Origin of the sequence: Caproiciproducens sp. MSJ-32 (assembly GCF_018918055.1) — a bacterium.
In the GTDB taxonomy this organism is placed as follows: domain Bacteria; phylum Bacillota; class Clostridia; order Clostridiales; family Clostridiaceae; genus Clostridium.
Window position 1 is genome coordinate 1 of the sequence record NZ_JAHLPS010000039.1, and the last position, 53,805, is coordinate 53,805.

The window sequence follows — 53,805 nt, forward strand, 5'->3', positions numbered from 1 at the left end:
AATCCATCTCCTCTACAAACTGGCTTAGTAATCGCACAGAATCATTACTTGGAATTATGCAATCAATATCAAAAGGAAGTTTTAGTTGATAAACCTTTTGATTTAAAGTATAATTTTTTCGTAAGATTTTTTTTATAGTCATGAAAAATATTTTACCATAAATCCTAGACTTTTAAAGTCTGGGATTTATTTTTTTCATCAAAAAGGAGCTTCACACTAATTATTTAGTGCGACAGCCCCTTTTTTTTATAAAGTATTTAAAAAGAATCTTAAATAATGTAAAATTTATCTAATGATATAAGTATGGAGGTATATATTAATGAAAAATACTCTGAAGTTAATTATTATATTAGCAGCTATAATAGGAATTGGTGTTTTTGGAATAAATAAAATTATACTAAATAAAGAAGGGTTTATAGAAAAAGAAAGGGAAGTTGAGAGTAATGATGAAGAAAAGAATGAAGATATTAGTAATATAAAAGAAATAAATATAACTGCAGTAGGGGACTTTTTAATACATAAGGAGATTTTGGAAACTCAATATAACCCTGAAACTGATAGTTATGATTTTAAAAATACAATTCAATATGTAAAAAAATATTTAGAAGAAGCAGATCTAACTATTGCTAATATGGAAGGAGCCTTGGCAGGGATTGATAATTATGGCTATTCAGGTTATCCTTCCTTTAATACGCCTGATGAATTGGCTGATGCTATGAAATGGGCAGGAATAGATGTAGTTAATAATATGAATAATCATTCTTTAGATAGGGATGTTAGGGGATTTTTTAGGACAAGGGAATTTTTAGAAAGTAAGGGTTTTGATGTTATAGGAACTAGGGGAAGCAGTTCAGAAAATAGATATATAATTAAGAATGTAGAAGGAATAAAGGTTGGAATTATTTCCTATAGTTATACTATGACGGCAGAAGGTGGAGTAAGAGGATTAAATGGAATTCCAATATCAACTGAAGTTTATGATTTAATGAATACCTTTAGGGAAGATAGTTTAGATTTAGACCTTCAAAATATGAAGGAAGAAATAGAAAAAATGAGGGCAGATGGAGCAGAAGTTATAATATTTTATATGCACTGGGGAGATGAGTATGCCTTAGAGCCAAATGAAACACAAATTAAAATAGCTCAATTTTTAACTGATGAAAAAGTTGATATAATATTTGCAACTCATCCTCATTCTATTCAACCTATTGATATTTTAAAATCCAGTGATGGAAGTTCTGAGACTCCTGTTATATATTCAATGGGGAATTTTTTGTCAAGTCAGAGAACAGAAAGAATACAAAATCCATATACAGAAGATGGAGTAATAGTTTCAGTTAAGATTAAAAAAGATTTTAATTCAGGTGAAATCAAAGTAAATTATCCTACATATCTTCCAACTTGGGTTAATTGGTATGAAAAGAATGGAAAACTATTTTATGAGGTAGTTCCAGCCACTGTAAGTGATGCAGAATATTTAACTGAGGAAGGAAAAATAAGAGTTGTAGAATCTTTTAATAGAACTAAAGGTATAATAGAAAGTTATAATGATAAAATAGTTTTGGAAGAAAATTAAGGGGGATTCTATATGAAAAAAACTATAAGACTTTCAGGAATAGCTTATGAAAGTTTAGTGAATGGTCCTGGTATTAGAAGAGTATTCTTTTCTCAAGGCTGTAAGCATAACTGTAAGGGTTGCTTTAATCCAGATACTCATGACTTTAATGGCGGAGAAGAGAAAGATATGGATGAGCTTGTTAAAGATACTCTAAGTAATCCAATGATTAAGGGGGTTACTTTCAGTGGGGGAGATCCTTTTGAAAGAGCAGAGGAATTTTCTTACATGGCAAAAAGATTTAAAGAAAATAATTTAAATATATGGTGTTATACAGGGTATACCTTTGAAGAAATATTAGAAAATAAGGATAAAAGAAAGGGATTTAAGGAATTGTTAGATAATATTGATGTATTAGTAGATGGAAGGTTTGTTATAGAAGAAAAGGCGAACAATATAAAATATAGAGGTTCAAAGAATCAAAGGATAATAGATGTTCAAAAAAGCCTAACAGAAAATAGAATAGTTAGAATAGAAGACAAATATGATAAAAAATAAATTTGTTCCTATGGAATTTAATTAAGGCTAGTGATATAATAAAAACACGAAATAAAATAATGAAAAATAAAATAGTATTCGTATATGCTTGATAATATGGTTCAAGTGTTTCTACTAGGAAACCGTAAATATCCTAACTACGAAGAATAATTATTGATATATAATTATAGCTTTATTACATGATATCTAAGGACAAGCTAAATTAGAATACTATTAAAATGTAATAAGGAGATATTTATATGGAAAAACTTAAAGAAAAAATATTAAATGAAGGCAAGGTTAGAGAAGGGAATATCCTAAAGGTTGATTGCTTCTTAAATCATCAAATGGATATTAAATTTTTAAACGAAGTTGGACAAGAATTTAGGGAAAGGTTTAAAGATGTGAAAATAGATAAGATTCTAACCATTGAGGCTTCAGGGATTGGAATAGCAGCAATAGCTGCTCAATATTTTGATTATGTTCCAGTAGTATTCGCTAAGAAGACAGAAAGCTTAAACTTAGATAAGGAAGTTTATGAAGCAGAAGTAAATTCCTTTACAAAGAAGAAAACTTATAAGGTCAGAGTTGGAAAACAATTCATAAAGAAAGGCGAAAATATATTAATAATAGATGATTTTTTAGCTAAAGGTTGTGCTGCTAAAGGAATGATAGAACTGATTAAGCAGGCAGAAGCGAATTTAGTTGGAATTGGAATAGTTATAGAAAAAGGCTTTCAAGAAGGCAGACAAGTACTTGAAGGAATGGGAGCAAGAGTAGAATCTTTAGCTATAATAGATAGTTTTGAAAATGGAAAAGTAAATTTTAGAAAATAAAAAGACTTAGTGAAGGCTAAGTCTCTTAATTTTTATAAATAATGATTAAAAAGCTTTAAGCATAAATCGTAATAATAGTGTAGATACTATTATTAGTTTTTTACTTTGTATGAAAAAGTATTAATTTCTTATTAATATAAATTATACATCAAAAAAGAAAATATACTTATTATAATAGTAAAAAAAGCGCCTTAGCGCTTTTATTATAAATATATGGGGGATTTTCCTGTCTATGCAGGTTACATCTATATTATTTACATAATTTCTAAATTTATACATAAAAATAAAATTTTTTTATTTTACATACATAACTAATAATTCTTGTTAGTTGAATATATTTATCAACAATGTTATCATAAGAAAAAGAAAATATTTTTATAGAGGTGGTAATATAATGAAGGTATCATATAGAGTTTTTGCTTGTTCTGAAGTAGAAGTAAGAGTTATATATTTACTTGAAAATAAGCTTACTTTACCTAAAGAAGAATTAAATAAAAACATAACTTATGCGCAAAGCAGAAATTTATTTAATGGGAAAAATGGTGAGTTATATACTTTTACAATGGAGCTGATGGGAAATTATCAAAATGTTGTATTAGTAGGACTAGGTAAGGAAGAAGAATTAAATCTTGATAAAATTAGAAAGGCAACTGCTAAGGCAATAAGAAAGGCAAAGGAATTAAAAGCAAATAAAATATTTTTAAGGCTTCCAATTAATAATAAATTATCTATTGAAGAAATGGCTAAAAATGTTACCATTGCTGCTCATTTAGCTGATTATACATTTAATAAGTATAAAACAGATAAAGAAAAAGAAAATGATATTATGGTATCAATAGGAGTACATGGAGTAAAAGAAGCAAGTTCAGAAATACTTAATGCAATTGAAGAAGGAAATTCAATAGCTAAGGGAATAATATTAGCTAGAGATTTAGTTAATGAACCTGCAAATGTTATTTATCCTGAAACTTTAGCTCAAGCAGCTATTGATGCTGGAAAAGAAAATGGATTTGAAGTAGAAGTTTTTGGAGTGGAAAAAATTAAAGAATTAAAAATGGAAGCTTTCTATAGTGTAGCTAAGGCTTCTGAAAAAGAACCTAAACTTATAGTTATGAGATATTTTGGAAATCCTGAGGAAAAAGAAGAAATCATGGGCCTTGTTGGAAAAGGCTTAACTTATGATTCTGGCGGATATTCACTTAAGCCAACTTCAGGAATGGTTGATATGAAGTCTGATATGGGTGGAGCAGCATCAGTTATAGGTTCAATGTCTATTATTGCAAGTAGAAAATTAAAGGTTAATGTTGTTGGTGTAATAGCAGCCTGTGAAAATATGATTTCTGGAGGAGCCTATAAGCCTGGAGATATAATAGGAAGTATGGCAGGAAAAACTATTGAAATAAGAAATACAGATGCTGAAGGAAGATTAACTTTAGTAGATGCAGTAACATATATTATAGAAAAAGAAAATGCTAGTGCAGTTATTGATTTAGCAACATTAACTGGTGCTGCTTTAGTTGCTCTTGGAGATACTACAACAGCAGTTGTTACAAATAATGATAAGTTCTATGAAGAACTTAAAGAAGTATCAGCCTATACTGGAGAAAAGTTCTGGCAGCTTCCAGCTTTTGATGAATATAGGGAAATGTTAAAATCAGAAGTTGCTGATTTAAATAATAGTCCAGGAAGAAATGCTGGTACTATAACAGCAGGCTTATTTATAGGAGAATTTGTTAAAGATAAACCATGGTTACATTTAGATATAGCTGGAACAGCTTGGGCAGATAAGAAAACAGATTTAACTATAAAAGGTGGAACAGGAAGTCCAGTTTATACATTGTATGAATTAGTTAAGAATAAAAGCAAATAATAATTTGTATTTTTAACTTGACAGAAATTATAACAGCTTGTAGAATTTAGAATAAAAAAGGCTTTGAATGGGAAGAGTAAATTCATCAAGGTCAGCAGAGAGAGAAGTTCACCGGCTGAAAGACTTCTTTGATACAATGAATTGAAAACCACCCAGGAGCCCGGTTCTGAAATTGAGTAGGAATTTGCGTGAGGCAAGCGTTAATGCCAGTTTGCTGTAATAGGTGGATGCGAGATATAACACTCGTCCTTTTTAGGATGAGTGTTTTTTTATACAAATAATTATCAAAAATAATTAATAATCAAAAGGGGGCAAATATGGATAATATTATTGTTGTAAAATTTGGGGGAAGCTCCTTGGCAAATGGAGCTCAATTTAAAAAAGTAAAGGAAATAATAACAGCTGATAAGAGAAGGAGATTTATTATACCATCTGCACCTGGAAAGCGGAATGGTAAAGATCATAAGGTAACAGACCTTTTGTATATGTGTCATCAACTTGCATCTCACGGTCTTAATTTTGAAGAAGTATTTAAAATAATAAAGGATAGATATGTAGAGATATGTAGAGAGCTTAATCTAGAAATAGATATTGAAGGTTATTTAAATGAAATTAAAAACAATATAAGAGATGGTGCATCTAGGGATTATACAGCTAGTAGAGGGGAGTACCTTAATGGGATTATTCTTGCAAATTATTTGGGGTTTAAGTTTATTGATGCAAAAGAAATAATTTCCTTTAATAATGATGGTATTTTCAATGAAGCTGACACAGAAAAAAAGGTTAGAGAAAGGCTTAAAGATATAGATTATGCAGTTATTCCTGGTTTTTATGGAGCAAATAAAAATGATGAAATAGTAACTTTTTCAAGGGGAGGTTCGGATATTACTGGTTCAATTATTGCTAATGGAGTAAAAGCTGATATTTATGAGAATTGGACAGATGTTTCAGGTTTTTTAGTAGCAGATCCTAACATTATAAAAAATCCTAATCCAATGGAGATTGTGACATATAAGGAATTAAGGGAGTTATCATATATGGGAGCATCTGTGCTTCATGAGGAGGCAATTTTTCCAGTTAGAAAATATGGTATTCCAATAAATATAAGAAATACTAATATCCCAGGGGATAAAGGAACCATGATAGTCAATGATGCAACACCAGTAAATTTTAAAGGAATTACAGGAATATCGGGGAAAAAGGATTTTACAGTAATATCTATTGAAAAAACATTAATGACTTCAGAAAAAGACTTTTTTAGAAAGGTTATATCTGTATTTGAAACAAATGATATATCAATTGAGCATATGCCTTCAAGTATAGATTCTATTTCTGTGGTAGTCCCTACTCCTGAAATAGGTTCTAAATTAAAAAAAGTAATAGAAGAAATTCGCATATTATGTAACCCTGATAATATAGAAGCTTATTCAGATATGGCTTTAATAGCTGTGGTAGGAAGAGGAATGATTAGAACAAAGGGAATTTCAGCTAGAATATTTACAGCTTTAGGAAAGGCTGAAATTAACACAAGGATGATAATTCAAGGATCTAGTGAACTAAATATAATCATTGGTGTAGAAAATGAGGATTTTGAAAAAGCAATAGAAGCAATTTATAGAGCATTTTACTAGAAGTGAAAAGAAAAATAGGAGGGAGCAGTATGGTTAATATAGGTTTATTAGGTCTTGGAACAGTAGGTACAGGAATAGTAGAAATATTGAATGATAGGAAAGAGCAATTAAAGGTTTTAACAGGAAAGGAGATTAATATAAAAAAAATTCTTGTAAGAAATTTAAAGAAGGAAAGAGGAGTTAAGCTTGAGGAAGGCATTTTGACTATGGACTTTAATGAAATTTTGAGAGATAAGGAAATAAATATCATAGTCGAAGTTACCGGCGATTTAGAATGCAGCTATGAGTATATTACTGAAGCTTTAAAGTCAGGAAAGAATGTGGTTACAGCTAATAAGGCAGTGGTATCTAAGTATTTTGAAGAATTATCATCTTTAGCTAGTGAAAAAAATCTTGCTTTTTTATATGAGGGAAGTGTTGGTGGTGGAATACCAGTAATTAAGGCTTTAAGAGAACAGCTTTCTCTTAATAAAATATCAGAAGTACAAGGTATTCTTAATGGAACTTGTAATTATATTTTAACAAGCATGATAGATGAAGGTAAAAGTTATGATGAAGCTTTAAAAATAGCCCAAGAACTTGGATATGCTGAATCGGATCCAACTGATGACCTAGAAGGTTATGATACTTTAAGAAAGCTTAGAATATTAGCGACCCTGTCATTACAAGGGAAGATTACTGAAGAAGATATAGTTCTTAATGGGATAAGTTCAATTAAATCTTTTGATATAAATAATATAAAAGCTATGGATTCAACAATAAAGTTAATTGGGGAAGTAAAGGTTTGCGAATATGGTTTTACTGCAGTAGTACAGCCGGTTGTAGTTAAAAATAACAGCCATTTTGCTAATGTAAATAATGCTTTTAATTCAGTTTTATTTAAAGGAGACCATATTGGGGAACTAAAATTTTATGGAGCCGGTGCAGGTAAGCTGGCTACTGCAAATGCAGTTTTAAGTGATGTGTTAGATATCATTTTAGATAGCTGCAGAAAAGGAAATCCATTAGGGAAAAATAATTTAAAAAATAATAATGATAAATTGAAGGGAAATTATTATTTAAGGATTTCTAATTCAAATAAAGATACAATAGGTGCTCTAAGGGATATTTCAAATAAGATACTGAGAGAAGGAAGCAATATAGCAATAATAACAAAAGAATTAGAAATAGCTAAAATAAATAATCTTATATCTTCATTAAGAATAGATAAAAAAGATTATTTCTTAGCAAGAATACTTCTATAGAAGGGGGAGGGTTAAATGAGATATATAAGCACTAGAAATGAAAATATATCGGTAAGTCCTAGTCAGGCTATTATTCAGGGAATATCAAGGGATGGAGGGCTTTTTGTTCCTCTTAATATTCCCAAGATATCCTTAGATGAATTAAAGAATTTAAATTATAAGGATCTTGCTTTTGAAATTATGAGTAAGTTTTTTACAGATTTTGAGGAAAGGGAGCTTAGGGAATGTATTAAAAAGGCCTACGATGATAAGTTTGATACAGAGCTTATAGCACCATTAGTAAAGCTTGGGGAAGATTATTGCCTTGAATTATATCATGGACCTACCTTAGCTTTTAAAGATATGGCCTTATCTATACTGCCATATTTATTAAAGCAGTCTTTAAAAATCAATGGAGAAAACAAAGAAGTAGTTATTCTTACTGCTACCTCAGGAGATACAGGAAAGGCTGCCTTAGAAGGATTTGCAAAGGTAGATGGGATAAAAATTATAGTATTTTTCCCAGAAGAAGGAGTAAGTAAAATTCAAAAGCTTCAAATGAGAACTCAAGAGGGAGAAAATACTTATGTTGTAGGTATAAATGGAAATTTTGATGATGCCCAAGGTGGAGTAAAAGCTGTTTTTAATGATAAGGAGTTTGTAGAATTTTTAAATAAAAATAACTATATATTATCTTCAGCAAATTCTATAAATATAGGAAGACTAATTCCACAAGTAGTTTATTATTTTTACAGTTACCTTTTATTAGTTAGAGATAATCAAATTAAACTAGGAGATAAAATTAACTTTGTAGTTCCTACAGGTAACTTTGGAAATATTCTTGCTGCATACTATGCAAAGAAAATGGGACTACCTATAAATAAGTTAATATGTGCTTCAAATGAAAATAAGGTTTTAACAGATTTCTTTGATACAGGAATATATGATAAAAGAAGGGAACTTATATTAACTAGTTCGCCATCTATGGATATATTGATTTCAAGTAACCTTGAAAGGCTTCTTTATCATTTAGATGAGGAAAGGGAAAAGCTAACAGCTTTATGTATGGAGCAGTTATCAGAAATGGGCTTCTATAAAATAGATAAGGATATATTAGGAGACTTTTATGGGGGATATTCTAGTGAAGAAGAAGTAGCAGATACTATAAAGAAGGTATATAAGAGATTTAATTATTTATTAGATACTCATACAGCAGTAGCCTATAATGTAAGTGAAAAGTATAAAAAAGAATATAAGGAAGAAGATATAAAAACAATTATTATTTCTACTGCAAGCCCTTATAAATTCCCGGCCTCTGTTGCTTCCTCAATAGGTCTTGATATAAGAGATAGAGATGAATTTGAACTTATAGATATTTTATCTAAAGAGACTAATATGGCTATTCCTAAAACTATAAAAAATCTTAAGGAGAAAAAAAACATTCATAATCATAATTGCAATAAGGAAGATATGAGAAAAATGATAGAAAAGTTTTTAAAAGTAGGTGGGAATAATGATTAAAATAAGAGTTCCAGCTACTAGTGCAAATTTAGGACCTGGCTTTGATGCCATAGGTATTGCCCTAAATTTATATAATAATTTTACCTTTGAAGAAATCCCTGAAGGTTTAGAAATTGTAGGTTGTGATGATTTTAATGATGAAAATAATTTAGTTTATTTGTCTATGAAAAAAGCTCTTTCTAAAATAGATTATGAGATAAAGGGAATTAAAATAACAATGGAAACTAATATTCCTGTTTCCAGGGGGCTTGGAAGTAGTGCAGCCTGCATAGTAGCAGGTATATTAGGAGCTAATGAGCTGGTGGGAAGACCTTTATCAAAGTATGATTTATTAAAGATTGCAACAGAGATAGAGGGACATCCTGATAATGTTGCACCAGCATTGCTTGGAGGTTTAGTAACCTCAATAGTAGAGAGAGAAAATGTATTTTATAATAAAATACATGTGGCTAAGGGAATTAAATTTATTGCATTAATTCCTGAATTTACTCTATCTACTAGAGAGGCCAGAGGGGTTTTGCCGAGGGAAATATCTTTTAGAGATGCAGTATTTAATGTAGGTAGAGTAGCTTTATTAATTTCATCTCTTTCTAATGGGAAATTTGAATTATTAAAATACGGTGTAGAAGACAGGCTTCATCAAAATTATAGAAGTAAACTTATACCTGATTTTGATAAGCTAAAGAGTATCTGTGATAATAATAATGCTTTAGGCACCTTCATAAGCGGAGCAGGACCAACTATTATAACTATTGTAGATGAAAAAAATAAAGAATTTATATCTAACCTTAGTAAAGAATTAACTTTATTAAGTAATAATTGGTTAGTTAAGGAATTGGAAATAGATTTAGAAGGAGCAGTTGTATTAGGACAAGAATAATATAATAGATTAATAAAGGGCTGTCGTAAGGTTAATTGACTTATAAGGCGACAGCCTTTACTTTATTAGATTATAATTTTTTATTTTATCAAATAATATCTTAAACCAATATGTATAAGCTTCAGGATTTTTTTCTATATCTCTTTTAAGCTCTTCTATATTAACCCATTTATAATCTTCAACTTCATCTTTATTAGGAATAACATTACCATTGTATTTTCCAATAAAAACATGGTCAAATTCATGTTCAAAAAGTCCATCCTCAAATTCTACTTTATAAACAAAGCTGAAAGCCTCTTTAAGTTCGCAAATAAACCCCATTTCCTCCTTAAGTCTCCTATAAATTGCATCTTTTAATTTTTCACCAAACCTTGGGTGGCTGCAGCAGGTATTAGTCCAAAGTCTGGGAGAATGATATTTATTTAAAGCTCTTTTTTGTAGTAATAATTCATTATTAGAATTAAAGATTAATATAGAAAAGGCTCTATGTAAAATTCCATTATGATGAGCTTCCATTTTTTCGATAGGGCCTATTTCCTTATCCTCTTTATTTACAGCAGTTATAATTTCAGACACCTGTTTCACTCCTATTATAATTTATTAAATGTATGGAAAACTATAAGATCGTTTTAATATAATCAATTAATAAATTATTAATTGATTGTAATACTTATAAATATATTATATATAATAAATTATAAAATAAACCTTTATTAAAAATGTAGAGGAGATATGTTATGAAGAAAATAATTAGTATTATATTATTAGTCTTAATGATATTTATAGGATGTGAGAAGAAAATAGAAAAATCTATTGAAGTAGTAAGCAGAGAATATAGGGCAATATGGAGTGAAGATTATAATTTTGACACACCGATATTAATTGATAATTTATCTGACTTGAAAAATTTTATTGAAGAACATCCAGAGCAGTTTGCTAATGAGAATAAATTTTTAGAGGACTATAATGAAGAATTTTTTAAAAGTAAGTTAATATATATTTTTATAAAAAGTGAAAGCAGTGGTTCAAATAATATTAGTGCAAAGGGAGTTAAAATAGAGGGAGATAAATTAACTCTTATTATTAATAGGGAAGTTTCTGAAATTGGAACAGCTGATATGGCAGCTTGGATTTGCTTATTTGAAGTTAATAGAAGCGATATAAAGGATATAAAGACTGTAGGTTATGAAATAATAGAAAAAAATTAACTAGGCAGTATTGACAGTTAAATTAGTTGTTAATATAATACAAGTGACTATAATAATAAAATTTTAAGAAAGGGCAAGGTATTTGCAGAAATGAGAATGTAATCCACTATTAATAATTATTTAAAATTGAAATTTTAATAAGGTCTTAAGAGGGGCTTTATTGTTTCGCATTTTATTTAATTTGGAAGTGGATAGTATTTTTATAACTGTAGATAGTTTGTCATATTTTTATATTTATAGTCTATATAATTCTTATTGTGTATACTAGTTTTATGCATAATAGGCTTTCATTTGATATATAAAATTTGACATATAGATATATAGTTAGAATGCTATCCTCTCCAAATTAGAAGGAGGGGATTTTTTGTTATTAATTGAAGCAAATAATATAAAAAAGAGTTTTGCAGATAGACTAATATTAGATGTTGAAAGTTTAAAAATTTATTCTGAAGATAGAATAGGAATTGTAGGTGTAAATGGAGTTGGTAAAACCACACTAATTAATATTCTTTCTAAAAGGTTAGAAGCTGATGAAGGATATGTTAAGATATATAGCAATTATTCTTATATATCCCAATTAGAAGGACCGGAGTGTTTAAAAATAAGTAAAGAAATGGCTTCTAAATTTAATATAAGAGATACTTGGTATGACAATATGAGTGGGGGAGAAAAGACTAGATTTAAGCTTGCACAAGCATTAAGTGAAAATAGTCCGTTAGTATTTGCTGATGAACCAACAAGTAATATTGATATTGAAGGTATTGAGCTATTAGAAAGAAGCTTTCAAGAGTATAAGGGAGCTTTGGTTCTTATATCTCATGATAGAAGCTTTTTAGATAAGCTATGTAATAAGATTATAGAATTAGAAGGTGGAAAAATAAAAATATATAAGGGAAACTATAGTGATTATATTGAGCAAAAAGCTAAGGCAAGGGAAAGAGCTAAATTTGAGTATGAGGAATATATAAAAGAAAAAAAGAGGCTTCAGCAAGTAATTATAGATACTAAGCAAAAAATAAAAAGTATGAGGAAAACTCCAAAAAGAATGGGAAATTCGGAAGCTAGACTTCATAAGATGGGAAACCAAAAAGCAAAGGCAAATCTTGATAAGAATGTAAAGGCTGTTGAAAAAAGAATAGAACATCTTGAATCTAAGGAAAAGCCAAAGGAACAAGAGTTAATTAAATTAGATATTAAGGAATCAAACAAGCTTTTTAGCAAAATAGTAATAGAAGGAAAAAATATATCTAAAAGGTTTGGAGATAAAGTAATATTCAATGATACTGAATTTAGTATATTTAATGGTTCAAAGGTTGCTCTTATTGGTCCTAATGGCTGTGGTAAAAGTACTTTAATAAAAATGATAATGAATAATGAGGATTTTATAAATCTTTCAAAGGGAGCTAAGATAGGTTATTTTAGTCAAGATATGAGCATTTTAAATGATGATTTAACTATAATAGAAAATGTAATGGAAGAAAGTATTTATGATGAAACCTTTGCTAGAATACTTTTAGCTGGCTTATTTATAAAAAAAGAAGATATCTATAAAAAAGTAGGAGTATTAAGTGGGGGAGAGAAGGTTAAGGTATCCTTTGCGAAAATGCTGCTTAAGGACATAAACCTTCTTATCCTAGATGAACCTACAAATTACATTGATATAAATTCTCTTGAAGTGGTAGAAAAGGTTCTTAAGGATTATGAAGGAACAATATTATTTGTTTCCCATGATAGAAGGTTTATAGAAGCTGTTGCCGATACTATAATGACTATAGAAAATCATAAGATTAATATTTTTAGAGGAAACTATAAAGAATATCTAGCAAGTAAAAGGAAGGTCAAAAAAGATTCGAAGCAGGATATAAAAAATCAAATCTTCATATTACAAAATAGAATTACAGAAGTTATAGGAAGATTATCAATACCATCAAAAAATGATAATTTAGAAGAGTTAGATAAAGAATATAAAGAATTGCTTGCTAAATTGAAAGAATTAAAAAGTAAAGTGTAGAAGATAATTTTAAGGGAACAATAGTATATTTAATCTATTGCTCCCTTTATTTTTTAATACTAGGTATATTTTGTTAATAAAAATTAGAGTTTAAAATATAGGTAAGATTATATCTTAAATAATTTTATATTATTTTTAAAATCTATATTTTTATGTGAACATTTTAAATTGAAAATAATAAAAATTCTTTATATAGAGTAGCCTTAAGTATGCTTTCAGAAAAAGAAGACATAGAAGATGCAATTCAAAATACAATAATAAAGTCATATGAAGGAATAATTTATTTAAGGAAAAATGAATTCTTTAAAACATGGCTTATAAGAATATTGATAAATGAATGCAAACGCATAATTAAGAACAATAAGAGGACTATTCCTATAGAGGAAGTTAATTATAATGTGGGAGTTTCAGATAACTATAATAATCTTGAACTTACAAATGCAGTAAACTTACTTGAAAAAGATTTAAAAGTCGTTACTACCTTATTCTACTTTGAAGATATACCACAAAAGGAAATAGCTAAACTTTTAAATATTCCAGAAGGAACTGTAAGGTCTAGATTATCTAGAGCAAGAAAAAGATTATATGAAATTCTTAAAGAAAGGTAGGTATATATTGTGGATAATGATTTATTATTTGATGACGTTTTAAAAGAAAAAGCAAGAAACGAAAATTTAAAATTACCTAAAGAAATAGATTTAAAAATAAAAGAAACTATCTCAAATTTACCAGACAGAAAAAAGTCTAAAAAAAGATTTGCTAAAAGGGCTGGTATAGCTGCAGCAATAGCATTAATTACAATAACTACCTTAAGTGCTGCCTTTCCAGCTTATGCTAGAAACCTACCAATAATAGGCTCAGTATTTGATTTTCTAAGTGAAAAAAATATTATTTACAGAGATTATGTAGAATATAGTTCAGATTTAAATCTATCCAAGGTTTCTAATGGAGTAAAAGTAACAATCAATGAAATAGTCTATGACGGAATTGATTTAAGTATTGCTTATACAGTTGAAAGTAAAGAAAAGATGAATAGCGAACCACATATAATGGATAAGAATATTAGAATAAATGGAAAAGAAGTTACTTTTGCATCCGGGGGTACAGGAAAGTTTATAGATGAAAATACTTATATAGGGATAGATAGTTTTAGTGTAGATAGGAGCTATATTTCTAAGGAAATGAGAAAGAATTTTATTGGGGGAGATGTAGAAGTACCTGATAACTTTACAATGGATTTAGATATAAGTGAGTTTTCAAATGGGATATATGGAAAGTGGGATTTTAAGTTTAAGGTATCTAATGATAAGCTAGAAGGAAAGATAGTACAAATTGATACATCTATAGATTTATCAGAAATAAGGCCTAGTCTAGAAGTTACTGAAGTTATTTTTACACCAATTAATACTGTATTAAGAACAGTAGAGGATAATTCAAGTATAGATTTTATAGATAATTTTATTGTACTAGATGATAAAGGGAGATTACTAGAATTTAAGAGTAGTGAGGGAAATGGATCAACTAAATTAAATAAAACCTTTTTTGAACATACATTTAAAAATATCTATGAGGATACTAATTCCGTAACCTTTATTCCCGTTAAGTATAGAGAAGAGCTTTCACAAAATAACTATGATGAAAAAGAAGTATTGCTAAATAATTATGGTACCACTATTTTATCACAAGGAGAAATTGGAGAATATAAAGTGACGGAAGTAGAATTTTTAGAGGATAAGACCTTAATTCATTATGAATGCACGAACTTTCTGGCAACTAAATATCCATATAGCTTAAAAATAGTAGATAGTAAAGTCAAGGAATATAAGATTAGAAATTTTAAAGAAAAAGATGATGGAAGTTTTATAGGTGAAATAGGGGGTTTATCCAAGGAGGAACAATACAAACTAGTGGCTACAGATTTCGAAGATATATATGAGATAAGGGAAGATTTAAAGTTTACAATTGAAGTTAAATAGATTTGAGTATATATACAAAGTTATTTCAAGAAAAATCTAAGATGAAAAAGGGATAAAAACAAAATGATTTATAAACTCCAAAGGAGCTTATAAATCATTTTTTATAATTCAGCAAAGCTGAATTATTTCCTCAACTGTGCACTGTGAATTGTTAACTGTGAACTGTTTTTAGAATTCTGCAGTTCCAGTAGTTCTTGGGAATGGAATTACATCTCTTATATTGCTCATGCCAGTAATGTACATTATAAGTCTTTCGAAACCTAAACCAAATCCAGAATGTTTAGTTTCTCCATATTTTCTTAGTTCTAAGTACCACCAGTAATCTTCTTCTTTAAGACCTAATTCTGCCATTCTACTCTTTAATACATCTAATCTTTCTTCTCTTTGGCTTCCACCAATAAGTTCTCCTACTCCAGGAACTAGAAGATCCATTGCAGCAACTGTTTTTCCGTCATCATTAATTCTCATGTAGAAGGCCTTAATATCCTTTGGATAGTCAGTTACGAATACAGGCTTTTTAAAGTATTCTTCTGTTAAATATCTTTCATGTTCAGTTTGAAGATCTACACCCCATTCAACTGGGTATTCAAATTTCTTATCTGCCTTTTTCAATATTTCTATAGCATCTGTATAAGTAACTCTGCCAAAGTCAGAAGTCATAACATGATTTAATCTATCTAGGATTCCCTTATCAATAAATTGATTGAAGAAAGCCATTTCTTCAGGGCATTCAGTTAAAACATATTCTAATATATATTTAAGCATATCTTCAGCAAGTTCCATATCATCTTCTAGGTCAGCAAAAGCTATTTCAGGTTCTACCATCCAGAATTCTGCAGCATGTCTTGCAGTATTTGAATTTTCTGCTCTAAATGTTGGACCAAAAGTATAGATGTTTCTAAAGGCTAATGCATAGCATTCTCCATTTAATTGGCCTGATACTGTAAGATTTGCTTCCTTTCCAAAGAAATCTTCTTTATAGTTTATTTTTCCATCTTCAGTTCTTGGTACATTGTCAAGATCTAAAGTTGTAACTCTAAACATTTCTCCAGCACCTTCAGCATCACTTCCAGTTATGATTGGAGTGTTAGTGTAAACAAAGCCTCTTTCTTGGAAGAATTTGTGTATAGCATACGCTGCTACTGAACGAACTCTAAATACTGCAGAAAAAGCATTACTTCTTGGTCTTAAATGAGCTATTGTTCTTAAGTATTCAAAAGTATGTCTTTTCTTTTGAAGAGGATAATCTGAACTAGACATACCTTCAACAATTACTTCTTTTGCCTGAATTTCAAAAGGCTGTTTAGCTTGAGGTGTAGCAACTAAAGTACCTATTACTGATATTGATGAGCTTATAGGTAATTTTGAAATTTGAGCAAAGTTTGGCAGCTCATTTGAAATTACAATTTGAATGTTCTTAAAAAAGCTTCCGTCATTAACTTCAATAAAACCAAAGGCATTTGAAGCTCTTAAAGTTCTTATCCATCCAGAAATCTTTACTTCTTTATCTAAATATTCTTCTTGATTTCTATAAAGTGATTTAACCAAAACAACTTTATTCATGATTATTCCTCCTAAATAATATTATTAACAATTATATAATAAAAAAACCTTTCATCCCAAAACAAAGGGACGAAAGGATAAATTTCGCGGTACCACCCAAATTGCTATAAAAATAGCCACTCTACTGACATAATAATGTCATTTCAAAGATATCGGTTTGAAGCCGTCTAAGTCTACTAAAGTGATAAAAGCACTTGTTCGGTTAGATGCTCAGAGATGTTCTTCACTAATTGCTTCGTATAAGGCTCACACCATCCCTTACTCGCTTGAACTACCTCAAATTAGCTACTCTTCTCGTCATCGCATTTATTTATATTTATTTTGCGAGATTAATTTTGATTTTACACTAATTTACTAACATTTGCAACTTAAAATCATATTATAGTTACAGGAAATATTTTAGGGGGATTTTATGGGAAGGGAAGATTTTTTAGAAAAGAAGTTTATAGAGTTAAATGAATTGAAAGCAAGGCTAATAACATATCCGAAAGATTATAGAGAAAATATAATTGAAACAATTAAAAAAGTTTGTAATCAGATAGAAATATATTTAGAAAAATCAACTTTTGAAAGATATCATAAAATAAGTGAATTTATTAATTTGTCAAGGGAAGAGTTAAAGATATATGATGGAGAAGAGGGAAGGCCAGCCTATATTGTGGTGGATGGAATAGTATATGATGTAACAGAGTCAGAAGAATGGAAATATGCAAAATATTTAGGTGCAAGGGCTGGAAAGGATTATACAGAATTATTTAAGAAAGGTAAGGAAGAATGTATGCCTATGTTATCAAATTTTAAGGTTATTGGTGTAATTAAAGAAAACATGAAATAAAAGTGGAGCTGAATTATTCAGTTCCACTTTCATAAGAAGCAACTAAGGAATTTGGAAAATTAAGCATTTTTGTATCTTTAACAATTTTTTTATAATCATATTCTATTTCTCTAAATTTAACATCTATATTTTTATTTTCATCAATATTAAGAATTACATAAGTTATATTAGGCCTACCTATTTTAGGTTTACCAACACTGCCGGGATTTATAAATAGCTTGTCATTAAACTTTTTATAGGAAGGTATATGTGTATGACCACAAACAAGAACATCTTCTTTTAAATTTTCCATAATACTTTTAGTATTTTCTTTATCTTCATATAAGTATTCGTTTATTGCATTTGGACTTCCATGAGTAAATTTTATTTTAACTCCGTTTATATCGTAATCTAAAAAGGTTGGTAAGGTTGATAGATAGTATTTGTTTGAAGTTCTAACTTCATTAGAAGCCCATGGAAGAGCAAAGGAATTAACACTATTATTTCTTATAAAGGTGAAATCACCATCAACTACGGAGGCATCATAGTTGCCTTTTAAACAAGGTATGTCCCTTCTTTTAATTAAGGCTATAACTTCATTTGGATGAGGTCCGTATCCTACTAAATCTCCAAGACAAATAGTCATATCTACTTTTTGTAAGTCTATATCTTCAAAGGTTTTCATTAGTGCGTAAATATTTCCGTGTATATCCGAAATAACTGCTATTTTCATAGTTGGCCCTCCTAAAAATTTCTAATTAAGATTATACCATTTTAGTTATTTTATATAAATAATTTTATATTAGGAAATAGATATTATTTTTTTGTTGAGTTATATTAAGTATATAATCAATTTTAGGAGGAAAAAAATGAAGGAAAGTAGAATTAAAAAACTTTTGAGCTTGATGAAAGAACAAAAATTAGAGCAGATTATTGTAACTTCTTCACCTGATTTATTTTACTTAACAGGTAAATGGTTTTCTACAGGTGAAAGAATGATTGCTTTATATTTAAATATAGATGGAAATCATAAGTTTATAGTAAATAAATTGTTCCCGATATATGAAGATTTAGGGGTTGATATTATTTGGTATTCAGATAAAGAAGATCCAATAAAGTTACTATCAACAGTTGTGGACAAAACTAAAGTTTTAGGTGTGGATAAAACATGGCCAGCACATTTTCTAATTAGATTAATGGATATTAAGGGAGCAAAAACTTTTGTTAATTCTTCTTTGATTTTAGATAGATTAAGAATGATAAAAGATGAAGAAGAAATTAATTTAATGAGGAAGTCCTCAGAGATAAATGATAAGGTAATGCTTGCTTTATGGGATAATTTAAAGGAAGGGAAAACAGAAAGATACTATAGTAATCTATTAAAGGAAATCTATGAAAGCTATGGTGTAAGTAAATTTTCCTTTGATCCAATAGTCGCAGTTTCACCCAATGGGGCAGATCCTCACCACGAATGTGATAATACTAAAATTACTAAAGGAAAGAGTATAGTTTTAGATATAGGCGGAGTTTATAATTACTATTGTTCAGATATGACAAGAACTGTATTCTTTGGAGAATATCCAAGTAAAAAACATGAAGAAATTTATAATACAGTAAAGGAAGCAAATCTTAGAGCTATAAGTAAGGTAAAGGAAGGAGTTAAATTTTCAGATATAGACAAGGCTGCTAGAAACTATATTGAGGAAGCAGGTTACGGAGAATACTTTACCCATAGAACAGGACATAGTATTGGAATAGAAGATCATGATTTTGGTGATGTTAGTTCTGTAAATCATGAGGAAGTTAAAGCAGGAATGATATTTTCTATTGAACCTGGAATTTACTTAAAAGATGATATTGGAGTTAGAATAGAAGATTTAGTACTTGTTACTAAGGATGGATGTGAGCTTTTAAATAAGGTTAGTAAGGAAATAACAATAATTAAGTAAAAAGTAATAGGTAATAAGAAAGAATGCTTTAGAAGCTGAAGGTTAGATTTTTACTAACTTTCAGCTTTATTGTATTTTGAATACCACAGGTTTTACCTGTGGTTCTAAAAGGCTTTTAGCTATGAGTAGAAAAATAATACCTCCATTATAAAATAGTACTATGTTTGCCGACTAGAATTAAATATAATGGAGGTATATCCATAATGGATAATAGTAGTTTAGAGCATAGTAAATGGAATTGTAAATATCATATAGTGTTTGCACCTAAATATATAAGACAGATAATTTATGGAAAGATAAAAGCTGATATAGGAGTAATACTTAGAAAATTATGTGAGTATAAGGGAGTGGAAATAATAGAAGCTAACGCTTGTAAAGATCATATACATATGCTTGTGAGTATTCCACCGAAATTAAGCGTAGCTCAATTTATGGGATACTTAAAAGGAAAAAGCTCATTAATGATTTTTGATAGACATGCAAATTTAAAATATAGATATGGAAATAGGCAGTTTTGGTGTAAGGGATATTATGTTGATACTGTTGGGTGTAATAAAAAAGTAATAGAAGAATATATAAGAAATCAGATTCAAGAAGATTATGCTGCAATTCAAAATAAAACAGAAATTAAAAAATAAAGAAGAAGTTATTAATTTTATGGCATTAAAGTTGTTAGAAAGGGGATATATTAATTCTTCTTATTGTAAAACAGTTTTGGAACGTGAGTTAGTTTCATCTACCAGCATAGGTAATGGTGTTGCCCTTCCTCATGGTGATCCAAATAATATATTAATGTCTTCTATAAGTTTTATGACTTTGGAAAATCCTATAATATGGGGAGAGGAAGAAGTAGAATTGATTATATTAATTTCTATGAAAAAGGAAGATGTCTCAAAATATAATTTAAGAGATTTTTTTGAAATATTAAAAATTACTCATGAAAATGACTGTTTGAGATTTCTTTCTTATTTTAGTGATGCTTATAAGATTTAATTATATATTAAAGTAAAAAAGAATTCGTAATAATCATTACGAATTCCTTTTACATATTGAATTAAATTTCTTCAATAACTTTATTTATAAGTTTAGTGAAAGTTTCTTTAACCTTTGCAGAAGTTTCAACAACTTCATCATGACTTAATGGTTGATCTAGGATTCCGGCAGCCATATTAGTTAGGCATGAAATTCCTAAAACTTTCATTCCAGAATGAGCAGCAACTATTACTTCTGGAACCGTTGACATACCAACGGCGTCAGCACCAAGAATTCTAGCCATTCTTACTTCAGCAGGTGTTTCATATGTTGGACCACTAAACATCATATAGACTCCAGTTTTAATATCAATATTTAAATTGTTAGCGATTTCTTTTGTCTTTTTAATTAATTCTTTTGTATAAGCATTAGATAAATCAGGGAATCTAGGTCCAAATTCATTTAAGTTCCTTCCTATTAAAGGATTGTCTCCTGAGAAGTTAATTTGGTCAGTTATTATCATTAAATCTCCAGGCTTAAAGCTTTCGTTAACAGCACCACAAGCATTAGTTACAATAAGTGTTTCTACTCCAATTAATTTCATAACTCTAACAGGGAAGGTAACTTCATTAAAATGGTAACCTTCATAGTAGTGGAACCTTCCTTGCATTGCGACAACACATTTACCATTTAACATACCAATAACAAGTCTTCCTGCATGGCCTTCAACTGTAGAAACAGGGAAGTGAGGTAGGTCTTTATAATCGTAGAATTCAGGGTTTTCAATTGAGTCTGCAAGGGAGCCTAATCCAGAGCCTAATATAAGTCCAATCTCAGGTTTATATTTAGATTTCTCTAATATAAAATCTGCAGCGGTTTTAATCTTACTTGTTAAATCCATATAATCACCTCTCTAGATATTTAATGTACAATATAGAATTTACATTTTTCCTCATTCTATATTGTACATTATATATTATTTTTAAATAAATTCATTCATATAAATTATATCTTAAAGTTTAGTAAAAATAAACGTTTATGATATTTATTAGTTATTTAATATTAAGTCAGCAACCTTAACAACATCACCAGCACCAATTGTTAATATTAGGTCATTATTAGATACTTTTTTCATAAGGTATTCAGCAGCTTCTTTATGACTATGAACATTTATGCAGTTTACTCCGGTTTTTCTTATTGAATCTCCAAGTTCTTCAGAGCTTACTAGACCTGTATTTTTTTCCCTAGCAGCATATATATCCATAAGGATTAGTTCATCTACATTTGCAAAGCATTTTGTAAATTCATCAAATAAAGTTTTTGTTCTTGTATAAGTATGAGGTTGAAAAACAGCATAAATTTTATTGCTAGGAAGTAGTTTTGCAGTTTCTAATGTAGCCTTAATTTCAACAGGATGATGGGCGTAATCGTCAATAATAGTTGCTCCATTAAACTCACCCTTATATTCAAATCTCTTATGAGCTCCCTTACATTCAGCTAAACCTTTTGCTATAGCTTCAGCAGGAATTTCAAATATTAATGAAACACATATAGTAGCTAGAGCGTTTAAAATATTGTGTTTTCCTGTTGTCTGTAATGTTACTTCAAATAAATCTTTATTATCTTTAGAAACTGTAAAACTTGCTTGACCCTTATTGTTGAAAGATATGTTTTTAGCTCTTACATCACCTTCATTTATTCCATAAGTTATAACATTACAATCAGCTTTTTTTATTACATCTTTTACATTATCATCTTCAGCATAAGCAACTAAATGACCATCTTTTGGAATAAGATTAACAAATTTAGAAAAGGCCTCTTTTATATGATTTAAATCTTTATAATAATCTAAATGATCAGCATCTATATTTAAAATTATTCCAATAGAAGGGAAGAATTTTAAGAAGGATTCTTTATATTCACAAGCTTCAGTTATGAAGTATTCGCTATCTCCTATTCTAAAGTTACCACCTATAATATCAAGTTCTCCACCAACCAAGATTGTTGGGTCCAAATTTGCTTTTAAAGTCACATGAGATAACATAGAGGTACATGTAGTTTTTCCATGAGTTCCAGAAACAGCAACATTAAATTTATGACCTTTCATAATATAGCCTAAAAATTCAGCTCTATCCATAAGTTCAATGTTTTTTTCTTTAGCTTCTATAATTTCAGGATTATCTGATGGAATAGCAGCTGTATAGACTATTAAATCAACATCTTTTAGGTTATTTCTTTTATGTCCTATGTATACTTCTGCCCCATTAGCTTTTAATTTATCAGTAATTTTTGATTCTTTGGCATCAGAACCAGAAACTTTAAAACCTTTTTTTAACAAAAGGGCAGCAAGGCCGCTCATGCTTATTCCACCAATTCCAATAAAGTGAACTTTTTTATTTCTATCTATATCTAAATTAAAAGACAAAATATCAACTCCTTATAAATTCTTAATTATTACTAAAAATAAGGTTCACCTTATAATTATATACAAATTTAGCTAAATGAACACATAAAAAAGAAGATAAATTTTTTAGAAAAAATTCAAATAAAATAAATATTATGAATTTAAGGGCCTAAAAATGTTGATAATATATTAAATATGGAATAAAATATGAATATTAGGATAAAAAATATAATAATAATTCGGAAAAAATAATTGAGGGTGATATATTTTGGAAAAATTAACAAGAAATAATAGGGTTGTTGCTATTACAAAATTATTGACAGAAAAGCCAAATAAGATAATTGGATTGAATAGGTTTTCAGGTTTATTAAATGCAGCAAAATCAACTATAAGTGAAGATATAGTAATAGTTAGAGAAGTTTTTTCAAAGTTAAATATGGGAAAAATAGAAACAATAGCTGGAGCAGCAGGTGGAATTAAATATATTCCAAGTATAAGCAAGGAAGAAGCAAGGGAATTTGCAGAAGGTTTATGTGAATTATTAAAGGATGAAAGCAGAATAATTCCTGGTAATTTTATTTATGTTACAGATTTAATGTATGATCCAACGATAGTTAGTAAGGCTGGTCTTATATTATCAACTATATTTAGCAATAAAGAAATAGATTCTATTGTAACTGTTGAAACAAAGGGGATTCCTTTAGCTTATGAAGTGTCAAAAAACTTAGGTATTCCTCTAGTAATAATAAGAAAAGAGGGTAAGGTTACTGAAGGATCAACTATTAGTATTAATTATCTTTCAGGAACAAGTGGAAGAATACAGCAGATGTCTTTATCGAAGAAATTAATGAAACCTAATAGCAAGTGTATATTTATTGATGACTTCTTAAGAGGAGGAGGAACTGCAAAGGGAATAATAGATTTATTAAATGAATTTGATAGTGAGTTAGTAGGAATTGGAGTTTTAATAGATAATATAGGTGTTAAGAATAAACTTATTTCTGACTACATATCTATTATTGATTTAAACAATTTAGAAAAAGATAAAGAATTAGAAATAACTCCTTCTAAGATATTTGACGAAGATTATTTTAATTCATAAAAGAAATTTTTAAAATTTTAAAAAAATTCTAAATAAAAAGAGGATTTACTAAATTTTTATAGAATTCCTTAAAGTATAACATCTAACGGAGGTGTAATATAATGACAATAACTGATGTGAGAATAAGAAAGATAGCTGCAGAAGGAAAAATGAAAGCTATAGTTTCTGTTACATTTGACAATGAATTTGTGGTTCATGACATTAAAGTAATCGAAGGACAAAATGGTTTGTTTATAGCTATGCCTAGCAGAAAAACTCCAGAGGGAGAGTTTAAAGATATAGCACATCCTATTAATACAAGTGCTAGGGAAAGAGTACAAACAGCAATATTAGAAGCATATGAAAAAGCTATAGCAGAAGAAAGTGCAACTGTAATAGAGTAAATTTATGTTTTTGAAAAATAAAGGGGAAGACCCTTTATTTTTTTGTTTAGATTAAAAATTTATGAGGCAAATAAGGTTGAAAAGCATATTCTAATGCAATATAATAGAATGAGTGATTACGAACATTCTTTTCAAATGATAGGAATTTGTACTTAATGTTCTATAGTGAGGTGTTTTTTATGTATAAATGCGCTATTATCTTAGCGGCAGGCCAGGGAACAAGAATTAAATCTGACATTCCTAAGGTATTACACAAAGTATGCGGAAAAGAAATGGTTAACCATGTTATAGACACAATGAGAAAAGCTGGAATAGATGATGTTAATGTAATAGTAGGAAAGGGAGCAGAATTAGTTAAAGAAAGAACCTCTATTAAAAATGTCACATATTCTTTACAGGAAGAACAATTAGGAACAGGTCATGCTGTAAAATGTGCTATTGAATTTTTAAAAGGAAAAAAAGGTGTAGTTGGTGTTTTTGCAGGTGATGCTCCATTAATTAAGGCAGAAACAGTTGAAAAGTTATTTAATGAACATTTAGAAAAGGGGAATGCAGCTACTTTGTTAACCTCAATAGTTGAAGATCCAACAGGATATGGAAGAATAGTTAGAGATGGAGATGAAGTATTAAAAATAGTTGAACATAAGGATTGTTCGCCAGAAGAATTAAAAATTAGAGAAATGAATGCAGCAATTTATTGCTTTGACATAGAGAGCTTAGTAGCGTCCTTAGATAAATTATCAAATGATAATAATCAAGGCGAATATTATTTAACTGATGTTATTGGAATTCTTAAAAACGAAGGCAAAAAAGTAGGAGCTATTGTTATAGATTATGAAGAAACAATAGGTGTAAATTCAAGAGTGCAGCTTGCTGAAGCAGAAGAAATACTTAGAAATAGAATAAATCTAATGCATATGAATAATGGTGTAACTTTAATAGATCCTAAATCAACATATATTGGAATTGATGTTGAAATAGATAGGGATACTGTTATATATCCTAATAATGTATTAGAAGGAAACACAAAGATAGGTAAAGGTGTAACGATATATCCAAATTCAAGAATTTCAAATAGTGAGATAGATGATTTTGTTGAAATACAAGCTTCCGTTATTTTAGATAGTAAAATCGGAAAGGGGACAACAGTAGGTCCATTTGCTTATATAAGACCAGAAACTAAAATTGGAAATAATGCAAGAATTGGCGATTTTGTAGAAATTAAAAAATCTAATATTGGGAATAATACAAAGGTGTCTCATTTAACTTATATAGGTGATGCTTCTGTAGGAGAAAACTGCAACTTTGGATGTGGAACTGTAGTAGTAAATTATGACGGAAAGGTTAAGCATAAAACAGAAATAGGAAATAATAGTTTTATAGGTTGTAATACTAATTTAGTTTCACCAGTTAAAATTGCTGATAATACTTATATTGCAGCTGGCTCAACTATAACTAATGATGTAAATGAAGGTGAGCTTGCAGTTGCAAGAGCTAGACAAGTAAATATTCCAGGCTGGGTAGCTAAAAAAGGCTTAGATAAAAAATAGTATTTTAAAATAAATGCAAATTAATTGCTTAAATTTTAAGGAGGTCTCCCCAAAATGATAACCCAAGGAAAAAATATTAAAATCTTTACTGGAAACTCTCATCCAGAATTAGCAAAGGAAATTGCAGATATTCTGCAATTACCTTTAGGTAAATCAAAGGTATCAACCTTCAGTGATGGTGAAATATCAGTAGATATATTAGAATCAGTTAGAGGAACAGACGTATTCGTGGTTCAATCTACAAGTTCACCAGTTAATAATAACCTAATGGAACTTTTAATTATGATAGATGCCTTTAAGAGAGCATCAGCAGGAAGAATTAATGTTGTTATGCCATACTATGGTTATGCAAGACAAGATAGAAAGGCAAAATCTAGAGATCCAATAACAGCTAAATTAGTAGCAGACTTATTAACTGCTGCAGGAGCAGATAGAGTTTTAACAATGGATTTACATGCAGCTCAAATACAAGGATATTTTAATATACCTGTTGATCATCTATTAGGAGCTCCAATTTTAGCAAATTACTTTATAGAAAAAGGATTTGCTGATGATGAAGATGTGGTAGTTGTATCACCAGATTTAGGAAGCGTTACAAGAGCGAGAAATTTTGCTGATAAATTACATGCGCCAATAGCTATTATAGATAAGAGAAGACCAAGAGCTAATGTATCTGAAATAATGAATATTATAGGTGATGTAAAAGGTAAGAAGTGCATATTAATAGATGACATGATTGATACTGCTGGAACAATTGCTAATGCTGCCAATGCTTTAAAAGATTTAGGAGCAAAAAATGTTTATGCTTGCTGTACTCATGGAGTTTTATCAGGTCCAGCTTTTGAGAGAATAAATAACTCAGCAATAGAAGAATTAGTTATGCTAAATACAATTAAATTACCAGAAGATAAAGATGTGTTTAAGTTCAAATCATTATCAGTAGCTCCTTTATTTGCTGAAGCAATAAAGAGAATATACAATGATGAACCAATAAGTAAATTATTTGATTAGTACATATAGTCAATTAACAATGGAGAATTGACAATTTTGGAAATAATTCAGAGAGTTGAATTATGAGGAACTTATAAAAAATCCTTCGCTTTAAGCGAAGGATTTTTTATATTCCTTCTCAACTCCACATTCCAAACTATTAACTCCTCATTAATATAATTAACTTTTTGTTAAATGCTCCAATAATTCTTTAGAAAAGGTTATAATAATAGACAAAGGAGTTGATTTTTTTGGATAATAAATTAGGTAAGGTATTAATAGTTGATGATGATAAAAATATTTGCGAAGTAATAGATATATATATGCTGAATGCGGGTTATGAAACTAGGAAGTGTTATAATGGAAAAGAAGCTTTAGATATTTTTGGAGCTATAAATCCAGATTTAGTTTTATTAGATATTATGCTTCCTGGAATTGATGGTATAGAAGTATTAAAGACGATAAGGAAAAATAGCCAAGTTCCTGTAATCATGCTTACAGCTAAAGGAGATACTTTCGATAAAGTTTTAGCCTTAGAACTTGGAGCAGATGATTATATTGTTAAGCCTTTTGAGCCTAAAGAATTATTAGCTAGAGTTAAGGCCGTAATGAGAAGATACAATTTTACAGAAAAGGATCCAGAAGTATTAAGTTTTGATGATCTAACTATAGATATCAAATCATATACCGTTATATATAAGGGGGAAGAAGTTAAAATGCCTCCAAAGGAATTTGAATTACTTCATTATTTAGCAAAAAATAAAAATAAGGTGTTTACAAGAGATCAGTTACTGTGTGAAGTTTGGGGTTATGATTATCCAGGAGATTCAAGGACTGTTGATGTTCATATAAAGAGATTAAGAGAAAAAATAAAAGGTGGAATAAACTGGCAAATAGAAACAGTATGGGGAGTAGGTTATAAATTTGAGGTGAAGTAATGAAGAAAAAAAGTGTAATAAATAGATTCTTAATTGCATTTTCTTCTATTACCTTAATAATACTAATGATAATTGGGGCTATTATTTCAACTTGGTTTAGTATATGTTATTCTAATCAAAAAAAAGAACTATTAAATAAGCATATAGAGTTAATGGAAAGCTATATTGCTGAAATATTTGATGAGAATAGTGATTTTGCCTATAATAAATTAAAAAATTCCATGGAAGTATTAAGCATATCCTTAAACATGGATACAATAATATTAGACAGGCAAGCTTATGTATATGCTGTATCTAATGATGAGTTCAGTTATTTAAAATATAATAAGCTAGAATTAGAAGATATTGATTTAAAAGAATTAACTTCAGAAGAAATAGTAGAAAGTGAATTTATAGATAAAAATAAAGAAAAGAAAAAGTCATATATAAAAGCACTAGTTAATAAACAAGATTTACTTGGCTATATATATGTAATAGAAAATAATAAGCCGTTAACTTATATAAAAAATTTATATTATATAATTTGGATTTTATTAGCTATAGCCTTTATTTTGATAAGCTCGGTAAGTTTTTATATTGCTAAAAAGACTATTAAAACTCCAATAAAGAAAATTAATAATGCTGCTCAAAAAATTTCAAAGGGTGAAGTACAAAAAAGAATATATATAGATTCTAAGGATGAAATAGGAGAACTTGCAGAATCTTTTAATACTATGGCAGAATCTATAGAAAGGGCTGATATTGTAAGAAGGGATTTTATATCAAATGTATCCCATGAACTTAGGTCCCCAATAACATCCATAAAGGGATTTATAACAGGAATAATAGATGGAGTTATTCCTAAAGATAAAGAAAACTACTATTTAAATATTGTTAATGATGAAATCCAAAGATTATCAAGATTGGTAAATGACCTTCTAGATATATCTTCTTTAGAATCTGGTAAATTTAATTTAAATATTGTTTGTATAGATATTAATGAAATTATTACACTGTGTATTTTAAATTTGGAAAGAAAAATAAAAGAAAAAAATATGAATGTTGAAGTCCTATTTAGCAATAGTCATGAATATTGTATAGCTGACAGAGATAGAATAATTCAAGTTGTTACAAATCTTCTTGAAAATGCTATAAAATATGGAGATAATGATGGAAAAATAAAAATAGAAACTTATCCAAAAGGAAACTTAGTTTATGTTAGTGTATTTAATACTGGTCCTATTATAGAGAAGGAAAATTTAAATAAAATATGGGAAAGATTCTATAAAAATGATAAGTCAAGAACTAATAAAATAAGCACAGGTTTGGGACTTCCTATTGTTAGATTAATATTATCACAGCATAATCAAGATATATCTGTAGAAAATGTCGAGGATAAAGGGGTTAAATTTACTTTTACCTTGGCAAGACAAAATGATCAGTAAATAGTGTTGGAGGGTAGCATTTTGAGAGACGATATTAATAAGGAAATAAAGGATGAAGATTATTGTACATATGAAGAATTACCTTCAATACAGTTTAGAATAAGAAGAATAAGGAGAATTATTAATATATTTACTAAGTTTTGTTTATTTATTTCTGTAATTGGCATATCAACTGTCATACTTACTGGAATTTCAATGAAGTACAAATATAATGAAGTTATGAAGTTGATTGAGCAGAAAGTCCAAGGAGAAGATATGATATTTGGCTATTCAGAAATAATTAACAAGGTTAGTAATTCCTTAGTTACCATAGGGGAAAAAGAAGAGAATTTAAAAAAGGGAACTTACTTTAAAAATAATTCTACAGGTATAATAATTGATAAATATGGCAAGATATTAACCAGCTATTCAAATATAAAAAATGTTGACAATATATATGTAAAGTTACCTATTAATAATTCTGAACCTGTTGTTGGTAAAATAATTATTGGAAATGAAGATTTGGATATAGCTATAATACAGGTTAATTTTGATGAAGAATTAACTCCGATAAATTTTTCAAATTTTGAAGAAAATTTAACAGGGAAAAGAATTGCATTAATTAGCAATGCTGTTGGAGACGACTATATAGATAGTATAATTCCTGGAATAGTAACTTCTACAAATAGAAGTTTAACAATAAAAAACAATATAATTCCTCTTTTAGAGCTTAATACAAATATAAATGAAATTAATTCTAGTGGAGCAATAGTTAATAATAAGGGAGAACTTATTGGTATTGCTAGTTATAAAATTACTAAAGAAATAAATCGAGATGGCTTATATTATGGTTTAGGCCTAGATGTAGTTAAGAAAATAATTAATTCAGTAAATGAAATTAAAGATATGTTAGGAATAATAGATGGTGGATTTGTTAATAATGAAAATAATTCTAATATATCAGGATTTTATGTAGAAAGAATAGATCAAAATAGCAATGCTTATAAATCAGGCTTAAGACCTACAGATATAATAACTTCAATAGAAAACACAGAAATAAAGAATATTAGTGATTTATATAGAGTATTAAATAAAAATAAAGATAAAAAAATTATTAAATGTAATGTATTAAAATATGGAGAAATAAGAGAAATAGAAATAAGAATAAATAACTAATTTTTAAAATTGCAGCTTTATTGTTAAGTTGCAATTTTATTTTAAATACTTTTATTATTGTAAAAAAATAGTATAATAATAACTATGTTATTAATCTAAGGAGGAAAAATAATGTTCTTAATAGTAGGATTAGGAAATCCGGGAAAGGAATATGATAATACTAGACATAATATTGGATTTGAAACCGTGGATTATATTGCGGATAAGTATAATATAGACATAAATAGGAAAAAATTTAAAGGTATATGTGGGGAAGGGCTAATAAATAATACAAAGGTAATTTTATTAAAACCTTCTACTTATATGAATTTAAGTGGTGAAAGCATAGTTGAAGCCATGAACTTTTATAAGCTAAAAAATGAAGAGTTAATAATAATCTATGATGATATTAGCTTAGAAGTTGGAAGATTAAGAATAAGAGAAAAAGGAAGTGCTGGTGGACATAATGGAATAAAGAGCATAATAGGCAATCTAGCTAGTGATGTATTTCCAAGAATTAAAATAGGGGTAGGACAACCTAAGGGAGAGTTAGTTTCCCATGTTTTAGGAAAATTTAATAAAGAAGAAATGGAAATTCTTAAAGAAGTTATAGAAGCAGCTTCTATTGGAGTAGAAACTATTATTAAAGATGGCACAAAAGAAGCAATGAATAAATTAAATGGGTTTAAGGCATCAAATATAGAGTAATTAGTAATTAAGGACGGTGTAGATATGAGATTAAAGGGGGTATTAGAGCCCTTAAATAGGCATAATAGTTTTAATAAAATATTAGAGAGTATAAAGGGAAAAAGATATCCTGTAAATATTAATGGAGTTTCTGAATCTGGTAAAAGTTATATTATCTATGGGATTTATGAAAATATAGATTCTTCTTTAATAATATTTACAAATAGTGATATGGAAGCAAAGAACATATATGAGGATTTAGTATTCTATACAAATGATGTATATTATTTTCCTGCTAAAGAAGTAGTATTTTATAATGTAGATGCTATTTCTGGAGATTTAAGATGGGCAAGATTAAAAGTTTTGAGGGAACTTTTAAATGATAATAAGAAGATAATAGTAACTTCAATTGATGCTTTAAGTTCTTGTTATGTACCTAAGGACTTATTTTTAAAATATAATTTTAAATTAAAGGTAGATGATGAAGTAGATTTTAAGGAACTTTCTAAAAAATTATTAGAAAGCGGTTATGAAAGAGTTGAAGCTGTAGAAAGAAAAGGTCAATTTTCCTTGCGAGGGGGGATAATGGATGTATATCCTCCAATATCAACTTATCCTTATAGAATTGAGCTTTTTGGAGATACGATAGATTCAATAAGAATCTTTAACACAGAATCTCAAAGAAGCATAGAAAAAGTAAATGAACTAGAAATCTTTCCAGCAAAAGAAATCATATTAACGGAAGAAGCAGTAAGCTTAGGGAGAAGAAATATATTAGATGAATTGGATGAGCTAAGAGACAGATTAGGTTCAAAGGATGAAAAATTTATAAAATTAGAAAGTATAGTAAGGTCTAATATAGAATCTTTAAATGAAAGCCTAACTTTTGAAACAATAGACAGTTATTTGCCTTATTTCTATAATAAGCCGGATAGCTTTTTTAACTATGTGGAAAATTATTTATTCATTGTAGATGATGTTAAAAAGACTGAAGGAAAAATAGACAGTATATACTTTGAATTTAAAGAAAACTATGAAGCCTTTTTGTTAAGGGGAGGTATATTACCTTCACAAAATAAATTGCTGATTGATAAAGGAGAATTAATAACAAAACTTGAAAAGGAAGAAGTAGTTACATTAGATGTTTTTGAAGCTAATAATAAGATTTTAAGACCTATAGATAAATATTCTATAAATCAAACAACCTTAAGCAGTTATCAAGGACAGTTAGATTATTTAATAGAGGATATAAAGGAAAAGAAGAAAAATGGATATAAAACTTTAATACTATCGGGAACCAGGGCAAGGGGAGAAAGATTAGTAAAAACCTTAAGAGAAAGAGAAATAGAAAGTTCTTATAAAGAAGATATTAAAGAAATGCAATTCGGAGAAGTAGTTATTACTTTTGGAAATTTATTAAAAGGTTTTGAATATCCAGATTTAAAATTATGCATAATTTCTGATAAGGATGTTTTTGGTGAAGCAAAAAGAAAGCTTTCAAGAAGGGTAAATAAACAAAAAGGTATAGCCAAGATAAAGAGCTTTACTGACCTTAAGCCTGGGGATTATGTAGTACATGTAAATCATGGTATTGGGGTATATAAAGGGATAAAGCAAATAGAGGTTGATGGTCATAAAAGAGATTATTTAGACATTGTTTATGATAAGGGAGATAAGCTTTATGTCCCTGTAGATCAAATGGACTTAGTTCAGAAGTTTATAGGAGCTGAAGGTAAAACACCTAAGGTAAATAAACTAGGAGGAACTGAATGGACTAAAGCTAAAACAAAGGTTAAGAATTCTATAAATGAAATAGCTCAAGACTTGGTTAAGTTATATGCAGCAAGATCGACTATTAAGGGATATAAGTTTAGCAAAGACACAGAATGGCAAAAGCAGTTTGAAGATGAGTTCCCATATGAAGAAACCCCAGACCAATTAACTTCATTAGCAGAAATCAAGGCTGATATGGAATCTGATAAGCCTATGGATAGACTTCTTTGTGGAGATGTTGGTTATGGAAAGACTGAAGTTGCCTTTAGAGCGGCTTTTAAGGCAGTTATGGATGGAAAACAGGTTGCTTTTTTAGTTCCAACCACTATTTTAGCTGAACAGCATTATAAAAATATGTTAAAGAGATTTTCTGATTTCCCAGTAAAGATTGATATGGTAAGCAGGTTTAGAAGTGCTAAGGAACAAAAGGCAACTCTTAAGGCTGTTAAGGAAGGTAATGTAGATATCCTTGTAGGAACCCATAGGTTAGTTTCTAAGGATGTTGTATTTAAAGATTTAGGTCTTTTAATAATTGATGAGGAACAAAGATTTGGAGTTTCTCAAAAGGAGAAAATAAAACAGCTTAAAAAGAATGTAGATGTGCTTACTTTAAGTGCAACACCTATTCCAAGAACTTTACATATGTCTCTAACAGGAGCTAGGGATATATCTGTAATAGAAACACCACCAGAAGAAAGGTATCCTATTCAAACATATGTTGTGGAACAAAATGATCAGCTTGTGAGAGATGCTATTTTAAGGGAAGTTAATAGAGGTGGCCAAGTTTATTATGTTTATAATAGAGTTGAAACTATAGATGATATGGCTAAGTATATTGCTGATTTAGTTCCAGAATGTAGAGTTGGTATAATTCATGGTAAAATGACAGAAAAGCAGCTTGAAAAAGAAATGATGGAATTTATGAATCAAAATTATGATATTCTTGTTTGTACTACAATAATAGAGACAGGAATAGATATACCAAATGTTAATACTATGATAGTTCATGATGCTGATAAATTAGGTTTATCTCAACTATATCAATTAAGAGGAAGAGTTGGTAGATCAAATAGAATAGCATATGCTTACTTTATGTATACAAAAGACAAGGTATTAACAGAAGTTGCAGAAAAAAGATTAAAAGCCTTAAGAGATTTTACTGAGTTAGGTTCAGGTTTTAAAATTGCTATGAGGGATCTTGAAATAAGAGGTGCTGGAAATATGATGGGATCAGCTCAGCATGGTCATATGGCAGCTATAGGATATGATTTGTATTGCAGAATGCTAGAAGATACAATAAAGCTTATTAAGGGAGAAATAGAAGAAGAACCAATTGAAACATCAGTTGAATTAAAGGTAAGTGCCTATATTCCAGGAACTTATATAGAAGATGAAATGCAGAAAATAGAAATTTATAAGAAAATAGCAGCTATTGAAAGTTTAGATGATTATATGGATATAAAAGAAGAGCTGGAAGATAGATACTCAGATATTCCAGAGCCTGTATATAATTTAATGGATATAGCTTATATAAAGAGCAAGGCTAAACTTCTTTCTATTGAAGAAATAAAAGAAACTGAAAAAGAAGTAAAGTTTATATTTAAAGATAATATTAAAAACTTAAATGAAATTTATAAATATTTACTAAAAAATTACAAGGATTTAGTGCTATTAAGCTTTGAAGAAAAACCGTATTTTTCAATTAAAACCTTAGAACTTAAAAAAGATAGTATTTTAGGCTTCTATAAGAAAATTTTAGAAGATTTAACCAAAGGCAAATAAAAATTTTAAAGATATGTAAAATATTTTATATAAATTGAATAATTGACACAGAATTGATATACTTTTTATGTATAATCGAAAAGAACTAAATTTAACGAGAAATGAGGGAAAATCATTGATTAAGATTAATAAAATTTTAGCTGCAGGAGCTTTAAGTATATTTGCTTTTTCAGCTGTAGGATGTAATATGATATCTAAAACACCAGAAGCTATAGCAAACACAGTTGTAGCTAAAGTTGGAAATTTAAAAGTAACTAAAGGAGAAGTGGAAGAAGTAGCAGGCCCAGTTTTAGAACAATACTATGGTGAAGATTATGAATCTAACACTGAGGCTGCAGAAGCAATAAAAAATTTAAGAACTCAAGCTTTAAATTTATTAGTTGAGCAAAAATTATTAGAAATAAAAGCTAATGAGTTGAATATTTTACCAACCGATGAAGAAATTAACACAGAGGTAAATGAATACCTTGAAAGCATGAAAGAAACTTATGGTGGAGAAGAAGGTTTCAATAGTGCTTTAGAAGAAGCAGGATTAACTTTAGATGAATATAAAGAAAACCTTACAAAGAATATAAGAATGCAATTAATATCAGATAAAGTTACAGAAGATATGTTTAAAGATATAACTGTAACTGATGAAGAAATTAAAACTTATTACAATGAAAACACTAATTCTTTTAAAAGTGCTACAGTATCTCATATTTTAGTTAGTGATGAAGCAAAAGCTAAAGAATTAAGGGAAAAAGCTTTAAAAGGTGAAGACTTTGCTGAATTAGCAAAGGAAAATTCAGAAGATACTGGGACTAAGGAAAAGGGTGGAAGCCTTGGTACAGTAACTTATGATTCAACACAATACGTAACTGAATTTATGACTGCTGTAAAAGCTCTTAAAGAAGGAGAAATATCTGAACCTGTAAAGAGTACTTACGGATATCATATAATAAAGGCTGAAAATATTAAGGTTGATAGTCTTGAAGATAAAAAGGAAGAAATAAAGACTACTTTAGAAAATAAAAAGAAAAATGAGCTATATACAAATAAAATGGAAGAATGGAAAGAAGAATATAAAGTTAAAACTTATGAAGCAAGACTTTAATCAGTGTATAGTATATAGTTTAGGTAGATCTTCAGATTTAATTGAAAATTGATAAAATTAAATAAAGAATTAAGATACCTTTAGTTTTAAAAACTGCTAACTATCTGTTAGCAGTTTTTTTATTTATTACTTAGGATTCATTAATTGAATAAATTTGCCTTTATGTGTATAAAATTTCTAAGAAGTCAAATAATAATAGTGCAACTAATTATTATTAAAGTAAGGAGGTATCTCATAATATGAAAGCAACAGGTATTGTAAGACGTATAGATGATTTAGGTAGAGTTGTAATACCAAAAGAAATCAGAAGAACTTTGAGAATTAGAGAAGGAGATCCGTTAGAAATTTTTACTGATAGAGAAGGTGGAGTTATTTTAAAGAAATATTCACCTATTGGAGAATTAACAGATTTTTCAAAGGAATATGCGGAAAGTTTGCATCAGTCAATAGGTCATAGTGTTTTGATAGCAGATAAAGATGCTTTTATATCAGTTAGCGGAGCACCAAAAAAGGATTATATTGAAAGAAAGGTTAGCAGCGAACTTGAAAGAATAATGGAAGAAAGAAAGGCTGTTATAATAACAGATGAAGCTAAGACTATACCTTTACATAATGATGAAGAAAAAGGTAAATATACTAGTCAAGTTATTGCACCAATAATAGCTGAAGGCGATGCTATTGGGGCTGTAATAATATTAGCCAAGCAAGACAATGAAAAGTTAGGTGAAGTTGAGCTTAAATTAGCAGAAACAGCTGCAGCTTTCTTGGGCAAGCAAATGGAACAATAAAAATTAATAAAACTAAGCTTAAAAAAATAAGTAATAATACCTCTAAACTAGCAATAGAAATTTATTAGCAAATATTTCAAGTTTGGAGGTATTTTATGAAAAAACAATCATTGCTTAAAGCGAGTTTAATTCTTGGTATTGCAGGTATTGTTGCAAAATTCTTAGGTTTATTTTTTAGATGGCCATTAATAATGTTGATAGGGGATGAGGGTGTTGGATATTATCAAATGTCTTATCCTCTATATATGTTTTTTGTAGCAATTGCCTCAGGCGTACCAGCAGCTATATCTAAAATGATATCAGAGAAAAATGCAAAAGGAGATATAAAAGGCGTATTTGAAATTTTAAAAGAATCAAAAATTTTAATGCTTTTTCTTGGAATAGGAACTTCTTTTATATTATTTTTCTTTGCTAAACCTATTATTAAATTTGTTCAGTGGGATTCAAAGGCTTATTATTCATTAATAGGAATTTCTTTTGCACCATTTATAATTTCTATTATGACAATTTATAGGGGGTTTTTTCAAGGTCTTCAAAATATGACGCCTTCAGGAATTTCTCAAGTTTTAGAACAAATAGGAAGAGTAGTAATAGGAGTTGGACTAGCTTATTTATTGCTTCCTAAGGGAATAGAATACTCAGCAGGGGGAGCAGCTTTTGGGGCAACAGCAGGCGGTTTAATGGGTTCTATATATCTTTATATAAAGTATATAAGGGTTAAGAAAAAAATGTGGAATAGGCCAATTAAAACTAATCCTAAGGTATTAAATGAAATACTAAGAGTAGCTCTTCCTATTTCAATAGGTGCTACAGTAGGAACAATTATGAGTTTAATTGATTCTATATTAGTACCTCAGAAGCTTTTACTATCAGGATTAACTTCTGAAGAAGCAACAATTTTATATGCTCAATTAACAGGAAAAGCAAGTGTTATAATAAATATTCCACTGACTTTATCAGTGGCCTTGGGAACTTCCTTAATACCTATAATAGCTGAAAATTATATTATGAGAAAAAGAAGAGCTTTAGAGGAAAAAATACAAATGTCTTTTAAATTATCCTTTTTGATTGCTTTACCTTGTACCTTTGGATTATTTTTTCTTTCGGAACCGATAATGAAAGTTATATTCCCTGGAAGATCAGAAGGGTTCTTAATATTAAAATATTTATCCATTTCAGTACCATTCATAATAATAACTCAAACAACGACATCTATTATGCAGGCCGTAGGTCATTATATAAGACCTGTAATAAATTTATTTATAGGCTGTATAGTAAAAGTTATATTAACTTATTTCCTTGTTCCTATGCCAAATATAAATATATATGGAGCTGTTATTGCTAGTATATCTGCTTATTTAGTAGCAACAATCTTAAATATGATTTCTTTAAAGATTAAAATTAAGGTTAATTTTAATTTAAGAAATACTTTTATAAAACCTTTTATGGCATCTCTTTTTATGATTATAGGAGTAATAATAAGTTATATTACTTTATTAAATAAAACTAATAGCAGTAATTTATCTTGCTTAGGCTCTATATTTATAGGTATTATTATATATATGATACTAATACTAATATTGAGGATATTTACCGTTGAAGATATAAAAAGCAGGGTAGTAAGAAATTAATTAGTAAGGAGATGACCTAATGATAAAGATAATAGGTTTGGGGCCTGGTTCTCCTGAGGCTTTAACAATTGGAGCTGCTAAGCTACTGGAAAAAGGAGAAAATATATATTTAAGAACAAAAAATCATCCTATTGTAGATTTCTTGAAAGAAAAGATAAAAAATTATAAAACTTTTGATGAATATTATGAGAACAGTGAATCTTTTGATGATATTAATGAGAAAATTGTTGATGACATATTAAAAGCTCATAAAAAGACTAAGGACATTGTATATGGGGTACCAGGAAATCCACTTACGGCAGAAAAAACAGTAGCTATTTTAATAAAAATATGCAAGGAAAAGAAAATAGATTATAAGGTTATTCCTGCAGTAAGTTTTATTGATACTCTTATAGAAACTTTAAAAATAGACCCTATTGAAGGACTAATGGTTATAGATGTCTCAGACATTAATAATCAAGTTTTAGATAAAAGAGTAGCCACTATAATTACACAAGTTTATAGTAAAGCATTAGCAGTTAAGTTAAAAGAAAAACTTTTAGATAGTTATAATAAACAAACAGAAATATATTTAATAAAAAATCCAGGGGTAAAGGAAGCTGAACTGATAAGGAAAATTCCTATATATGAATTAGATAAGCAGGAAGACCTGGATAATATGACTTTTATATATGTGCCAAAGGATAAAAATAATAAGAAGGATTTCTATGATTTAGTTGATTTAGTAAAAACTTTAAGAGGAGAAAATGGGTGCCCTTGGGATAAGGAGCAGACTCACCAAAGTATTAAAAATGAGCTTATTGAAGAAACTTATGAGCTTATTGAGGCTATAGAGCAGAATAGCATAGATGGAATGATTGAAGAGCTCGGGGATGTATTATTTCACGTAGTATTCCATGCTTGCATTGAAAATGAAAAGGGAAATTTCAATATTACAGATGTAGTTAATAGAATAATAGCTAAAATGGTTTATAGACATCCTCATGTTTTCGGAGAAAAAGAAATTAATAATACAAGGGATGTTTTAAAGAGCTGGGATGAGCTAAAGAAACAGGAAAAGAAATATGAAACTATTACTGATGAAATGAAAGCTGTTGCTAAAACATTACCGGCCTTAATAAAGGCTCATAAGGTTCAGAAAAAGGCTGCAAAAGTAGGATTTGATTGGGATAGTATTGAAGAAACTTCAAAAAAAGTAATAGAAGAATTAAATGAACTATTAGATGTATATAAAAGCAAAAATGAGGAAAAAATAAAGAAAGAAGTAGGAGATTTGTTATTCTCTTGTGTTAATTTATCCAGAAAGTTGAATGTAAATGAAGAAGAAGCATTAAATATGACTATAAATAAATTCATAAATAGATTTTCATTTATAGAAGAAATGGCTTTAAAAAATAATAAAAATCTAAATGACATGACCTTAGAAGAAATGGATAAATTATGGGAAATTGCAAAAGAAAAAGAAAAAATAAAAAAATAAAAAGGATTTTAAAATTTTATGAAGAATAATATAAACAGTTGTTGCTATACTATACATAACTTATTGTAAAAAAAAGGTTTTTTTGTTATAAAAGTAGAGAAACCTATAGACTATCAATAAAAGAGGTTATATAATAAGATAATGTAGTTATAGTACATATTAAGGAAATAATTAACTACCAAAATATTAAAACGGGTTATTTAAGGAGGATGTAATTGTGAATAAATCAGAATTAATCACTAGCATGGCAGAAAAAAGTAAATTAACAAAGAAAGATGCTGAAGCGGCTTTAAAAGCATTTATTGAAACAGTAGAAGAAACTTTAGAAAAAGGCGACAAAGTTCAATTAATTGGATTTGGTACTTTTGAAACTAGACAAAGAGCTTCAAGAGAAGGAAGAAATCCAAGAACTAAGGAAGTTATTAATATTCCAGCATCTACAGTACCAGTTTTCAAAGCAGGTAAAGAATTTAAAGACAGAGTTAATAAGTAATATTAAGAACCCGAGTTTTTCTCGGGTTCTTTTTTAGAAAGGAGTTTGATTATGAGATTAGATAAATACCTTAAAGTTTCAAGAATAATTAAGAGAAGAACTGTAGCAAAGGAAGTTTGTGAAGGGGGAAGAGTTTTTATAAATGATAAGGTGGCCAAACCGTCTACTGTTGTTAAAGAAGGAGATATTATAGAAATACAATTTGCAAATAGATCTTTAAAAGCAAAAATAACCAATATTGCAGAACATGTTAAAAAAGAGAATGCGAAAGAAATGTATGAGATTCTAGAAGGAGAAGAAGATAAAGAATAAATATAATAAATCCTTCATATATTTTATTAAGAATATTTGGAGGAGATATTATGGAGAAGAGAATAGAAAATAAAATAGAAGAAGTAAAAAGTAATATATACTTAGAAAATAGAAAAAAGTTAACCCTTACAGGAGCAGAGGAAGTAATTAGTTTTGATGATGAAAAGATATTATTAAATACAAAATTAGGTTTTTTAACAATTAAAGGTTCTGAGTTGAAAATGAATAAATTAGATGTTCAAAATGGAGATTTGATAATAATAGGAAACATAGCTTCTATAGTTTATAGTAATAAAGAAGTAAAAAAAGAAAAAGAAAGTATAATATCAAGGCTTTTTAGGTAGGTCTGTATGCCTCTGACTTTAGAAGTTCAATTTCAAACTGTATTATATTCAATTTTATCTGGAATTTTAATTGGTATTTTATTTGATTTATATAGCATGATAAGGGGAATAAAGGTACCTAAAATAATAGTAATAATTGAAGATATATTATTTTGGGTATTAACAGCCTTAATAGTTTTTACTTTTTTACTATATAAGAACTATGCTTTCCTAGGACCTTATGTTTATGTATTTATGATTTTAACATTAATTATCTATTTAAAGATTATTAGCTCAAAAGTTAGAAAGATAGAAATTTATATTATAGAAAAGGTGAGCTGGCTTTTTAGAATAATTTTTAAAACTTTATCTTATCCTGTAAAAATAATATATTATAATATTTTAGGAAAAAGGTAGGAACATAAAAAAATAGCTTGAATAAAATATTTTTAGTGATTAAAATAGATATATAATATATTTAAAGAGGGTGTTGTAAATTAAAAAACGATTAACTCTTAAAGGAATTATTATATTTTTTATTTTTGCTATTTTCATATACAATTATATAAAGCAAGGGATTACAATAAAAGAAATCCAAGAAGAAATTACTATTAGTCAGCAAGAACTAGAAGAGCTTAGAGATAAAAATGCAGAACTTCAAAAAGATTTGGAAAAAATTGGTTCTGATGAATATATTGAAAAAAGCGCTAGAGAAAGACTAGGAATGGTAAAAGAAGGAGAAAAGGTTGTAAATTCCCAAGAGCAAAATTAATCAATATGTTTTAAAATTATAAAAAGAGGTTATTATTATAATAACATATATTTATTTTTTATTTTTAAGGAGGAATCTTTGTAACATGACCTTAGCGGCAGGAAACATTTTAGAGGGTACAGTGGTTAACATCACTAATTTTGGTGCATTTGTAGAAATAGAGGGAAATAAAACAGGATTAGTTCATATCTCAGAAGTAGCAGATACTTTTGTAAAAGATATTAGAGAACATCTTAAGGAAAAAGACAAAGTTAAAGTTAAAGTGATATCAATAGATGATAATGGTAAGATTAGCCTGTCCATAAAACAAGCAAATGTACAAAAAAAGTCATCTAACCCTATAGAAATTGATTGGTCTTTAGAAAACAAGAAAAATTATAGCTCTTCAGGGAATTTTGAAGATATAATATCAAAATTTTTGAAGGATAGCGAAGAAAGAATGCAGGATATAAAAAGAAACCAAGATTTCAAATCAAAGAGTGGAAGAAGAGGTTATTAATTTTTTATTAGGTAATTATAGACATCATATAAATTTATATATAAATCTATAAGAGGACTGTCTGGGACAGTCCTTTTTTATATAAAATGTAAAATTCTTTTAAGATAATTTTAAATCTATATAAGTATAAGTCTCATTTTTAAGCTTTTAGCCATTAAGGCAGCCTTTATTACTTACTATAGAAAAGGCAAATTTTGATTTTTTTTAAAAATATGTTGACACTTATAATAACATAATATATAATTATTTTTGTCGTCGACAGGACGTAAACAATATGCTGAAGTGGCGGAACTGGCAGACGCACAGGACTTAAAATCCTGCGGTAGCGATACCGTACCGGTTCGATTCCGGTCTTCAGCACCAAAGTTGAATTTAACTTAATAATATCGCGGGGTGGAGCAGTTGGCAGCTCGTCGGGCTCATAACCCGAAGGTCGTAGGTTCGAGTCCTACCCCCGCAACCAAAACAAATGTGGCGGAATAGCTCAGCTGGCTAGAGCACTCGGTTCATACCCGAGGTGTCGTAGGTTCAAGTCCTATTTCCGCTACCATATACGCTGAAGTGGCGGAACTGGCAGACGCACAGGACTTAAAATCCTGCGGTAGCGATACCGTACCGGTTCGATTCCGGTCTTCAGCACCAAAGTCATAAAACTTATTTAAGTTTTATGACTTTTTTTATATAAATTTTTATATATTTTTTTCATCATAAATTTGTTTATAATGACAAAATAAATGCCATAGAAAAAATAAAAAAATAATGATAAAGATTAGATTTTAAGGGAATAGTTTGAATTAAACGAGGAAAATAAGAAATTTAACTATAAAAGAAATAATTCTAAAATTTTATCTATCTTTAAGAGATTATAAAATAAAATGTCCTACGAAAATTTTTTTAAAAACCATATATTGACATATCTCACCTTAACATAATGCTATAATCAAAATACATTTTAAAGAAGGTGAGGTAATAATATGCAATATGGTGTGGATATATCAACATATAAAAGAGTAAGTAATAAAAATAATAAAAGGGAAGTTAAGCTTCAGGGAGATGTTGCTAAATCTTTAATAATATTTGCTATTGGAATTTTATTAAGCAGGGTTTTATTATCAATAACAAGAGATATAGGCATAGCACCCTTTGGTATTGCATATTTAATATGTTTAAAAAGGGAAACTGTAAGGGATAAGATCCTTGCCTTATTTGGAACATCAATAGGATACCTATCAATAGCTAGTATTCTAGAAGGAGCTATTGGATATTGTGTTGTAGCATTAATAGTATTAATTTATAGTGAAATATGTAATCAAATAAATATAAAGGAAAGGGATGCTATAACCTTCTTAATCATATTTTCAGCCTTTTTAATATTTAATTTTTTAGTTTATAAGCAGCCTATTAAAATTAATTTAATATTTTCTTTTTTAAAATTATTAAGTATAGTACCTGTTAAATATATAATAAGTTATGCATTAAGTTCAGTAGATGAGTTAGATAGTAACTACCTATTTTCTACAGAAGAATTAATAAGTATAGGAATATTAGTATGTTTATTAATTACTGGAGTAGGCAGTTTTAATATTTTAGGTGTTTACTTAAGAAATATAATAGCAATTTTTGTGATTTCTCTTTTTGCTTTTATTGGCGGAAGTGGACTAGGATCAGCTATTGGAATCTCCATGGGTTTTATAATAGGAATAACAAATAATGATATAGTAACTTATATAACTATTTTCAGCTTATGTGGACTTATTATGGGAGTTTTTAAGGAAACAGGAAGAGTCTTTTCGTCATTAAGCTATATAGTTGTTCATTTTATAATATTAATGTATTCTAATTCTTTTAACATAGCAGGAATGATAGAAGTATTAATTGCCTTGACTTTATTTGTATTTATACCAGAAGCAATATTAAATAATATTGTGAATGAGTTAAATAGAGATAAAAAAATTGAAATTATTAATGAGTTTAATTTAAATGAAGTTAAAAATGAATTTTTAGATAGATTAAATTCAATGAAAGCAGTACTAGGAAGTTTATCTAATTCTATATTAAATTTAGGACAAAATGATATTTTATCTTTAAGCAATAAGGGAACTGCAATGGTTGAAAGTCTGGCTGATAGAGTTTGTTATAATTGTGAATTAAAGCAAAGATGTTGGGATAGAAACTTACGTTATACTTTTGATGGTTTTTCAGAACTTATCAGTAGTTGTGAAAAAAATGATATACATTTTCCAAAGGTTTTAGATAATAGATGTGTGAAAAAAAGCAGTTTAATAAAAAATGCTCAGGAAATTGTAAATAATTATACTGTTAATGAGGCTTTAAAAACTAAATTAACAGAAGGAAGAAAGCTTATAGCTAGTCATATTAATAATATGACTGTAACAATGGGAGATATGATTAGAGATTTTGAAAAGGATGTTTCGATATGCTCAGAAATAGATAAAATCTTAAAGAAGTCACTAAATAAGGCAAAAATAGAATATAAGAATTTATTCTGTTATTTAGATAGAAAAGGAAGAATGAAAATTAAGGTTACATTAACTAATTGTGAAGGATGTAATTATTGTGTTAAAAATATATTACCGGTAATAAATGATTTAGTAAAAGTTCCAATTTCTATATCTAAATCTGGCTGTAGAATAGATCCAGATACAGATGAGTGTTCAATTATAATTGAAGAGACCCCTAAATATCATGTAGCATCTTTTGCTGCAGTTAAATCTAAGGATGGAGAAAGTTCTATAGGAGATAGCTATAGTTTTAATACTAATGATGATGGAACTTATTTAACTATAATAAGTGATGGAATGGGTTCTGGACCAGAAGCCTCAACTGAAAGTAAGCTGGCAGTGGACTTAGTAGAAAAGTTTATTGAAGCAGGATTTACTCAAAAAACTGCTATAAATACTGTTAATTCAATAATGACAATGAAATTTAATGAGGATGAAAAATTTACAACTATGGATTTAAATTTAATTGATTTATATACAGGAGAAGCAGAATTTGTAAAAATCGGAGGGGTAGTTAGCTTTATAAAAAGAGGTGATGAGGTAAAGGTAATAAAATGCAATAGTCTTCCTTTTGGAATATTAGATTCTGTAGACATAAATTCTGAAAAAGTAAAGCTTAAACATGGAGATATTATTGTATCAATAAGTGATGGGGTTTTAGATGTGGATAAAAATAATTTAGGAAGCTATTATTGGTTAGAAGAATATTTAAAATATTCGGATAGTAATCCGTCAGAATTATCAAGGAATATATTAGATAAGGCAATTGCTTTAAGCAATGGAAGAGTAAGAGATGATATGACAGTATTAGTATCAAAAATTTATGCAACCTATTAAAATAAGGGGTTGTTAGGTAAAGTTCCTTGTTTTAATTCAAAATTTATAATTTAAGATGATTTTTAGATTTGTTGAGAATCTAATAATATATTTTTTGTAATTAGTGAAGTTAATAATTTTCTGGATTTAGAAGATATATTTATAGTAAGATCATGAATATATTTAATAAACTAGAATTATTAATTTGTAATTCACAATTTAGGAAATAATTCAGCCTTGCTAAATTATAAAAATAATATATCAGCTTTTTAGCTAAACTACCTATAATCCTAAATTGTGAATTTTGTATTGTGGATTGTGAATTGTAATAGTTGTTTACAACTATTACAATTGTGTTATTATAGATATATCAAAAAATGCTGAGGAGTTTTTTAATGTGATTAACAAGGTAAAGGCTTTTATAATTGAAAATAATCTCATTGATAAAGGTGATAAGGTATTAGTAGGTCTATCAGGTGGACCTGATTCTGTATGTTTACTTCACATATTATATAAATTAAAAGGTGACTTAGAAATAGAGCTAGGAGCAGCTCATATAAATCATATGTTAAGAGGAAATGAAGCTATTGAAGATGAAGAGTATTCTAAAAGATTATGTGAAAGTTTAAATGTTGAATTCTTTTCAACTAGAGTAAATATACATAAAATATCAAAAGAAAAAGGTATATCAGAGGAAATGGCTGGAAGAGAGGAGAGATATAGCTTTTTTGAAAAAATTAAACTAGAAGAAGGTTACAATAAAATTGCAATAGCTCATAATTTAAATGATCATGCAGAAACTGTAATACTAAATTTAATGAGAGGATCTGGTATGGAAGGACTTTGTGGTATTAGGGTAAAGAGAGAAGGGGGAATAATCAGACCGATTTTATGCCTTTCAAGAGATGAAATTGAGAATTATTGCAGAATAAATGATTTAAAGCCTAGGATTGATAAGACAAATTTAGAAAATATTTATAGTAGAAATAAGATAAGGCATGATATACTTCCATATATGAAGAAAAATTTTAATGGTGATATAATTGAAACTATCAATAGAATGAGTAAGCTTATTCAAATAGATAATGATTATTTAAGCAAAGAAGTGGATATTTACTATTCAAAGTATTGTGAGAAAAGATCCGATAGTTTAATTATTTCAAAGGAAGCCTTTTCTTTAGATTTGGCTCTTTTAACAAGGCTAATAAGGAAATCTTTATTTAACTTCTCCGAAAAATATAATAATATTGAGATGAAACATATATATGAAGTTATAGGATTATCTAAAAATACTACAAATAAAAGAATATATTTACCTAACAATATAATATGTGAAAATATATATGGAGATATTTACTTAAAAGATAAAATTAAAGTATTAAGTAAAAGGGATGGTGAAGAGGAGAAGGAAGTAATTATTAATAAAAAAGATTTAAATAATATTTCGATAGAATATAATGAATATATAGTAGAGTTTAAAATTATTAACAATTTGAAAAATAATATAGAATTTTCTAATAATGTATTAATAAAATATTTCGATTATGATAATATAAAAGAAGAATTAAAAATCAGGCAAAGAAGAAATGGGGATAAAATGATTCCTTTAGGAATGAAAAATAGTAAAAAATTAAAGGATATATTTATAAATCTAAAAATACCTGCTGAAGAAAGGAATAAAATACCCCTTGTAATCTTTGATGAAGAAATTGCCTGGATAGTGGGATATAGGGTTTCCGAAAGCTTTAAGGTAACAAATAAGACAAGTAGAATTTTAAAGATTACTTTTAGAGGAAAGGAAAAAAGAGATGCTTAAAGATATAAAAGAAATTTTATTAACTGAGGAAGTAATAAGGGAGAAAATAAAAGAACTTGGAAGTAAAATAAGCAGAGATTATAAGGATAAAAATTTATTAGTAGTTGGTATTTTAAAAGGCTCGGTAGTTTTTACTGCTGATCTTATAAAAAATATAAATATACCTTGTGAACTAGATTTTATGGCAGTATCTAGTTATGGAAATTCATATGAAACTTCTGGTATTGTAAGAATATTAAAAGATTTAGATAATGAGATAGATGATAAAGATATAATAATTGTAGAAGATATTGTTGACAGTGGAGTTACATTGGATTATCTTCAAAGATATCTTAAAGCTAGAAATGCAAAAAGTATTAAAATTGCTGCGCTACTAAGTAAACCAGCAAGAAGAAAAACAAAAATTGATGTAGATTATTTAGGGTTTGAAGTACCAGATGAATTTATAGTTGGATATGGATTAGATTATGCTGAAAAATATAGGAATTTACCTTTTATAGGTGTACTAAAAGAAGAAGTATATAAATAAAGTTTACAAAAAACTAGAAGAAAGGGGGGCCTTGAATGAAAAAATATTCAAGTGCAACGGTATGGATATTTGTAATTGTGATGCTCTTTCTATCAGCAACTTTATTATGGAATGGTGGTAATGCATCAAATAGAATAGTGTACAGTGATTTCCAACAAAAGTGGATAAATAATGAAATAGATAGTATAGTTGTTGAAAAGGAAAAAATGATTGTCTCAGGTAAGACAAGAGATAATAAGCAATTTACAACATATGCACCAAGCGAATTAATACAACAATTAATAATTCAAAATCCTAAAGATGATGTTAAGGTTGAATTTAATCAGCCTTCAAATAGTAGTTTTTGGATTAGTCTTATTCCAACATTGATGTTAATGGTATTATGCTTTATTTTCTTTTACATTATGTCCCAACAAGCCCAAGGCGGGGGTAGTGGACGAGGTGTTATGAATTTCGGTAAAAGCAGAGCTAAGATGATGTCGCCAGAAGATAAAAAAGTTACATTTGCAGATGTAGCTGGAGTAGATGAAGAAAAACAAGAATTAGAAGAAATAGTAGATTTCTTAAAGCAGCCTTCAAAATATACTGAAATGGGAGCAAGAATACCTAAGGGAGTTTTATTAGTAGGTCCGCCTGGAACAGGTAAGACTTTATTGGCAAGAGCAATAGCTGGAGAGGCTGGAGTTCCATTCTACAGCATTTCTGGATCAGATTTTGTTGAAATGTTTGTGGGTGTTGGAGCTTCTAGAGTTAGAGACTTATTTGATCAAGCTAAGAAGAATGCCCCAGCTCTAATCTTTATAGATGAAATAGATGCTGTAGGAAGACAAAGAGGTGCTGGCCTTGGCGGAGGTCATGATGAAAGAGAACAAACTTTAAATCAGCTATTAGTTGAAATGGATGGTTTTGGTACAAATGAAGGAATTATAATGATAGCTGCTACAAATAGACCTGATATACTTGACCCAGCTTTATTAAGACCTGGTAGATTTGATAGACAAATAGTTGTTGGTACACCAGATGTTAAGGGTAGAGAAGAAATATTAAGAATTCATACTAGAAAGAAACCTTTATCTGATGATGTAGAATTGAAGACTTTAGCTAAGATGATACCTGGCTTTAGTGGTGCAGATATCGAAAACTTAGCAAATGAAGCAGCTTTATTATCTGTAAGAAAGAATAAAAAAGTAATTGGTATGGAAGAATTTGAAGAAGCCATAACAAGAGTTATAGCAGGACCTGAAAAGAAGAGCAGAACTATTAATGAACATGATAGAAAATTAACTGCATATCATGAAGCAGGTCATGCAGTAGTTATGAGATCATTAGAACATTCTGATCCAGTTCATGAAATAAGTATAATTCCAAGAGGTATGGCAGGTGGATATACAATGCATCTACCAGAAGAAGATAGATCATATACATCAAAAGCAAGATTACAAGATGAAATGGCAGGGCTTCTTGGAGGTAGAATAGCAGAAAAACTTATATTAGCTGATATAAGTACTGGTGCTAAAAATGATATAGATAGAGCAAGTGCTATTGCAAGAGCAATGGTTATGGATTATGGTATGAGCGAGAAACTTGGAACTATATCTTATGGTTCAGATAATAATGAAGTATTTTTAGGTAAAAACTTAGGAAAGAATAGAAACTTTAGTGAAGAAGTTGCATCATTAATTGATAAAGAAGTTAAGAGATTTATTGATGAAGCATATAATAGAGCTGAAACTATATTAAAAGAAAATATTAATAAGTTACATGCAGTAGCTCAGGCTCTATTAGAAAAAGAAAAAATTGATGGGGAAGAATTTGAAAGAATTTATAATGAAAATTAGTTTCTAAATAAAATAGCTGCTTTGTAAATCCATTTTACAAAGCAGCTATTTTGCTTAATATTTACTGTATAACTTAAAATTATTTATATAAATTACTATTAAGTATATAATATATTAAAATGGAGTTAATAGAATAATTATTAGGAGATAATTGTTAATTGAAAAAGTGGGAGTGATGTATATGAAGAGTGATATTCAAATAGCTCAAGAAGCTAAAATGGAGCCTATAGTAAAAATTGCAGAAAAGTTAGGCCTTACTGAAGATGATATTGAGTTATATGGAAAGTATAAATGTAAGTTGTCTTTAGATATATTGAAAAAGAATAAAGATAAGAAAAATGGAAAGCTTGTATTAGTAACTGCAATTAATCCAACATCAGCTGGTGAAGGAAAATCAACAGTAACTGTTGGTCTTGGCCAAGGATTATGTAAAATGGGGAAAAATGCAGTTATAGCTTTAAGAGAACCATCTTTGGGACCTGTTTTTGGAATAAAAGGCGGTGCTGCAGGAGGCGGATATTCCCAAGTGGTTCCAATGGAAGATATAAATTTACATTTTACTGGAGATATGCATGCCATAACTTCTGCAAATAATTTATTGGCAGCAGCAATAGATAACCACCTTCATCAAGGAAATTCTTTAAGAATTGATCCAAGAAGAATATTATTTAAAAGGGTTATGGACATGAATGATAGAGCTCTAAGAAATATTGTTGTTGGACTTGGAGGTAAAATTAATGGTTTTCCTAGAGAAGACGGCTTTATGATAACAGTTGCTTCAGAAATAATGGCAATACTATGTTTATCAAATAGCTTATCTGAGCTTAAAGAAAGAATGGGAAATATATTAATTGCTTATGATTTAGATGGAAATCCTGTTTATGCAAGACAGTTGGGTGTTGAAGGAGCAATGGCATTACTAATGAAGGATGCTATAAAACCTAATTTGGTGCAAACTTTAGAAAATACACCTGCAATAATTCATGGAGGACCTTTTGCTAATATTGCTCATGGATGTAATTCTATTTTAGCTACTAAAATGGCTTTAAAGCTTGGGGATATAGTTGTAACAGAAGCAGGTTTTGGAGCAGATTTAGGAGCGGAAAAGTTTTTAGATATAAAATGCAGGTATGGAAACTTAAGTCCAGACTGTGTTGTAATAGTTGCTACAATAAGAGCATTAAAACATCATGGTGGAGCTCCTTTAGATCAATTAACTGTTCCTAATGTAGAAGTTTTAAAAGAAGGTATTTGTAATCTAGAAAAACAAATTGAAAACATAAAAAAATACAATGTTCCTGTAGTTGTAGCAATTAATAGATTCCATTCAGATAGTGAAGAGGAAATAGAATTTATAAAAGATTTTTGCAATAGTATTGGAGTAAAAGCAGCTTTAGCTGATGTTTGGAGCAAGGGCGGAGAAGGTGCTTTAGAACTTGGTGAAGCAGTATGCGATATTTTAGAAAATGAAGTAAGCAACTTTAAACCTTTGTATGAAGTTGAAGATACAATAGAAAATAAAATATTAAAAATAGCAAAAGAAATATATGGAGCAAGAGGAATAGTTATAAGTCCAAATGCTAAAAAGCAAATAAAGGAATTAGAGAAGTTTAATTTAGATAAACTTCCTATATGTATGGCAAAAACACAATATTCATTATCAGATAACCCTAATTTATTAGGAAGACCAAAAGATTTTGAGATTACTGTTAGAGAAATTAAAATATCAAACGGAGCTGGCTTTATAGTTGCCTTAAATGGTGATATTATGACAATGCCGGGATTACCAAAGGTACCTGCAGCAAATAAAATGGATATAACAGAAGATGGAGAAATAACAGGATTATTCTGATATAAATTTTCTCATCCCTTGACAAATGATATTTAATTGCTAAAATTTAAAGTGTTAAATTTACTATAAGAAGTATATTTATAAGGGCAGCTTTCAAAGCTGCTTTTAATTGTATTAAGGTGGTGTCTGTATGATTTTACTAATAGATGTTGGTAATACTAATATAGTTTTAGGTTTATATAAAGAAAAAGAACAGCTTCATTCTTGGAGAATTTCTACAGATTTAAATAAAACTTCCGATGAATTTTCTATTCAAGTTATGCAGCTTTTTACACAAAATGATTTAAATCCAAAGGAAGTTAAAGGAATAATAATTTCATCAGTTGTTCCTAATATAATGCATTCCTTAGAAAATATGGTTAGAAAAAGCTTTAAAATTGAACCTATAATTGTAGGGCCAGGAACAAAAACAGGAATAAATATAAGATATGATAATCCTAAGGAAGTTGGTGCTGACAGGATAGTAAATGCTGTAGCAGCCCATAATAAATATAAAAAAGACCTTATAATTATAGATTTTGGAACTGCTACAACATTTTGTTCTTTAACTAAGGATGCTAATTATCTTGGAGGATGTATAACTCCAGGTATAAGGATATCATCAGATGCCTTATTTGAAAAAGCAGCTAAATTACCAAGAATAGAATTGGAGAAACCTAAAAATATAATTTGTAAAAATACTGTATCAAGTATGCAGGCAGGAATAATATATGGATATATAGGTCAAGTTGAATATATTGTAAAAAAAATGAAAAAAGAAATGATGGATTTAGGTTGTGACGAACCTATGGTTTTAGCTACTGGGGGCTTAGCTAATTTAATAGCTAAAGGAACCAGAATTATAGATAAGGTTGATCCTAATTTAACATTAGAAGGGTTAATGATGATGTATGAAAAGAATAAGGAGTAGTATAATATGAAAATAGGAAGTATAGATTTAATAGGTAATGTATTTTTAGCCCCTATGGCTGGAGTTACTGATATGGCTTTTAGGGTTCTTTGCAAGGAAATGGGTTGTACATTAGTCTATACTGAAATGGTAAGTGCAAAGGCACTTTATTATGATAATGATAAAACAAAAACTCTCCTTAGAATAGCTAATGAAGAGAAACCTGTTGCTGCCCAGATATTTGGAAGTGATCCTGAAATCATGGCAGAAGTTGTTGAAAGGGAACTCAATAACAGAGAAGATATAATTATAATAGATATAAATATGGGATGTCCAGTAAATAAAATAACTAAAAATGGTGAAGGATCAGCCCTTTTAAAAAACCCATCCTTGGCAGGAAAAATAGTAGAAAGTATAAAGAAAGTATCAACTAAACCTGTAACCGTTAAAATAAGAAAGGGTTGGGACGAGGAACATATTAATGCTGTAGAGGTTGCTAAAGTACTTGAAGCAGCAGGAGCAGATGCTATTGCAGTTCATGGAAGAACTAGACAGCAAATGTACGAAGGTAAATCAGACTGGAATATAATAGCTCAGGTTAAAGAAGCTGTATCTATTCCAGTAATAGGTAATGGTGATGTGTTCACCCCAGAAGATGCTCTTGAATTAAAAAATATGACTAATTGCGATGGAATTATGATTGCAAGAGGAAGTATGGGCAATCCATGGATTTTTAAGCAGATTGAGCGTAAGTTAAAGGGCGAAGATCCATTAGAGATAACTTATGAAGATAGAATTAATATGTGTATTAGACATTATGATTTAGCAATAAATTATAATGGAGAAGACAAAGCCTTAAGAGAAATGAGAAAGCATATAGCTTGGTATTTAAAAGGAATACCGAATAGTAATGAAATAAAAAATAAAGTAAATATGCTAGAAAATAAAGAAGAAGTTATAGAACTTTTAAATAAGTATAAGGAAGAATTAATGTAGATATTTGTAACTAAAAAATGTATCATAGAATATGTATACTTAATAAGGAATAATTAATAATTTATCTAAATATTATTAAAATCAGAAGTTTCGCAGATTAAAAAATAAATAGGGCGTAGCCCCTTGATATGTCAAGGTTTAGATGAATAATAATTGAAATATGTAAATTCCGATTTTTACTGGAAAAAATTTAGGCTTTAAAAATGAAAACATCCTTTCTATAATGAATTTTGCTACAAACCCAATAGAAAGGATGTTTTGAGATGAACAAGCGTTATTTAAAACAAATGCTCACCTACTTCTCTAAGGTATACCATCTTGGAGAAAAAATCAAGGGGTTAAAAGATGGAAGAATAAATCCTCAAATTGAAACTTCAACTATTTCATTTATAGTTCTGTTCACATTTATCTGTAGACTTAAAAGTTTTAATAGACTCGAA

General features: G+C 28.7%; 47 protein-coding genes, 4 tRNA genes, 1 riboswitch and 1 other annotated feature. Of the genes, 46 read left to right on the forward strand and 5 right to left on the reverse strand.

Annotated elements, in window-relative coordinates; genetic code table 11:
• Positions 1–319: 319 nt before the first annotated feature.
• From KQI16_RS04635 to thrB, 8 genes are all read left to right on the forward strand, one after another.
• Positions 320–1,576, forward strand: a complete 1,257-nt coding sequence (locus KQI16_RS04635; protein ID WP_216432538.1) for a CapA family protein — start codon at positions 320–322, stop codon at positions 1,574–1,576.
• 12 nt (positions 1,577–1,588) lie between these two features.
• Entirely contained in the window at positions 1,589–2,113 is a 525-nt protein-coding gene (gene nrdG, locus KQI16_RS04640; protein WP_216432539.1) for an anaerobic ribonucleoside-triphosphate reductase activating protein, read from the forward strand.
• A 58-nt stretch (positions 2,114–2,171) separates the two neighbouring features.
• Positions 2,172–2,273: riboswitch (purine riboswitch) on the forward strand.
• Between the two features lie 79 nt (positions 2,274–2,352).
• Positions 2,353–2,928 (forward strand): xanthine phosphoribosyltransferase, encoded by a 576-nt coding sequence (locus tag KQI16_RS04645; RefSeq protein ID WP_216432540.1) that lies wholly within the window; start codon positions 2,353–2,355, stop codon positions 2,926–2,928.
• A gap of 394 nt (positions 2,929–3,322) precedes the next feature.
• Positions 3,323–4,798, forward strand: a complete 1,476-nt coding sequence (locus tag KQI16_RS04650) for a leucyl aminopeptidase (RefSeq protein ID WP_216432541.1) — start codon at positions 3,323–3,325, stop codon at positions 4,796–4,798.
• A gap of 317 nt (positions 4,799–5,115) precedes the next feature.
• Positions 5,116–6,429: an aspartate kinase gene (locus tag KQI16_RS04655; RefSeq protein ID WP_216432542.1), complete on the forward strand. Its 1,314-nt coding sequence runs from the start codon at positions 5,116–5,118 to the stop codon at positions 6,427–6,429.
• Positions 6,430–6,458: 29 nt separating this feature from the next.
• Positions 6,459–7,673: a homoserine dehydrogenase gene (locus KQI16_RS04660; protein ID WP_216432543.1), complete on the forward strand. Its 1,215-nt coding sequence runs from the start codon at positions 6,459–6,461 to the stop codon at positions 7,671–7,673.
• Between the two features lie 15 nt (positions 7,674–7,688).
• Positions 7,689–9,173 (forward strand): threonine synthase, encoded by a 1,485-nt coding sequence (thrC, locus tag KQI16_RS04665; RefSeq protein WP_216432544.1) that lies wholly within the window; start codon positions 7,689–7,691, stop codon positions 9,171–9,173.
• The gene (thrB, locus tag KQI16_RS04670) at positions 9,166–10,053 is read left to right on the forward strand and encodes a homoserine kinase (RefSeq protein ID WP_216432545.1); all 888 of its coding nucleotides are present in this window, start codon (positions 9,166–9,168) and stop codon (positions 10,051–10,053) included. Before thrC ends, thrB begins: the two co-directional genes overlap by 8 nt.
• 57 nt (positions 10,054–10,110) lie before the next feature.
• Here thrB and idi read toward each other — a convergent pair whose 3' ends face one another.
• The gene (idi, locus tag KQI16_RS04675; protein ID WP_119864184.1) at positions 10,111–10,629 is read right to left on the reverse strand and encodes an isopentenyl-diphosphate Delta-isomerase; all 519 of its coding nucleotides are present in this window, start codon (positions 10,627–10,629) and stop codon (positions 10,111–10,113) included.
• 161 nt (positions 10,630–10,790) lie between these two features.
• On the opposite strand from idi, the gene KQI16_RS04680 reads away from it, so the two are divergent.
• The 4 genes from KQI16_RS04680 to KQI16_RS13195 all read left to right on the forward strand — a co-directional run bounded on the left by KQI16_RS04680 (position 10,791) and on the right by KQI16_RS13195 (position 15,248).
• Positions 10,791–11,261 carry a hypothetical protein gene (locus tag KQI16_RS04680; RefSeq protein ID WP_119864185.1) on the forward strand — a complete coding sequence of 157 codons (471 nt, stop codon included), beginning with the start codon at positions 10,791–10,793 and terminating at the stop codon, positions 11,259–11,261.
• Between the two features lie 364 nt (positions 11,262–11,625).
• On the forward strand, positions 11,626–13,272 hold the full coding sequence (gene abc-f / locus KQI16_RS04685; RefSeq protein ID WP_119864186.1) for a ribosomal protection-like ABC-F family protein: 1,647 nt from the start codon (positions 11,626–11,628) through the stop codon (positions 13,270–13,272).
• A 167-nt stretch (positions 13,273–13,439) separates the two neighbouring features.
• Positions 13,440–13,880, forward strand: coding sequence for a sigma-70 family RNA polymerase sigma factor (locus KQI16_RS04690; protein ID WP_330654134.1), 441 nt, complete (start codon positions 13,440–13,442; stop codon positions 13,878–13,880).
• 9 nt (positions 13,881–13,889) lie between these two features.
• The gene (locus KQI16_RS13195) at positions 13,890–15,248 is read left to right on the forward strand and encodes a DUF4179 domain-containing protein (protein WP_216432547.1); all 1,359 of its coding nucleotides are present in this window, start codon (positions 13,890–13,892) and stop codon (positions 15,246–15,248) included.
• A 168-nt stretch (positions 15,249–15,416) separates the two neighbouring features.
• On the opposite strand, the gene asnS is transcribed toward KQI16_RS13195, so the two are convergent.
• Complete coding sequence (gene asnS / locus KQI16_RS04700; protein ID WP_216432548.1) at positions 15,417–16,811, reverse strand: asparagine--tRNA ligase; 1,395 nt, start codon at positions 16,809–16,811, stop codon at positions 15,417–15,419.
• A 62-nt stretch (positions 16,812–16,873) separates the two neighbouring features.
• Positions 16,874–17,121 (reverse strand) — a binding site (T-box leader).
• A 102-nt stretch (positions 17,122–17,223) separates the two neighbouring features.
• On the opposite strand from asnS, the gene KQI16_RS04705 reads away from it, so the two are divergent.
• A complete protein-coding gene (locus tag KQI16_RS04705) occupies positions 17,224–17,646 on the forward strand; it encodes a cytochrome b5 domain-containing protein (protein WP_216432549.1) in 423 nt (140 codons plus the stop codon).
• A gap of 13 nt (positions 17,647–17,659) precedes the next feature.
• Here the strand turns inward: KQI16_RS04705 and KQI16_RS04710 are convergent, their stop codons facing one another.
• Complete coding sequence (locus KQI16_RS04710) at positions 17,660–18,358, reverse strand: metallophosphoesterase family protein (RefSeq protein ID WP_216432550.1); 699 nt, start codon at positions 18,356–18,358, stop codon at positions 17,660–17,662.
• 136 nt (positions 18,359–18,494) lie between these two features.
• Here KQI16_RS04710 and KQI16_RS04715 point away from each other — a divergent pair, with 136 nt between their 5' ends.
• The 3 genes from KQI16_RS04715 to KQI16_RS04725 all read left to right on the forward strand — a co-directional run bounded on the left by KQI16_RS04715 (position 18,495) and on the right by KQI16_RS04725 (position 20,567).
• Positions 18,495–19,574 carry a M24 family metallopeptidase gene (locus KQI16_RS04715; protein ID WP_216432551.1) on the forward strand — a complete coding sequence of 360 codons (1,080 nt, stop codon included), beginning with the start codon at positions 18,495–18,497 and terminating at the stop codon, positions 19,572–19,574.
• A 203-nt stretch (positions 19,575–19,777) separates the two neighbouring features.
• A complete protein-coding gene (gene tnpA / locus KQI16_RS04720) occupies positions 19,778–20,212 on the forward strand; it encodes an IS200/IS605 family transposase (RefSeq protein ID WP_216432552.1) in 435 nt (144 codons plus the stop codon).
• Between the two features lie 19 nt (positions 20,213–20,231).
• Positions 20,232–20,567 (forward strand): PTS sugar transporter subunit IIA, encoded by a 336-nt coding sequence (locus KQI16_RS04725; protein ID WP_286172879.1) that lies wholly within the window; start codon positions 20,232–20,234, stop codon positions 20,565–20,567.
• A gap of 61 nt (positions 20,568–20,628) precedes the next feature.
• Here KQI16_RS04725 and KQI16_RS04730 read toward each other — a convergent pair whose 3' ends face one another.
• Positions 20,629–21,447 (reverse strand): purine-nucleoside phosphorylase, encoded by an 819-nt coding sequence (locus tag KQI16_RS04730; RefSeq protein WP_216432554.1) that lies wholly within the window; start codon positions 21,445–21,447, stop codon positions 20,629–20,631.
• A gap of 147 nt (positions 21,448–21,594) precedes the next feature.
• On the reverse strand, positions 21,595–22,971 hold the full coding sequence (gene murC, locus KQI16_RS04735; protein ID WP_216432555.1) for a UDP-N-acetylmuramate--L-alanine ligase: 1,377 nt from the start codon (positions 22,969–22,971) through the stop codon (positions 21,595–21,597).
• 247 nt (positions 22,972–23,218) lie between these two features.
• On the opposite strand from murC, the gene purR reads away from it, so the two are divergent.
• The 30 genes from purR (at position 23,219) to dusB (ending at position 53,365) form a co-directional block, all read left to right on the forward strand.
• Positions 23,219–24,052 carry a pur operon repressor gene (gene purR / locus KQI16_RS04740; RefSeq protein WP_216432556.1) on the forward strand — a complete coding sequence of 278 codons (834 nt, stop codon included), beginning with the start codon at positions 23,219–23,221 and terminating at the stop codon, positions 24,050–24,052.
• 101 nt (positions 24,053–24,153) lie between these two features.
• Complete coding sequence (gene spoVG / locus KQI16_RS04745) at positions 24,154–24,435, forward strand: septation regulator SpoVG (protein ID WP_216432557.1); 282 nt, start codon at positions 24,154–24,156, stop codon at positions 24,433–24,435.
• 179 nt (positions 24,436–24,614) lie between these two features.
• Positions 24,615–25,985, forward strand: coding sequence for a bifunctional UDP-N-acetylglucosamine diphosphorylase/glucosamine-1-phosphate N-acetyltransferase GlmU (gene glmU, locus KQI16_RS04750; protein ID WP_216432558.1), 1,371 nt, complete (start codon positions 24,615–24,617; stop codon positions 25,983–25,985).
• A 54-nt stretch (positions 25,986–26,039) separates the two neighbouring features.
• On the forward strand, positions 26,040–26,996 hold the full coding sequence (locus KQI16_RS04755) for a ribose-phosphate diphosphokinase (RefSeq protein WP_216432559.1): 957 nt from the start codon (positions 26,040–26,042) through the stop codon (positions 26,994–26,996).
• A 230-nt stretch (positions 26,997–27,226) separates the two neighbouring features.
• Positions 27,227–27,913, forward strand: coding sequence for a response regulator transcription factor (locus tag KQI16_RS04760; protein ID WP_216432560.1), 687 nt, complete (start codon positions 27,227–27,229; stop codon positions 27,911–27,913).
• Positions 27,913–29,337 carry a sensor histidine kinase gene (locus KQI16_RS04765; protein WP_216432561.1) on the forward strand — a complete coding sequence of 475 codons (1,425 nt, stop codon included), beginning with the start codon at positions 27,913–27,915 and terminating at the stop codon, positions 29,335–29,337. The genes KQI16_RS04760 and KQI16_RS04765 overlap by 1 nt, the downstream gene beginning before the upstream one ends.
• Positions 29,338–29,358: 21 nt before the next feature.
• Positions 29,359–30,492, forward strand: coding sequence for a S1C family serine protease (locus KQI16_RS04770; protein ID WP_216432562.1), 1,134 nt, complete (start codon positions 29,359–29,361; stop codon positions 30,490–30,492).
• Between the two features lie 111 nt (positions 30,493–30,603).
• On the forward strand, positions 30,604–31,179 hold the full coding sequence (gene pth, locus KQI16_RS04775) for an aminoacyl-tRNA hydrolase (protein ID WP_216432563.1): 576 nt from the start codon (positions 30,604–30,606) through the stop codon (positions 31,177–31,179).
• 24 nt (positions 31,180–31,203) lie between these two features.
• A complete protein-coding gene (gene mfd / locus KQI16_RS04780) occupies positions 31,204–34,713 on the forward strand; it encodes a transcription-repair coupling factor (protein WP_216432564.1) in 3,510 nt (1,169 codons plus the stop codon).
• 115 nt (positions 34,714–34,828) lie between these two features.
• Positions 34,829–35,809, forward strand: coding sequence for a peptidylprolyl isomerase (locus KQI16_RS04785; RefSeq protein WP_216432565.1), 981 nt, complete (start codon positions 34,829–34,831; stop codon positions 35,807–35,809).
• Between the two features lie 239 nt (positions 35,810–36,048).
• The gene (spoVT, locus tag KQI16_RS04790) at positions 36,049–36,597 is read left to right on the forward strand and encodes a stage V sporulation protein T (RefSeq protein WP_216432566.1); all 549 of its coding nucleotides are present in this window, start codon (positions 36,049–36,051) and stop codon (positions 36,595–36,597) included.
• Between the two features lie 95 nt (positions 36,598–36,692).
• Entirely contained in the window at positions 36,693–38,228 is a 1,536-nt protein-coding gene (locus KQI16_RS04795) for a putative polysaccharide biosynthesis protein (RefSeq protein ID WP_216432567.1), read from the forward strand.
• 19 nt (positions 38,229–38,247) lie between these two features.
• Positions 38,248–39,708, forward strand: a complete 1,461-nt coding sequence (gene mazG / locus KQI16_RS04800; protein WP_216432568.1) for a nucleoside triphosphate pyrophosphohydrolase — start codon at positions 38,248–38,250, stop codon at positions 39,706–39,708.
• A gap of 217 nt (positions 39,709–39,925) precedes the next feature.
• Positions 39,926–40,201, forward strand: coding sequence for an HU family DNA-binding protein (locus KQI16_RS04805; protein ID WP_216432569.1), 276 nt, complete (start codon positions 39,926–39,928; stop codon positions 40,199–40,201).
• A gap of 51 nt (positions 40,202–40,252) precedes the next feature.
• Complete coding sequence (locus KQI16_RS04810) at positions 40,253–40,513, forward strand: RNA-binding S4 domain-containing protein (protein ID WP_216432570.1); 261 nt, start codon at positions 40,253–40,255, stop codon at positions 40,511–40,513.
• 50 nt (positions 40,514–40,563) lie between these two features.
• Positions 40,564–40,857: a sporulation protein YabP gene (yabP, locus tag KQI16_RS04815; protein WP_216432571.1), complete on the forward strand. Its 294-nt coding sequence runs from the start codon at positions 40,564–40,566 to the stop codon at positions 40,855–40,857.
• A 6-nt stretch (positions 40,858–40,863) separates the two neighbouring features.
• Positions 40,864–41,253, forward strand: coding sequence for a spore cortex biosynthesis protein YabQ (gene yabQ, locus KQI16_RS04820; RefSeq protein WP_216432572.1), 390 nt, complete (start codon positions 40,864–40,866; stop codon positions 41,251–41,253).
• Positions 41,254–41,374: 121 nt separating this feature from the next.
• Positions 41,375–41,608 carry an FtsB family cell division protein gene (locus tag KQI16_RS04825; RefSeq protein WP_330654136.1) on the forward strand — a complete coding sequence of 78 codons (234 nt, stop codon included), beginning with the start codon at positions 41,375–41,377 and terminating at the stop codon, positions 41,606–41,608.
• A gap of 85 nt (positions 41,609–41,693) precedes the next feature.
• Positions 41,694–42,107 (forward strand): S1 domain-containing RNA-binding protein, encoded by a 414-nt coding sequence (locus KQI16_RS04830; RefSeq protein ID WP_216432573.1) that lies wholly within the window; start codon positions 41,694–41,696, stop codon positions 42,105–42,107.
• A 276-nt stretch (positions 42,108–42,383) separates the two neighbouring features.
• Positions 42,384–42,470 (forward strand) — tRNA-Leu (locus KQI16_RS04835).
• 24 nt (positions 42,471–42,494) lie between these two features.
• Positions 42,495–42,570 (forward strand) — tRNA-Met (locus KQI16_RS04840).
• 10 nt (positions 42,571–42,580) lie between these two features.
• A tRNA-Met gene (locus KQI16_RS04845) sits at positions 42,581–42,657 on the forward strand.
• Positions 42,658–42,662: 5 nt separating this feature from the next.
• Positions 42,663–42,749: transfer RNA gene (locus tag KQI16_RS04850), tRNA-Leu, on the forward strand.
• Positions 42,750–43,081: 332 nt separating this feature from the next.
• Positions 43,082–45,466: a stage II sporulation protein E gene (gene spoIIE, locus KQI16_RS04855; RefSeq protein WP_216432574.1), complete on the forward strand. Its 2,385-nt coding sequence runs from the start codon at positions 43,082–43,084 to the stop codon at positions 45,464–45,466.
• Positions 45,467–45,842: 376 nt separating this feature from the next.
• Entirely contained in the window at positions 45,843–47,261 is a 1,419-nt protein-coding gene (tilS, locus tag KQI16_RS04860) for a tRNA lysidine(34) synthetase TilS (protein WP_216432575.1), read from the forward strand.
• Positions 47,254–47,790, forward strand: a complete 537-nt coding sequence (gene hpt / locus KQI16_RS04865) for a hypoxanthine phosphoribosyltransferase (RefSeq protein WP_216432576.1) — start codon at positions 47,254–47,256, stop codon at positions 47,788–47,790. The genes tilS and hpt overlap by 8 nt, the downstream gene beginning before the upstream one ends.
• Before the next feature lie 35 nt (positions 47,791–47,825).
• Positions 47,826–49,628 (forward strand): ATP-dependent zinc metalloprotease FtsH, encoded by a 1,803-nt coding sequence (ftsH, locus tag KQI16_RS04870; RefSeq protein WP_216432577.1) that lies wholly within the window; start codon positions 47,826–47,828, stop codon positions 49,626–49,628.
• Positions 49,629–49,809: 181 nt separating this feature from the next.
• Positions 49,810–51,480: a formate--tetrahydrofolate ligase gene (locus KQI16_RS04875; RefSeq protein ID WP_216432578.1), complete on the forward strand. Its 1,671-nt coding sequence runs from the start codon at positions 49,810–49,812 to the stop codon at positions 51,478–51,480.
• Positions 51,481–51,610: 130 nt separating this feature from the next.
• Positions 51,611–52,390: a type III pantothenate kinase gene (locus tag KQI16_RS04880; RefSeq protein ID WP_216432579.1), complete on the forward strand. Its 780-nt coding sequence runs from the start codon at positions 51,611–51,613 to the stop codon at positions 52,388–52,390.
• A 6-nt stretch (positions 52,391–52,396) separates the two neighbouring features.
• Positions 52,397–53,365: a tRNA dihydrouridine synthase DusB gene (gene dusB, locus KQI16_RS04885; RefSeq protein WP_216432580.1), complete on the forward strand. Its 969-nt coding sequence runs from the start codon at positions 52,397–52,399 to the stop codon at positions 53,363–53,365.
• Positions 53,366–53,805 lie beyond the last annotated feature (440 nt).

What these genes read in the sequence shown, in the direction of transcription:
- hpt (WP_216432576.1), top strand. Translation starts at nt 47,254, where the DNA reads ATGCTTAAAGATATAAAAGAAATTTTATTAACTGAGGAAGTAATAAGG.
- KQI16_RS04810 (WP_216432570.1), top strand. Translation starts at nt 40,253, where the DNA reads ATGAGATTAGATAAATACCTTAAAGTTTCAAGAATAATTAAGAGAAGA.
- KQI16_RS04765 (WP_216432561.1), top strand. Translation starts at nt 27,913, where the DNA reads ATGAAGAAAAAAAGTGTAATAAATAGATTCTTAATTGCATTTTCTTCT.
- KQI16_RS04705 (WP_216432549.1), top strand. Translation starts at nt 17,224, where the DNA reads ATGGGAAGGGAAGATTTTTTAGAAAAGAAGTTTATAGAGTTAAATGAA.
- dusB (WP_216432580.1), top strand. Translation starts at nt 52,397, where the DNA reads ATGAAAATAGGAAGTATAGATTTAATAGGTAATGTATTTTTAGCCCCT.
- thrC (WP_216432544.1), top strand. Translation starts at nt 7,689, where the DNA reads ATGAGATATATAAGCACTAGAAATGAAAATATATCGGTAAGTCCTAGT.
- KQI16_RS04725 (WP_286172879.1), top strand. Translation starts at nt 20,232, where the DNA reads ATGGCATTAAAGTTGTTAGAAAGGGGATATATTAATTCTTCTTATTGT.
- KQI16_RS04830 (WP_216432573.1), top strand. Translation starts at nt 41,694, where the DNA reads ATGACCTTAGCGGCAGGAAACATTTTAGAGGGTACAGTGGTTAACATC.
- KQI16_RS04650 (WP_216432541.1), top strand. Translation starts at nt 3,323, where the DNA reads ATGAAGGTATCATATAGAGTTTTTGCTTGTTCTGAAGTAGAAGTAAGA.
- KQI16_RS04710 (WP_216432550.1), bottom strand. Translation starts at nt 18,358, where the DNA reads ATGAAAATAGCAGTTATTTCGGATATACACGGAAATATTTACGCACTA.
- KQI16_RS04755 (WP_216432559.1), top strand. Translation starts at nt 26,040, where the DNA reads ATGATAACCCAAGGAAAAAATATTAAAATCTTTACTGGAAACTCTCAT.
- KQI16_RS04875 (WP_216432578.1), top strand. Translation starts at nt 49,810, where the DNA reads ATGAAGAGTGATATTCAAATAGCTCAAGAAGCTAAAATGGAGCCTATA.
- KQI16_RS04655 (WP_216432542.1), top strand. Translation starts at nt 5,116, where the DNA reads ATGGATAATATTATTGTTGTAAAATTTGGGGGAAGCTCCTTGGCAAAT.
- spoIIE (WP_216432574.1), top strand. Translation starts at nt 43,082, where the DNA reads ATGCAATATGGTGTGGATATATCAACATATAAAAGAGTAAGTAATAAA.
- KQI16_RS04660 (WP_216432543.1), top strand. Translation starts at nt 6,459, where the DNA reads ATGGTTAATATAGGTTTATTAGGTCTTGGAACAGTAGGTACAGGAATA.
- nrdG (WP_216432539.1), top strand. Translation starts at nt 1,589, where the DNA reads ATGAAAAAAACTATAAGACTTTCAGGAATAGCTTATGAAAGTTTAGTG.
- tnpA (WP_216432552.1), top strand. Translation starts at nt 19,778, where the DNA reads ATGGATAATAGTAGTTTAGAGCATAGTAAATGGAATTGTAAATATCAT.
- KQI16_RS04795 (WP_216432567.1), top strand. Translation starts at nt 36,693, where the DNA reads ATGAAAAAACAATCATTGCTTAAAGCGAGTTTAATTCTTGGTATTGCA.
- KQI16_RS04730 (WP_216432554.1), bottom strand. Translation starts at nt 21,447, where the DNA reads ATGGATTTAACAAGTAAGATTAAAACCGCTGCAGATTTTATATTAGAG.
- thrB (WP_216432545.1), top strand. Translation starts at nt 9,166, where the DNA reads ATGATTAAAATAAGAGTTCCAGCTACTAGTGCAAATTTAGGACCTGGC.
- spoVG (WP_216432557.1), top strand. Translation starts at nt 24,154, where the DNA reads ATGACAATAACTGATGTGAGAATAAGAAAGATAGCTGCAGAAGGAAAA.
- KQI16_RS04635 (WP_216432538.1), top strand. Translation starts at nt 320, where the DNA reads ATGAAAAATACTCTGAAGTTAATTATTATATTAGCAGCTATAATAGGA.
- yabP (WP_216432571.1), top strand. Translation starts at nt 40,564, where the DNA reads ATGGAGAAGAGAATAGAAAATAAAATAGAAGAAGTAAAAAGTAATATA.
- spoVT (WP_216432566.1), top strand. Translation starts at nt 36,049, where the DNA reads ATGAAAGCAACAGGTATTGTAAGACGTATAGATGATTTAGGTAGAGTT.
- mazG (WP_216432568.1), top strand. Translation starts at nt 38,248, where the DNA reads ATGATAAAGATAATAGGTTTGGGGCCTGGTTCTCCTGAGGCTTTAACA.
- KQI16_RS04680 (WP_119864185.1), top strand. Translation starts at nt 10,791, where the DNA reads ATGAAGAAAATAATTAGTATTATATTATTAGTCTTAATGATATTTATA.
- KQI16_RS04645 (WP_216432540.1), top strand. Translation starts at nt 2,353, where the DNA reads ATGGAAAAACTTAAAGAAAAAATATTAAATGAAGGCAAGGTTAGAGAA.
- KQI16_RS04715 (WP_216432551.1), top strand. Translation starts at nt 18,495, where the DNA reads ATGAAGGAAAGTAGAATTAAAAAACTTTTGAGCTTGATGAAAGAACAA.
- KQI16_RS04880 (WP_216432579.1), top strand. Translation starts at nt 51,611, where the DNA reads ATGATTTTACTAATAGATGTTGGTAATACTAATATAGTTTTAGGTTTA.
- yabQ (WP_216432572.1), top strand. Translation starts at nt 40,864, where the DNA reads ATGCCTCTGACTTTAGAAGTTCAATTTCAAACTGTATTATATTCAATT.
- asnS (WP_216432548.1), bottom strand. Translation starts at nt 16,811, where the DNA reads ATGAATAAAGTTGTTTTGGTTAAATCACTTTATAGAAATCAAGAAGAA.
- mfd (WP_216432564.1), top strand. Translation starts at nt 31,204, where the DNA reads ATGAGATTAAAGGGGGTATTAGAGCCCTTAAATAGGCATAATAGTTTT.
- ftsH (WP_216432577.1), top strand. Translation starts at nt 47,826, where the DNA reads ATGAAAAAATATTCAAGTGCAACGGTATGGATATTTGTAATTGTGATG.
- glmU (WP_216432558.1), top strand. Translation starts at nt 24,615, where the DNA reads ATGTATAAATGCGCTATTATCTTAGCGGCAGGCCAGGGAACAAGAATT.
- pth (WP_216432563.1), top strand. Translation starts at nt 30,604, where the DNA reads ATGTTCTTAATAGTAGGATTAGGAAATCCGGGAAAGGAATATGATAAT.